This is a genomic window from Streptomyces sp. NPDC008317, from assembly GCF_042955955.1.
GTDB lineage: Bacteria > Actinomycetota > Actinomycetes > Streptomycetales > Streptomycetaceae > Actinacidiphila.
Genome location: NZ_JBIBFQ010000004.1, coordinates 581,014 through 630,733, shown reverse-complemented (window position 1 = coordinate 630,733; position 49,720 = coordinate 581,014). Strand labels below are relative to the sequence as shown.

Genomic DNA, 49,720 nt, shown 5'->3' with positions numbered 1-49,720 from the left:
AAACTTGTGTGTGTTTTTGTTTTTGTGACCCGCCTTCCGCTGTTTGGGGGGGGGGCGCCCCCCCCCCCCCCCCCCCCCCACCGCCGTACCGGAATAACGTCTTCGCGCCGGGCGGACGCAGGTCCCGTGGGCGCCACCCGGCCGACATTCCGTTGTGGCCGAGCCAGGGAGAAAGGGGGCGTACACGTGCGTATCGCATTGCTCACCGAGGGTGGTTACCCGTACGCGCGAGGTGAAGGGGGTGCGTGGTGCGACCGGCTCGTCCGCGGTCTCGCGCACCACGAATTCGACGTGTACGCGCTCAGCCGGTCACCGCGGACGGAGGCGGGGGGCCGCGTCGAAGTGCCGTCGCACGTACGGCGGTTCCGCGCGGAACGCCTCTGGGGGGAGCCCCCGGCCGCCGCCCTCGCGCCGACGTGCGGCGGCGGCCGGGCGGCCAGACGCGCCAGACGCGCCGACTTCCTCACCCACTACCGCGACCTGGTCGCGGCGCTGGCCGGCGGCGCCGGGCTCGGCTCCGCCGACCGGGCGGACCGTTTCGCCTCCGGGCTGTACGGTCTCGCCGAGGTCGCCGCAGAACACGGCGGCCTGCCCGACCTGTTGCGCGGCGAGGACGCGCTCGCCGCCCTGGAGTCGGCGTGCCGCGCCCCCGGGGTGCGTCCCGTGCTCGGCGACATCGTCGTCACCGAACTCCTCGCCGTCGCCGAGTTGTTGGAGCGCCAGCTCAGGCCGCTGTCCGCGCCCTGGTACGGGTCGAGCGAACTGGGCGCCGTCGATGTCTGCCACGCCGTCTCCGGGGGCCCGGCGGCCTTGCCCGGCCTGCTGGCCAAACGGTTCTGCGGAACGCCGCTCATCGTCACCGAGTACACCGTGCGGGTACGGGAGGCGCTGCTCGGGAACCGCGCGGCCGGACTGGCCGGAGCCGTACGGGTGGTGCTCGGCGACTACCACCGGCTGCTCGCCGGGGAGAGCTACCGGCAGGCCGCGCTCGTCACGCCTGGCTCCACGCATGTGCGGCGCTGGCAGGAGCGGTGCGGGGCGCCGCGCGACCGGATGCGGACCATCCATCCGGGGATCGACGCGGCGCGCTTCGCCCTCGCGGGCGAGGCCGCCGAGGCCGAGGCCACCGCGCCCGCCGCGCACGCCGACCCCACGCTCGCCTGGGTCGGCAGGATCGATCCGGCCAAGGACCTCATCGCGCTGCTGCACGCCTTCCGCGCGATACGCGCCGACGAGCCGCGGGCGCGGCTGCGGATCTTCTACCTGCGGCTGCGCGCCGCCGACGAACGCGCGGCCTCCTACCTCGGGCACTGCCGGACGCTCGCCGCGCAGCTCTTCCCGTACGAGGCCGCCGACGCCAACGCCGTCGGTGAGAGTCCCGTCAGCTTCGAGGAGATCGGGTCGCCCGGCGCGCCCGAACTCGCCGACGCGTACGCCGCGGGCGACGTCGTGGTGCTCTCCAGCAGCGCGGAAGGCTTTCCGCTGAGCCTGGTCGAGGCGATGTTCTGCGGGCGGCCCACCGTGTCCACCGACGTGGGGGCCGTCCGCGAGGTCATCGGCGGCACCGGGCTCGTCGTGCCGCCGCGCAACCCCAAGGCGCTGGCGGACGCCGTCGTCGATCTGCTGCGCGGGCCCGAGCGGGCGTCGCGGCTCGGGGCGGCGGCCCGGGAGCGGGCGCTCGCGCTCTTCACCGTCACCCGGTGCGTGGACGCCTTCCGCGAGAGCTATCTCGACGTGGTCGCGCACCATCCCGTGCGGCGCGAGCCGCTGCTCGACGCGGCGGGCGATCCGCGGCCGTTCACGGCTCCCGCCGAGTCGCACGTCCCGGCCCGCCTGGCCCCCACCCCCGCCCACCCCGCCTGGTCCCGCACCCCCGAACCCGTAGGTGCCCCGTCCGCCTCCGGAGGCTCCCCCTCATGACCACGCCGACCCCCGCCCACGCCTTACTCACCCGCCTCACCGCCCAGGCCGCCCCGCCCGCCTCACCCCTGCGGCTCCCGCCCCACGACCCCGACGACCCCACCGCCATAGACATAGACGCCTACGACGACGAGGCCACCCCCCACTCCCTCGACGAGACGGTCACGGCCCTCTTCGGCGCCTCCCGCCTCCCGGCGCGGAACCCGGACACCGACGAGCACCCGGCCGAGCTGCGTCCGGCCCCCCCGGACGGCGACCCGTCGCGCGTACGGTCCCGGACCGCCGTCGCGGACGACGCACAACCGTCCGCTGCCGCGCCCGAGACCGCCGCCCAGCCGTGCCCAGCCGCCCCGACCCGCACAGATTCGTCCGGAGCCGCCGCGCCATCGAGTCCGGACGCTTCCGCATCCGAAGTGCCCGTCGCGGACCGGGGCTTGGCGGTGCTTGGCGACCCCGCTCGCGAGCGGGGTGAGCCCCGCTCAGGCGCGGGCCCCCGCGTCACCGACGAGCCGCAGGCCCACGCGGATTCGGCGCGGCGGCCCGAGCCGGGGCCGGTAAACCCGGGTGATGACGGGGCGCACGGCTTGCCTGACGCTCGCCTCGCGGACCCGGATGGTGCCGCAGCCGTGAGCCGTGCGGACCTCGCGCGGTCCGAGACCCGCCCGGGCGCGAACGTTTCCGTATCCGAAGTGCCCGTCGTGGACGGGGACTTGGCCCTGCTTGGCGGCTCTGCTCGCGAGCGGGACGGTTCGGTACCGGGCGGCCTGGACGCTGACGGCGGGTTGCGCTCGGGCGCGGGCCTCCGCGTTGCCGAGGGCCCCGAGGCGGAGGGCGATTCGGCGCGCGCGGGCGCAAACGCTTCCGTACTCGAAGTGCCGGTCCTGGACGGGGACTTGGCCCTGCTTGGCGGCCCCGCTCGCGAGCGGCGCGGGCCGGTACCGGTCGGCCTGGACGCCGAGGGTGCGGCTCGACGCGGTGCTGGGGCGGGGGCGGGTGGGGAGGCGCGGCCCGGAGGGCGGTTGGTGGGGATCGACGGCGGGCGACGGGCCGCGCGGGGCGGGCCGCAGGCCGGCGGGCGGGTGGCGGACTTTCGGGCGGGGCGGCCGGGCGGTGCGGACGAGCCGCGGCGCAGGGGGCCCGCCGACCCCGTACGGGGAGTGATGCACCGGCACGAGGCGCTGATCGCGGGCGCCGTGGACGAGTGGGAGATCGCGGCCGGGCTGGAAGCCCACGGCGTGACGGACGGAGCCGCGCGACGCCTGCGGCACCGGGACGTCTTCGGGCTCGCGGAGGAGCTGTACGCGCGGGTCCCGAGGGCGGTACGCCGACTGGAGGCGGCGCCGGGGGAGCGGGAACGGGCCCTGCCGCGCTGGCGGACCGGGGCCGCGCAGGCGGTGCCGGGCGCGGTGTGCGCGCTGGCGGCCGGAGCCCCCGGAAGCGTACGGCTGCCGCTGCTGGCGTTCGTCGCCGTCGTCGCGTGGGCCGCCGTACGGATCGGACCGCTGCGGGTCGAGCGCGGCGCGGGCGCCGCCGTATGGACGTACGGCCTGCTCGGCTACGCGCTGTACGCCGGGCACGCCACCGGCCGCACCGCCGGCGCCGCCACCCTCGCGGCGCTCACCTTCGCCCTGCTGCCCGCCGCGTACTGCGCGCACTGGCTCGCCGTCCGCTCCAGGGCCCAACTCGCCCCCAGCCACGGCCTGTCGGACTTCGCCGACGCCGTACGCCCCCGCCTGGCCGCGGCCCTCGCCGTGTACGCCGTCGCGCTGATCGCCCTGCTCGACACGGCCACCGCCGTCGCGGGCTCCGCGCCACTGGCCGGACCGGCCGCCCTCGGCCTGCTGCTCTTCGCCGCGCGCCTGCTGTCCGTGCACGGCTTCCCCGGCCACGCGGCGGCCGGTCTCGGAGCGGCCTGCGCCGCCGAGGCGCTGACCCTCGCCGCGACCCCCCTGCACCTCGGCCCTGCCCCCGCCACCGCGCAAGCCGTCATCTGCGGCGCCGCCGCACTCGTGCTGACCGCGCAGGCGTTCCGCGTGCTGCCCCGTGCCTCCGCGCACCGGCCGCCGCCGCGCCACCACCCCTGACCTCAGCAGAACGAACGACCAGGAGAACACCCCTTGACCAGGTACCGAACCGCCCCGACCCCGACCGCGGCCCGACGCCGGGCACGCCCTCTCCTCGTCCGCGAGGACGGCCTTCCGCCCCGCGGGCGCACGACGGGACACTCGGCGCAGGCACTCGGAGGCACGCGATGAGAGTGCTGCTGCTCGGAGCCGACGGCTTCCTCGGCCGGCATGTCGCGGAGCGGCTCCTCGCCGACCCCGCCGTCCAGCTCACCGCGCTCGGCAGGAGCGACGACGCGGACGTCCGCTTCGACCTGGCGAGCGGCGCGCCCGGCGTCCTCGCCAGGTTCCTGGACGCCGTGCACCCCGGAGTCGTGATCAACTGCGCCGGTACGACCAGGGGCGGTGCCCGCGAGCTGACCCGGCAGAACACCGTCGCCGTCGCCACCGTCTGCGAGGCGATGCGCCGCAGCCAGGTCGACGCCCGGCTCGTCCAGCTCGGCTGCGGCTCCGAGTACGGGCCCTCGCCGCAGGGCGCGTCCACCGGCGAGGACGCGGTGCCGCGCCCCGGCGGCCCGTACGGCGTCAGCAAGCTCGCCGCGACCGAACTGGTCCTCAGCTCAGGTCTCGACGCGGTGGTGCTGCGGGTGTTCAGCCCGGTCGGCCCCGGCACCCCGACCGGGGCCCCGCTCGGCCGGGTCGCCGAAACCCTGCGCCGCGCGATGCAGAACGGCGACGGCGAGCTGAAACTCGGCGGCCTCGGCGTCCAGCGCGACTTCATCGACGCCCGCGACGTGGCCCGCGCCGTGCACGCCGCGTCGCTGTCCGCCGCGCAGGGCGTGGTGAACATCGGCAGCGGCCGGGCCGTCCGGATGCGTGAGATGGCCGCGGCCCTCGCCCATGTGGCGGGCTACGAGGGCTCGCTGCACGAGCTGGACGAGACGCCCGCCTCCGCCGGGCCGCCCCCGTACCCCGACGGCTGCGGCGGCTGGCAGCAGGCCGACGTCCGTACCGCCAGGGACCGGCTCGGCTGGCGGCCCCGGATCGGCCTGGAGGAGTCCCTGGCCGATGTGTGGATGGAGGCGGCATGTCGCGTCTGACGCGACCGCACCAGTGGGGCACGGGACTGCGCCGCCGTGCGGGCGCGGGCCGGGACGCGATGGGCTTCGGCGTCCCGGCGTTCGCGCACCCGCTGGTCGCCCCCACCGAATGGGCCGAACTGGCCCGGCCGGGGGCGCCGCTGCACTGGGCCGCCTTCGACGTGGCCCGCGGCCCCGGTACACGGCCCGACCCGCTGTACGGAGAGGTCGTCGGCCGCGTCCGTGAGAACGGCGTCCCGGTCCTCGGACTGCTGGACTGCCGCAACGGCACCCGGCCCTTCGGCGACCTGCTCGCCGACGCCTCCCACTACCTGGACTGGTACCGGGTCGACGGCTTCTACCTGGACCGCGCCCCGACCGGCCGCGCCGACGCCGCCGAGTGCCGCCGGGTGGTGACCACGCTGCGGGCACTGCTGCACGCGGACGACGAGGACACCGAGGACACCGGGGGCACCGGGGGCACGGAGGGCGCGGAGGGCAACGAGGACGCCGCGGACAGCAGAGGCAGATGGGGCAGTGGGGCCAGTGGGGCCAGTGGGGCCAGCGGGAGAGCGGGAGCCGCCGCCTCGCGCCTGCCGGAGAGCGGCGGCGGCCAGATCGTCCTCGGCCACGGCGAGCACCCGTGGCCCGGATACGCCGAGCTGGCCGACCAGCTCGTCACCTTCTGCGGCCCCTGGACCAGTTACCGCTGGTCGGAGGCGCCGGAGTGGACGGCCGCGTACCCGCCGGAACGCTTCGTGCACCTGGTGCACGGCCTGCCCAGGTCCCATCTGGACACCGCCCTGCGGATCGCCCGCTGGCAGGGCGCGTCCACGGTGTGCCTCACCGACCGCACGGACCGGGACGGCGCCGACCCGTGGGCGGGCCTGGCCGGATACTGGCACGAAGCCGTCCGTATGCTGCGCAAACAGCCGTCGCCGAGCACGTAGCACCGGCGCGGCGGCCCCTCGGACCGGGCATGGCCAGGGCGCGGGGGGAGCGCGGCCGGAGCGTGACCGGGACGTGACCGGGATGTGAGCCGATTCCGTCTCGGTCCTCGGACCGGGTGTCTTGGAATGAAGACCGGCGTGGCAGTGTTGCAGGGACAGCACGTACCGCACGTACTGACTGATGACCGACCAACCGTATTGCTGAGGTCCCTGTGTCGCTGCCACCCCTGGTCGAGCCGGCCGCCGAGCTCTCCGTTGACGAGGTCCGCAGGTATTCGCGCCATCTGATCATCCCCGACGTGGGAATGGACGGCCAGAAGCGGCTGAAGAACGCCAAGGTGCTGTGTGTCGGCGCCGGCGGGCTCGGCTCTCCGGCCCTGATGTACCTGGCCGCCGCGGGCGTCGGCACGCTCGGCATCGTCGAATTCGACGAGGTCGACGAGTCGAACCTCCAGCGTCAGATCATCCACAGCCAGGCCGACATCGGCCGCTCGAAGGCCGAATCCGCCCGCGACTCCGTCAAGGGCATCAACCCGTACGTGAACGTCGTCCTGCACGAAGAGCGGCTCGAAGCCGAGAACGTGATGGAGATCTTCTCCCAGTACGACCTGATCGTCGACGGCACGGACAACTTCGCGACCCGCTACCTGGTCAACGACGCGTGCGTGCTGCTGGGCAAGCCCTACGTCTGGGGCTCCATCTACCGCTTCGACGGCCAGGCATCGGTCTTCTGGTCCGAGCACGGCCCCTGCTACCGCTGCCTCTACCCGGAGCCCCCGCCCCCCGGCATGGTCCCCTCCTGCGCCGAGGGCGGCGTCCTCGGCGTGCTGTGCGCGTCCATCGGCTCGATCCAGGTCACCGAGGCCATCAAGCTGCTCGCGGGCATCGGCGAGCCGCTGCTCGGCCGCCTGATGATCTACGACGCCCTGGAGATGACGTACCGCACGGTGAAGGTCCGCAAGGACCCGGACTGCGCGGTCTGCGGCGAGAACCCGACCGTCACCGAGCTGATCGACTACGAGGCGTTCTGCGGCGTCGTGTCCGAGGAGGCCCAGGAGGCCGCGCTCGGCTCGACCATCACTCCCAAGCAGCTCAAGGAGTGGATGGACGACGGCGAGAACATCGAGGTCATCGATGTCCGCGAGCCGAACGAGTACGAGATCGTCTCCATCCCCGGCGCGAAGCTCATCCCGAAGAACGAGTTCCTGATGGGAAGCGCCCTGGAGCACTTGCCGCAGGACAAGCGGATCGTCCTGCACTGCAAGACCGGTGTGCGCTCCGCGGAGGTCCTCGCCGTCCTGAAGTCCGCGGGCTTCTCCGACGCCGTGCACGTCGGCGGCGGCGTGATCGGCTGGGTCAACACGATCGAGCCCGACAAGCCGGTGTACTAAGCCAGTTGAAGCGGTCTCACGGCGGAGGGGCCCGGTGCCACGCACCGGGCCCCTCCGCCGTCCCGTCATGTCCTGTTGTTCCAGATGCCCTTGACGGTATCGAAACTGTGACGGACCCATGACCTGCCCATGAGAGAGCCGGGGGGCGAAGGAGGTAGCGTCAGGGGCTCCCGTGCGGAGTGATCCGTACGGAGCAGGGACATTTCACTGAGGGGGACCACTACGTGAAAACGCAGAAAAACCGGCGGACCGGACGGGGAATGAAGGCCAGGGCCGCCGCGGTGACGGCGGGCACGCTCGCCATGGTGCTGGGCGCCTCCGTCGCCGCCAGCGCCGAGGGCGGCTCGCCCGCGCTCACCACCGTCAAGGACGCGCAGAGCCACACCGCCGCACCCGGCGTCTCGACGTTCTCCACGAACGCCGCGCAGGACGACAAGATCTGGTCGTTCGGCATCGACGGCCGCGACTCCAGCGGCCGGATCTGGAGCTACCCGCCGAAGGCGAACGGCTTCGGCTCCCGCACCCAGACCGGCTACGGGATGGGCAGCGCCAACGCGTTCTTCAAGAACAACTCGGGCAACGACACGCACGTGAACGTCTACGCGCGGTTCGGCGGCACGCTCCGGATCTTCTCGGCGGCCTCGCCCGACGAGGGCACCGTGATCGGCACCGGCTGGAACGTCTACAACGCCTTCGTGACGCCGGGCAACGTCGGCGGCGCCGCCAACCCGGACCTGCTCGCCCGTGACAGCAGCGGCGTGCTGTGGCTCTACCTGTCCTACGCGGACGGCACGTTCGCCAAGAAGCGCAAGGTCGGCGGTGGGTGGAACACCTACAACCAGATCGCCGGCCGCGGTGACCTCACCGGTGACGGCAAGCCCGACATCGTGGCCCGCGACAGCAGCGGTGCGCTCTGGCTCTACAAGGGCACCGGCAACATCGACGCGCCGTTCGCCGCGCGGACGAAGATCGGCGGTGGGTGGAACACCTACAACAAGATCCTCAGCCTGGGCGACACCAGCGGTGACGGTCGCAACGACCTGATCGCCCGCGACACGTCGGGTGTCCTGTGGCTGTACAAGGGCACCGGCAACGCCGGCGCCCCGTTCGCGGCCCGCGTGAAGATCGGCGGCGGCTGGAACACGTACAACTACCTGTTCTAAGCCGCGCCGTCCTCCGGATCGCGCCGTTCGAACCGTGAAACGAGGCCCGCCGCCCGGAACTCCTCCGGGCGGCGGGCCTCTCACATGGTCCGGTTCAGCGGTTGACGGTCTGGATCTCCTGGACCGTGACCGGGTGGTCCTGGGTGATCACACCGTTCGGCAGCGGCGGGTTGTCGGCCGCGCCGTCCGAACCGCGCCAGGAGACCTTCCAGGTGGCCGTCACGTTCAGGTCGTACGCGCCGGTGCTCTGCGTGGAGCGCCGATACGTCACACCGCACGGCGGGTTGCCGGTGGCGCCCTCGGTGTACGGGGCGCCGACCTGGCCGCCCTTGCCGATGGGGCACTCGGCGGAGGACGGGTACACGGTGGCGTCCGACGTCCCCGGACCGATGTGGACGCTGGTCGGCGTGGCCGTCGTCTCGGCCCACATGGCCTGCGCGCCGGGGATGTTGAGTTCGGCCCTGACGGTGACCGGCGCGTAGTTCTCGTTCAGCGTCACCCAGGTGGGCAGATTGACGGTCTGGGTGCCCACCGGATTCGTCCGGATGTCCACGCCCGGCACCTTGGTGTGCGCGAAGGCGAGCCTGGCCAGCATCTCCGTGGTGATCACATTCGGCGTACCGGCGGGCGGGCGCTGGCCGTTGGGGACCCAGAAGGGCAGCGTGCCGTTGCAGTCGAAGCGGTCGGGGCTGTCGGAGTTGGGATTCGTCACCGGCCCCCAGAAAGCGCCCTTGCCCTGCTGGTCGAGATTGAAGTTCTTGTACGCCTTCTCGCCGTTGCCGCTCCAGGTCCTGCCCTCCGAATAGTGCTTCTTGTACTCGTCCATGGCCTGCATGGCGTAATTGGCCTGGCCCGGATACTCGTTGGTCTCCTTGACCTGCTTCTCGACCATCTTCTTGAATTCGGCGGGGCCGGCGACGGGGCCGATCCAGCACGGCGGCGGCGTCCACGTCACATTGTCGGCGGCGCCGAGCGAATGGCCTCCCGAGCCCTTCGCGCTGGTGTCCGTGGGATAGGTGACCTGGACGCCCGCGCTCAGATTGCCCTTGTCGTCACCCGAGCCGCTGGTCTTGCCGCCGGGCACGTCGGCGAAGGCCGGGGCGGCGACGGTGGCCGTGGCGGCCGTCACGAGGATCGCGGTGGCCGCGCCAAGAGCCGCACGGCGCAGGCCCGTTGCCGGGCCCGATGGGGTGGTCACTCCTTGCATTGCGTTGCCTTCGCTTTCGCATCGACGGACACGGCTTGCCACAGGTCGGCCCCCGCGGGGAACTTGGCCATGACGATCGTGAAGTACACGTAACTGCTGTCGGTGACCGCGGTGCCGAGGAGCTTGCCCGACCTGACGTCCTTGCCGTAGACCTTGCCCTGGAAGTCGCAGAAGCCGACCGTGGCGGCGGTCTTCGCCGAGGTCACCTTCACCGTGGGCCGGTAGAAGCGGTCGGTGCCGGTCTCGGTCCAGCCGCCGTCCACCGCCTGCCCGATCTGCGTACGGGCATACGCGGCGGCGCTGCCGCCCGGCTGCGCGTACTGCGCCACCAGCGGCTCGTTGACATTCCGCTTCACGATGCCGTGGGCGATGCTGCGCATGAAGTTGGCGGCGTTGCCCAGCGCGGCGGCCTCGGCGTGACCGGTCGGCGCGGGCCAGTCGAAGACCAGCTTCAGATCGCCCGGCAGCGCCAGGTTCGGATCCTGCGTCACGGGCGGCGCGGTCGGCTCGGCGGACGCCGACGCCGTGGGAGAGGCGGCCGTCGCGGTGGGGGAGGCGGTGTTCGCCGAATCCCCGTGGATCGTGTCGGAGCCGCCACCTCCACCGCCGCCGCAGGCGGACAGCGCCAGGACGGCGGTCGCCGTCAACGCGGCGGCCGTGGCGCCGCAGTGGACTCGCATGGTCAACGCTCCCGATCGGTGCTCACCGGGCACCGACGGGCACCGGCCGAACAACACATCGAACGCCGAACACCCCTTGGCCCCGTATCCAAGTGGAATCCAACGTACCCAAGGCGGCGGCCCGTGTTGAGAGGGGAAGTGTGCTGGTTCGGTCACGTGCGGGTCACCGCGACGGCACAGCCGCCGATTCCACCCGGATGCCGCGCAACCCGGCAAGGACACAACCCCTCCTAACGGATAGTCGGCGACCTATTGGATACAAGTGGTGGGTCCCGAACAAACGCCGTAAAAGCAGCGAATGGGCTCGAACGCGTCGAACACCGCGGAGAACACGACGACTTCGCGTGGCGCGGAGCACCCGAGCCCTCGAAGAACCTTCGAAAGGCAAGGCACGTCATGCAGCAGAGCCGCACCACCGGTACCCGTACCCGTACCGTCCGCCGTATCGCCCTCACCACGGCCGCGGTGGCGCTCGCGGTCGCCGTACCCGCCGCCGCGGCGCAGGCGCAGTCCCAGCCGCGGACCGCGTCCCACACGACCGGGCAGTCCCACACGACCGGGCACGGGCACGCGGTCGCGCACCAGGCGCCCACGGCGCACAAGGCCCACAAGGGCGCCAAGGCCGAGCCGGTGATCGGCTCCGGCAGCCCGCAGTCCACGACGGGACGCGTCGCCGACTTCTACGGGTCCTACATCGACGCCGTCTGGGACACCGACAGCGGCCACCTCGGCGCCGACCTGCGGTCGCACTTCCTGACCAAGGGCCTCCAGAAGAAGCTCGCCGCGTGGGAGAAGAAGAACCACGCGGACGGCGTGCTGCGCGCCCAGGACGTACCGACGGCGTGGCGCGTGACGTACGCGGGCAGCGGCGCGGGACACGCCTTCACCAATGTGCGCCTGACGTTCGGCGGGAAGGGCCACGAGACGTATCAGACGCTCAAGGTGCGGTCGGACCTGGCGACGAAGAAGATCTCCGACATCAAGTAGCGCGCGGGGCCCGCTGATTCGGTCCTTCGGACCGGTCGGCGGGGTCGGCCGGCCGGTTCCCGGCGTCGTACGGCGCCGGGGTCCGGCCGGCCGCGGAGTACGTCAACCCGCCCGCTACAGCTCGCCCTTGCGGGTGAGGTGGTGGAAGGAGACCCAGCCGGGCAGCACCGGCAGCCAGAAGGTCAGCAGCCGGAAGAAGAGCACGGCCGGAGTGGCGACCTCCTTCGGCAGCCCGGCGGCGATCAGACCACCGGTGAGGGCGAGTTCGACGGCCCCGACGCCACCGGGGGTGGGCGCGGCGGACCCCAGCGCGTTGCCCGCGAGGAAGACGACGGCGATGGCCGCGTAACTGAGGTGGCCGCCGAAGGCCCGTACGCAGCCGTCCAGGCAGATCACGAAGGTGACCGTCAGCATCAGCGTGCCGCCGATGCCGGTGATCAGCTTCGCGGGCCGCTGGAGCACGTCCAGCATGCGCGGCACGACCCCGGCGAACAGCGCGCGTACCCGCGTCGAGACGAACTTCCGCAGCGCGGGCACCGCCGTGACGACCAGCACCAGCACGCCCGCGGTCAGCAGCCCGGCCATGACCGTACGGGACGGCGACAGCGACGGCGTCTTCTCCGTACCGGTGATGAAGCCGAACGCCATCAGCAGCACCACGTGCGAGCCGAGGCCCACGAGCTGGGAGGCGCCGACGCTCGCCACCGCCAGGCCGGGCCGTACGCCCGCCTTCTGCAAGTAGCGGGTGTTGAGCGCGACACCGCCGACCGCGGCCGGGGCGACCAGCTTCACGAACGACCCGGCGACCTGCGCGAGCACCGTCTTCACCAGCGACAGCCGCTCCGGTACGAACCCGGAGAGCGCGCACGCGGCGGCGACGTAACTGGCCGCGGAGCCGAGGACCGCGATCACCGCCCACCGCCAGTCGGCGTTGGCGATGGCGTCGCCGATCGGCACGGAACTGAGCTGGGAGAGCAGGAAATACGCGGCGAAGGCGCCCGCGATCACCGTGATCAGCGTGCGCGGCTTGATGCGTTCGAGACGGACCGGCTCGACCGGCGCCTGCGGACGGATCAGCAGCACCTGCTGGCGGATGAGGGAGAGCAGGTCGTCCTCGCGGGCCTCCTCCAGCGCGTCCTCTATGGCCCGCTTCTCCGCCTTGCTCTCGGCCTTGCGCTCGGCCTTCCGGCCCGCCTTGAGCTTGCCCGCCTTGAGGTCTCCGGCCTTGAGGTCCCCGGCTCTGAGGTCTCCGGTTCTGAGATCCCCGGCCTTGAGGTCCCCGGCTCTGAGGTCCCCTGGCGGCACCGCCGCCGTCGCGCCGCCGTGCGCCACATCGGCGCCGTGCGCGCGCTCCGCGGCCCGTGCCTCCTTCTCCGCCGCCGACGCCGCGAGCACCGCGTCCCGCTCGCGCTGCGCGCGGGCCCGCCCGAGCACCTTCAGACGCGCCCGGGTCTCTCGGCTCAGCGCGATCGGCTGGAGCAGCGGCAGCGAGTTGGCGACCCGGTCGGGACCGAGCACCGCGAGCCCCGAGGCCACCGCGCGCTCGGGCCCCACCCGCAGCGCCAGCGTCGTCAGCATCTGCGCGATGTCCATCCGCAGCACGATGTCCCCGGCCGCGATCTCACCGCCGCGCAGCTCGGTCAGCACGACCTTGCCGGAACGATCCACCAGCAGCGACTCACCGACCAGCCGCCGGTGCGCGATCCGCCGCGACTGGAGCGCCCGCACCTGCGTCCACGCCTCGCGCAGCAGGTCGTCGGTGATCTCGTCGTCCGCGAGCGAGTCGAACCGCCGGCCGCCGATGTGCTCGTAGACCAGCATCACCGCGTCGGGGCCCAGCTCGGAGGTGGCGATCAGCTTCGGCGCGTTGGCCCCGGCGGCGATGGCCGCGTACGCCAGCAGCGCCTCCTGCTCCAGCGCCTGCCGCAGCGACAGCAGACTGCGCCGCTGCGTGATCCCGCCGACCAGGGCGAGTCGCCGCCACAGCCGGTAGAAGAAACCGTGCGCCTGCTGCTCCCGGTCGACCACCGTGACGTCCAGCGGCGGGCCGTCCTCCAGCGTCACCAGATACGCCCGGCCGCGGTCGGAGTCCGCGGTCTCCGGGCCGTCCAGCTCGACCCGGCGCGCGGTCTGCGGCGCGAAGCCGACCCGGCGCAGGCCCGCGAGCAGGTGCTGCCCGGTCGGCCGGACGTTCGGCGAGCCGACCGCGTAGACCGTGCCGTAGGCGACCGTCCAGCCGATCAGCACGGTGACGGCGATCGAGAACGGTGTCGTGTAGCCGCCGACCAGCACCGCGAAGGCGTCCAGCAGCAGCACGAACCACAGCGCGACCCGCCAGCGCGGTCTGCGCGCCATCCCGACCGCCGTCACATAGGCGATGACGGGCGCGAGATAGCCGTGCACGGGGTCGGTGAGGCCGGTGCCGCCGGGCGCGCTGTGGGTCAGCGCCTCCTGGATCGGATTCGGCGCGGAACTGGTCACCCACAAGTCGGTGGCGAGCGCGGCGCCGTGCGCGAGGACGGCCGCCAGGACGCCGTCGGCGATCCGCAGCCCGTCCCGCTTGACCAGCCGCTCGATCGCGAAGGCGACCGGCACGATCAGTACGGCGATGCTCGCGGTCAGGCCCGCGAAGGACGACAGGGCGTCGGGCGCGTGGTCGGCGCCCTTGGAGATGTCCGTCTCCAGGCCGGTGGTCGTCGCGTGCGCGAAGCCCGCGATGGCCAGCACGACCGCGATGCCCAGCAGCCCGAACAGGAAGCGCATCAGGTCGGCGGGGCGGTGCACGCGGGCGGCGAGCAGCGGTTCGTCGACCAGGACGGTGCCGGGTCCCGGCCCTGGGGTCAGGGTGGGAGCGGGGCCGGGGGCGGTGCCGGACGCGGTGTCCGGGGTCTTCTCGGGCGTGGCGCCGGACACCGTGCCTGGCGTGGCGCCGGACGCGGTGCCGGACGCGGTGTCGGGTGTGGCCTCGGGCGTCGTGTCGTCTGCGGCGGCCCGGTCGGCGTCCGGGCCGGTGTCCGTCGCGGGTTCGGCCACGGCGTCACGCGTGGTGTCGGGCACGGGCAGGTCGGACAGGCGCGCCCTGTGGGCCCCGTTCGCGGCCGGCGCGGCGGGGTGCGCGGGCAGCGCGTCGGGGGCGCGGTCGGCCGGTCCGGCCTGCTCCGCGCCCGGCTGCTGCTCCCCAGCCGTCTCTTCTTCTTGATCTCGTATCACCAGTCACCGCCCGGACGATGGTGGCATGAGAGGTCTGCGAATGGGACCGGAACCCCCCGTTGTCGGTGGTCTGGGGCAGGATTGTTCGGATGAGCGAGGAGTACGACCCCGGTGCCCCCACGGAGTACGCGGAGCGGGTGCTGGACACCGTAGAACTGATCCCGCCCGGCCGCGTGATGACATACGGCGATGTCGCGGAATACCTGGGCGAAGGCGGTCCGCGACAGGTCGGCCGGGTCATGGCGCTGTACGGCGGCGGCGTGACCTGGTGGCGTGTCGTGCGCTCCGACGGGACGCTGCTGCCCGGCCACGAGCTGAGCGCGCTGGACGCGTACCGCGCCGAGGGCACCCCGCTGCGTGAGCGCGGCCCGGCCGCCGAGGGGCACATACCGCGCGTCGACATGCGCAGGGCCCGCTGGGACGGGGGCGCCGCCGACCTCGCGGGGGGCGGCAGCGGCTGACGGCCGGGGACTCATGTCCTCCAGCTTCCGTCATCGGCGCCGCCGCGATGGCATCGGCCGTCCGTACGGAGTACATCCCGCGCGTGGCGTAGCGTCGACAGCTCCCGTCCGGGAACGCGATCCCGGCGGCGTACGTGACCCGGTACGCGGTCTCGTACGCGTCCCCGTACGACCGCCAGAGCCCGTGACCGACTAAGTGACCGATCCCGCGACCGGTCCTGTGACCGACCTCCTGCCCGAGCTTGTGCCAGAGCCCGCGGCAGAATCCGTGACCGACCCCATGACCGACTACGTGACCGATCCCGCACCCGACTCCGTACGCGCATCTGATCCTGGCCCCGACAGAACCGGCGAACCACGTGACATCCTCCTCGGTCTCCTCCGCCACCTCGGCAGTGCCGCACCAGGCGCACCGGGGTGCGGGCGGCGGCGGGTACCGGTTGGTGCGGACGCCGCCGGTGGCCGCGACGCCTCCTGTGCTGGACGCGGCACAGCGCGCGGTGGTTGAGCACGGGCAGGGGCCGCTGCTGGTGCTGGCGGGGCCCGGCACCGGCAAGACGACCACGCTCGTCGAGGCGGTCACCGCGCGGGTGCGGGCCGGGACGGATCCCGACCGGATTCTCGTGCTCACCTTCAGCCGCAAGGCCGCCGTCGAGCTGCGCGACCGGCTGGCGGCGCGGGCGGCGGCGGAACCCGACGGTCCGGGCGGCGCGACCGGCGGGGTGGTGGCGCCGCACGCCACCACCTTCCACTCCTTCTGCTACGCCCTGGTCCGCGAGCACCAGGCGCCCGAGCTGTTCGCCGACCCGATCAGGCTGCTGTCGGGACCCGAGCAGGACCTGCTGGTCCGCGAGCTGCTGGCCGGAGAGGCCATGCTCGAACGCGACGGGCGCGGCAAATTCCGCTGGCCGGACGACCTGCGGGCCGCGCGCACCACGCGCGGATTCGCCGACGAGGTGCGCGCGGTGGTCGCGCGCAGCCGCGAACTGGGGCTCGGCCCGCGCGCCCTCGCGGACTTCGCCCGCCGCATCGGGCGGCCCGACTGGACCGCGGCGGCGGCCTTCCTGGACGAATACCTGGAGGTCAGCGATCTCCAAGGCGTCATCGACTACACCGAACTCGTCCACCGGGCCGCGCTGCTCGCCGAACGCCCCGAGACGCACCGGGAGCTGGCCGGGCGGTACGACGCCGTCTTCGTCGACGAGTACCAGGACACCGACCCGGCGCAGGTACGGCTCCTCCAGGCGCTGGCGGGGCAGGGCCGCACGCTGGTCGCCTTCGGCGACCCCGACCAGTCGATCTACGCCTTCCGCGGCGCCGACATCAACGGCATCCTCGACTTCCCCACCGACTTCCCGCCCCGCGACGCCAAGGCCGCCGCCGTCCGCGTCCTCACCGTCTCCCGCCGCGCCGGGGCCGAACTCCTGGACGCCACCCGGCGGCTCACCACCCGCATGCCGCTGCCCAAGCTGCCCGCCGCGGCCGTACGGCAGCACCGCGCGCTGCACGCCGTACGGTCCGACGGCGCGGTCGCCGTCCGCACGTATCCGACCTCCGGCGCGGAACTCGACGGTATCGCCGACACCCTGCGCCGCGCGCATCTCGAAGACGGCATCCCCTGGCACGACATGGCCGTCCTCCTGCGCTCCGCCTCGCCCCTCCCGGCCCTGCGCCGCGCCCTCACCACCTCCGGTGTCCCCGTCCACCTCGACGCCCCCGACATCCCCCTCCACGCCGAGCCCGCCGTCGCCCCCCTCCTCCTCGCCCTCCGCCTCGCAGCCGAGTCGGCTGCCCCTGAGCCCCCCACCCTGCCCGGCGCCCCGGGAACGCCCGGCGGGGGCGCGGACTCCGCCCGGCCGGGTGGGCCGGGAATCCCCGGCGGGGATGTGGGCTCCGCTCGGCCGGACGGCCTGGGAGCGTCCGGCGAGGACGCGGACGGGCGGTCCGCCGACCCCGCCCGGCCGGGTAGGCCGGGAATCCCCGGCGGGGATGTGGACGCTGCTCTGCCCGGCGGCCCGGGAACGTCCGACGAGGACGTGGACGCTGCTCTGCCCGGCGGCCCGGGAACGCCCGGCGGGGGCGTGGACTCCGTGCTGCCCGGTGGGCCGGGAATGCCCGGCGCGTCCTCGGTGTCGGCGGCCGACCTCGCCGAGCCCGGCCGATCGTCGGCCCCCCTTTCCGGGCCTGCGCCGTTCGGCGGCCCGCAGGGGCGGGGTGAGGTCGCTGCTTCGTCGGCGGCACCCGACGGGTATTCGCGGGGCGACGGGCGGGTGGTTGTTGGGGTGGAGGACGCCGTCGCGCTGCTGACGTCGCCGTTGGGGGGGATGGACGCCGCGGATCTGCGGCGGTTGGGGCGGGCGTTGCGGGAGGAGGAGCGGGCCGCGGGCCACGCGGTGCCGCGTGGGTCGGACGAGCTGATCGCGGAGGCGGTGGGGGAGCCGGAGCGGCTGGTGGCGCACGACCCGGCGTATGCGCGGGGGGCGCTGCGGGTGGGCGGGCTGCTGAGGGCCGCGCGGGACACGCTGGCGGGCGGCGGGACGGCGGAAGAGGCGCTGTGGGGCCTGTGGGACGGCTCGCCCTGGCCGGGGAGGCTGGAGCGGGCGGCGTTGCGGGGCGGGGCGGGCGGACGCCACGCCGACCGTGACCTGGACGCGGTGTGCGCGCTGTTCGAGACGGCGGCGCGGGCCGAGGAGCGCACCGGCGGCCGGGGCGCGCTGAACCTCATCGAGGAGCTGTCGGCGCACGACATCGTCGCCGACACGCTCGGCGGCCCGGCCGTACGCCCCGACGCCGTACGCCTGATGACCGCGCACCGGTCGAAGGGCCTGGAGTGGCGGCTCGTCGTGGTGGCCGGGGTGCAGGACGGCGTCTGGCCCGACCTGCGGCGGCGCGGCTCGCTGCTGGAGGCGGACCGGATCGGCACCGACGGCCTCGCGCCGCCGCTCAGCCAGGGCGCGCTCCTCGCGGAGGAACGGCGGCTGTTCTACGTGGCGGCCACCCGCGCCCGCGAGCGCCTGCTGGTCACGGCCGTGAAGTCGGCCAACGACGACGGCGACCAGCCCTCCCGCTTCCTGGCCGAGCTGGGCGTGCCCCCGCAGGACGTCACCCACCGATCGCGCCGCCCGCTGGCCGTCGCGGCGCTCGTCGCCGAGCTGCGGGCCACCACCGTCGACCCCGCCGCGTCCCCCGCCCTGCGCGACGCCGCCGCGCGCCGGCTGGCCAAGCTCGCGGCGCTCAACGACGACGGGTACGCGCTGGTGCCCGCCGCGCACCCCGACCGCTGGTGGGGCCTGTACGAGCCGACCCGCTCGACGGTCCCGCTGCGCGACCGCGACCAGCCCGTCGTCCTGTCCGGCAGCGCGCTCGACCAGCTCGCCAACACCTGCGCGCTCCAGTGGTTCCTCGGCCGCGAGGTCAAGGCGGAACCGCCGTCCACCGCCGCCCAGGGCTTCGGCAACGTCGTCCACGTCCTGGCCGACGAGGTCGCCTCGGGACGCGCCCCCGCCGACCTGGACGTCCTGATGGAACGGCTGGACTCGGTCTGGGACGCCCTCGCCTTCGACGCGCCGTGGAAGTCCCGGCAGGAGAAGGAGAACGCCCGCGCGGCCCTGGAGCGCTTCCTGCGCTGGCACGTCATGGAGCGCGGCCGTACCCCCGTCGCCACCGAGCACGGCTTCGACGTCACCTTGGAGGCGGGCGACGCCCGGGTACGGATCCGCGGCAGCATGGACCGCGTCGAGACCGACGCCGAGGGCAACGCGTACGTCGTCGACTTCAAGACCGGCCGCTCCAAGCCCACCGCGGCCGAGGTCACCCACCACCCGCAGCTCGCCGTCTACCAGCTCGCCGTGCGCGAAGGCGCCGTCGACCCGCTCTTCAACGACACCCGCCCGCCGTCCGGCGGCGCCGAACTCGTCCAGCTCAGGCTCGGCGCGACGCGCAAGGAGGGCGGCGAGACCGTACCGGCCGTGCAGCGCCAGGAACCGCTGGCGGGGGAGTGGGCGCAGGAGCTGCTGGCCGAGGCCGCGGGCCGCGTCCTGGACGAGCGCTTCACCCCGTCCACCGGCCAGCACTGCGCCAACTGCGCCTTCCGGGCGGCCTGTACGGCGCGACCGGAGGGACGCCAGGTGGTGGAGTGAACGACCTCCGTGCCCCGGCGCGAGCGACGGCCGTGCCCCAGAGTCAGCGAAGGCCGTGCCCCGGTGCGAGTGACGGCCGCGCCCCGGTGTGAGCGACGGCCGCCGTACGGGCCGCCCAGCGTGCGGACGGCGGTGTCGTACGGATCGCGGAATGAGGGGTTCCGCCGCCACGGCTGTCGGCGGAGCCGGATAGCCTCACCCGAGTGGCAACCCCCCTCACCGACCCCGAGCAGCTCAAGGAGCTGCTGGGCATCCCGTTCACCCCGGAGCAGATGGCGTGCGTCACCGCACCCCTCGCGCCGGGCGTGATCGTGGCCGGGGCCGGGTCCGGGAAGACGACGGTGATGGCCGCGCGGGTGGTGTGGCTGACCGGCACCGGACAGGTGGCGCCCGAGCAGGTGCTGGGCCTGACCTTCACCAACAAGGCGGCGGGCGAGCTGTCCGAGCGGGTCCGCAGAGCCCTCGCGCGGGCCGGGATCACCGACCCCGACCCGGACCCGGCGGCGGAGGGCGACCCCGAACACCCGCCGGGCGACCCGCAGATCGCCACGTACCACTCCTTCGCCGGGCAGCTCCTGAAGGACCACGGGATGCGGATCGGCCTGGAGCCCGGCGCGCGGCTGCTCGCCGACGCCACCCGCTACCAGCTCGCCGCGAAGGTGCTGCGCCGCGCGCCGGGACCGTATCCGGCGCTCACCAAGGGCCTGCCCGCACTCGTCGGCGACCTGCTGGCGCTGGAAGGCGAACTGGCCGAGCACCTGGTGCCGGTCGAGCGGCTGACGGCGTACGACACGCGCCTGGCCGAGGAGCTGGCCGACATCGACCCGGCCACGCGCGGCTACGCCTGGGCGCGCGAGGTGAAGCAGGCGGTACGCGCCCGGCTCGACCTCGCCGGGCTCGCCGCCGACTACCGGGCCGAGAAGCGCTCCCGCGACCTGCTGGACTTCGGCGACCAGATCGCGCTGTCCGCGACGCTCGCGCAGGACAGGGCCGAGGTCGGCGCGATCCTGCGCGACCAGTACCGGGTGGTGCTGCTCGACGAGTACCAGGACACCTCCGTCGCCCAGCGGCTGCTGCTCGCCGGGCTGTTCGGCGGCGGCACCGGGCACGCCGTCACCGCCGTCGGCGACCCCTGCCAGGCCATCTACGGCTGGCGCGGCGCCTCCGTGGCCAACCTCGACGACTTCCCCCGGCACTTCGCCCACGCCGACGGCCGCCCCGCCGACCGCTACTCGCTCAGCGAGAACCGCCGCTCCGGCGGGCGCTTGCTCGACCTCGCCAACACCCTCGCCGTCGAACTGCGCGCCCGCCACGAAGGCGTCGAGGCCCTGCGGCCCGCCCCCGGCGCCGAACGCGACGGGCTGGTGCGCTGCGCCCTGCTGCCCACCCAGGACGACGAGACGGCCTGGCTCGCCGACTCCATCGCCCACCTGGTGCGCACCGGCACCCCCGCGGGCGAGATCGCCGTCCTGTGCCGTACGGCCGCGCACTTCGCCGACTTCCACGCCGCGCTCGTCGCCCGCGACATCCCCGTCGAGGTCGTCGGCCTGTCGGGGCTCCTGCACCTGCCCGAGGTCGCCGACCTCGTCGCCGTCTGCGAAGTCCTGCACGACCCCACCGCGAACGCCGCCCTCGTCCGCCTCCTCACCGGCCCCCGCTGGCGGATCGGCCCCCGCGACCTGGCCCTCCTCGGCCGTCGCGCCCGGCAGCTCGTGCGGTACGGGGCCGCGGGGGACGGGCGCGATCCGCTGGCGGCGGCCGTCGAGGGCGTCGACCCGGCGGAGGTGATCTCGCTGGCGGACGCGCTGGAGACATTCCTCGCATCGGCGTCCCCGGGGTCCGACGGGAGCGACGGCCCGGACGACGACCTGCCGTTCTCGCCCGAGGCACGGGTCCGCTTCGCCCGGATCGCCGCGGAGATAAGGGATCTGCGGCGCGCGCTCGCCGACCCGCTGATGGACGTGCTCCACCGGGTCCTGGCCGTCACCGGCCTCGAAGTCGAGCTGTCCGCGTCCCCGCACGCGCTCGCCGCCCGCCGCCGCGAGACCCTGCACTCCTTCCTCGACATCGCCGCGGGCTTCGCCGCCCTCGACGGCGAGGCCACGCTGCTGGCCTTCCTCGGCTTCCTGCACACCGCCATCCAGTACGAGAAGGGCCTCGACAGCTCGCTGCCCGGCGGCGAGAACACCGTCAAGGTGCTCACCGCCCACAAGTCCAAGGGCCTGGAGTGGGACGTCGTGGCCGTGCCGGGCCTGGTCGCCAAGGGCTTCCCGAGCGAACGCGGACGCGAGCTGTGGCCCGCCAACGCGAAAGTGCTGCCGCACGGGCTGCGCGGCGACGCGGCCACCCTCCCGGACGTGGCCGAATGGAGCCGCGCCGGGCTCGACGGCTTCCGCGCGGCCATGAAGGAACACCAGCGCGTGGAGGAGCTGCGCCTCGGCTACGTCACCTTCACCCGCCCGCGCTCCCTGCTGCTGGGCTCCGGCCACCGCTGGGGCCCCACCCAGAAGAAGCCGTTCGAGCCGTCCGCCTTCCTCGACGCCCTGCGCACCCACTGCGAGGCGGGCCACGGCGAGATCGAGCACTGGGCGGAGCCCCCGGCCGAGGACGAGCAGAATCCCGCCCTCGCCGCCCCCGTCGAGCCCCCCTGGCCGCTGCCCCTCGACCCGACCGCCCTGGAACGGCGGCGCCGGGCGGCGAAGACCGTCCTCACCTACCTGGAGTCCGGCGCGGGCTCCGAACGCGGCGCGGGCTCCGACCCCGGCGCGGATTCCCCGGCGCCGCTGCCGTACGAGCCGTCGTACGAGCCGGACGACCAGCCGGACGATCAGCCGGACGACGAGCCGCCGTACGACGACGTGGGTGACATGGACGACGCGGGTGACGTGGACGACATCGCGGACTGGGACGCGCTCCCCACCCAGCGCCCGCCGGTACGGGAGCCGGACGGCGTACGCGAGGACGTACCGGCGCGCGGCCCCGTGGCGCAGGACGCACCCGTACGTGAACCCGCACGGGACGCTGAACCCGGTCTCGTAGCGGAAGAGGCGCGGCTGGTGGCGTCCTGGGACCGGGACCTCGACGCGCTCGCCGACGAGCTGCGGCGGGCGCGGGCGGGCGTACGGGACGTGCCGCTGCCCGCCGCGCTCACCGCGACGCAGCTGCTGCGGCTGGCAGCCGACCCCGACGGTCTCGCCCGCGACCTGGCCCGGCCCATGCCGCGCCCCCCGGCGCCCGCCGCCCGGCGCGGCACCCGCTTCCACGCGTGGGTCGAGTCGCGGTTCGACGCCCGCCCGCTCTTCGGGCCCGAAGACCTCCCCGGCATCGAGGGCGACGACGACATCGCCGACGAACGCGACCTCGCCGCGCTCAAGGACGCCTTCCTGCGCGGTCCGTACGCCGACCGCACCCCGTACCGGGTCGAATTCCCCTTCCACCTGGTCCTGGCGGGCCGCGTGATCCGCGGCCGGATGGACGCGGTGTACCGGGACGGCGACCGCTACGAGATCCTCGACTGGAAGACCGGCCGCGCCACCGACGCCGACCCCCTCCAGCTCGCCGTCTACCGCCTGGCCTGGTCGGAGCACCAGGGCGTCCCGCTCGACCGCGTCACCGCCGCCTTCCTCCACATCCGCACGGCGACGGTCATCCGGCCGCCGGACCTGCCGGACCGGGAGGGTCTTGAGCGGCTGCTGGGCCCGACCGCGGGAAAGCGGGGCCCGACCGCGTAAATCGGGACCACCCCCGCCAAGCTAGGCTGCACGTATGTGCACGACCACCGGGAGTTGAAAGCAGCCTTGACCGGATTCGACGCTATGTCGCAACCGCTCGCCCTCACCCACGAGGGCGTCGACCGAGCCGCGCACCACCGCCTGGACGAGGCGTGGCTGGCCGCTGCCTGGAGCCACCCGACAACCCGCGTCTTCGTCGTCTCCGGCGGCCAGGTGCTGGTCGAGGACGGGCCCGACGGGCGTACGGCCCTGGTGATGACCCCCGCCTTCGACGCCCCGGAAACCGAGACGCACCGCTACTTCCTGGGCACGGCCCCGGACGGCGTGCGCTACTTCGCGCTCCAGAAGGACACCCTTCCCGGCCGGATGGACGAGGAGGCGCGTCCCGCGGGGCTGCGCGAGGTCGGCGGGCTGCTGTCGCCGCTGGAAGCCGGACTCATGGTGCACGCGGTGGCGCTGGAGAACTGGCAGCGGATGCACCGCTTCTGCTCCCGCTGCGGCGAGCGCACCGTCATCGCCGCCGCGGGCCACATCCGCCGCTGCCCCGCCTGCGGCGCCGAGCACTACCCGCGTACCGACCCGGCCGTGATCATGCTGGTCACCGACGAGGAGGACCGCGCCCTGCTCGGCCGCCAGGTCCACTGGCCCGAAGGCCGCTTCTCGACCCTCGCGGGCTTCGTGGAGCCCGGTGAGTCCATCGAGCAGTCCGTACGCCGCGAGGTCTTCGAGGAGGCGGGCGTCGTCGTCGGCGACGTCGAGTACGTCGCCAGCCAGCCCTGGCCCTTTCCCTCCAGCCTCATGCTGGGCTTCAACGCCCACGCCACCTCGTCGAAGATCACCGTCGACGGCGAGGAGATCCACGAGGCCCGCTGGTTCTCCCGCGAGGATCTGCGCGCCGCCTTCGAGTCCGGCGAAGTGCTGCCGCCCTTCGGCATCTCCATCGCCGCGCGGCTCATCGAGCTCTGGTACGGCAAGCCCCTGCCCCGCCCCGGCACCAACGCCTGAGCCCGCCGTGCCTCACGGCGACGACGGGCTCGTACGTACGGTGCGGGTCAGGCGCCGATCTTCTGCTTCACCTGCGCCAGCGACGGGTTGGTGAGGGTGGAGCCGTCGGGGAACAGCACGGTCGGCACCGTCTGGTTGCCGCCGTTCGCCTTCTCCACGAACTTCGCCGACTCCGCGTCCTCCTCGATGTTCACCTCGGTGTACGCGATGCCCTCGCGGTCCATCTGGCTCTTCAGCCGACGGCAGTAGCCACACCAGGTGGTGCTGTACATGGTCACGGTGCCCGACATCGCTTCTCGCTCCTCGTCGCCTGCGGGTGAAGGGGGTTCTGCGCCAGTAGAACACCATGGCGGGAGTGGGCATTCCGGGGGGCGGCCGGCCGGCCGCGAGGGGGTTACGGGGCGGGGTGCGCGGCGGGTTTCGCGTGCGGCTGTGGATAACTTCGCCGGGGTGTCGGTCGGACCTGGCAGAGTGGCGGGGTGACTGCGACAACCCACGAATCGCTCTTTCCCGCGCAACCCGACTCCGCGGACGCGGTGCTCGCCGGACTCGACCCCGAGCAGCGCGCCGTCGCGACGGCGCTGCACGGGCCGGTGTGCGTGCTGGCGGGGGCCGGTACGGGCAAGACCCGGGCGATCACGCACCGGATCGCGTACGGGGTGCGGGCCGGAATCCTGCAACCCGCGAGCGTGCTCGCGGTGACCTTCACCGCGCGCGCCGCGGGGGAGATGCGGGGGCGGCTGCGGCAGCTCGGCGCGGGCGGTGTGCAGGCACGGACGTTCCACTCCGCGGCACTGCGGCAGCTCCAGTACTTCTGGCCGCGGGCGATCGGCGGGGAGATCCCGCGGCTGGTGGAGCGCAAGGTGCAACTGGTGGCGGAGGCGGGAGCCCGCTGCCGGATCAGGCTGGACCGCAACGAACTGCGCGATGTCACCGGCGAGATCGAGTGGTGCAAGGTCACGCAGACGGTGCCGGAGGAGTACGCGGCCGCGGCGGCCAAGACCGGCCGTGACGTGCCGCGCGACCCGGCCGAGGTGGCGAAGATCTACACCACGTACGAACAGCTCAAGCGGGACCGCGGGGTGATCGACTTCGAGGACGTGCTGCTGCTGACCGTCGGGGTGCTCCAGGACCGGCCGGACGTGGCGGACACCGTGCGGTCGCAGTACCAGCACTTCGTGGTGGACGAGTACCAGGACGTCAGCCCGCTCCAGCAGCGGCTGCTGGAGCTGTGGCTCGGCGGCCGGGACGACCTGTGCGTGGTCGGCGACGCCTCGCAGACCATCTACTCCTTCACCGGCGCCACCCCGGACTTCCTGCTCGGCTTCCGCTCCCGGCACCCCGACGCGACCGTGGTCAAGCTGGTCCGCGACTACCGCTCCACCCCCCAGGTCGTCGGCCTCGCCAACGGCCTGCTCGGCAAGGCCCGCGGCCAGGCCGCCGCCCACCGGCTGGAACTGATCTCGCAGCGCGAGGCCGGACCCGAGCCGGTGTACTCCGAGTACGCGGACGAACCCGCGGAGGCCGAGGGCGCCGCGCGCCGGATCAAGGAGCTGATCGCCTCCGGCGTACGCCCCAGCGAGATCGCCGTCCTCTATCGGATCAACGCCCAGTCCGAGGTCTACGAGCAGGCGCTGGCCGACGCCGGGGTGCCGTACCAGCTCCGCGGCGCGGAACGCTTCTTCGAACGGCCGGAGGTGCGCGAGGCCGGGCTGCTGCTGCGCGGCGCCGCCCGCGCGTCCACCGACCCGGAAGAGGCCGACAACACCGTGCCGCAGCAGGTGCGCGCGGTGCTCAGCTCCCGCGGCTGGTCCTCAGAGCCGCCGGCCGGCTCCGGGGCGGTACGGGACCGCTGGGAGTCGCTGGCCGCGCTGGTGCGACTGTCGGAGGACTTCGCGGCGGCCCGGCGGGACGCCACCCTCTCGGACTTCGTCGCGGAGCTGGACGAGCGGGCCAACGCGCAGCACGCCCCGACCGTCGAGGGCGTCACGCTCGGCTCGCTGCACGCCGCCAAGGGCCTGGAGTGGGACGCGGTCTTCCTGGTCGGCCTCACCGAGGGCACGCTGCCGATCACCTACGCCAAGACCGACGAGCAGGTCGAGGAGGAGCGGCGGCTGCTGTACGTCGGGGTGACCAGGGCCCGGCTGCACCTGTCGCTGTCCTGGGCGCTGTCCCGCTCACCCGGCGGGCGCGGCGGGCGCAGGCCCTCGCGCTTCCTGGACGGGCTGCGCCCCGGCTCCGCGCCGCGCGGCGCACGCGGCGCGGGCGGCAGCGGCGGCGCGGAGCGCGGCTCCGGCGGTCGCAAGCGGCGCGGCCCGGTGCTGTGCCGGGTCTGCGGCCGGACGCTGTCCGAGGCGGGCGAGATCAAACTGATGCGCTGCGAGGACTGCCCCTCGGATCTCGACGAGGCGCTGTACGAACGGCTGCGCGAGTGGCGGATGGAACAGGCCAAGGCGCTCGGCCAGCCCGCGTACTGCGTCTTCACCGACAAGACGTTGCTGGCCATCGCCGAGGTCAGGCCGGGCGGCGAGGCGGAGTTGTCGCAGATCGCGGGGGTCGGCGCGCGGAAACTCGACAAGTTCGGCGCGGACGTTCTGGCGCTGTGCGCGGGGGAGGAACCGGGCGGAAACGAGGCCGCCGAAGGATCTTCCGAAGAAACTGAAGAAGAGGCGGAAAAATAGTTTGCGCATCCCGAGGAAGTCCCCATAGCCTTCGGGAGCACGGTCGAGAGCGGCTCTTCCAAGAGCGGGTCTGATCGTGATGTACTAGCAGTCCGTTCCATCCGCACTACGACGCCGAGAGGAGGCGAGCCCAATGATCAGCATCATGGCCACCGTGAAAATGACCGATCGTTCGGTCGTCGCCACCTGCCCGCTCGGCGTTTCGCCGCGTGCCACCCGTCTGTCCTCCGCCCTGCTCCCGGTTCTGCCGATCCGTGAGCGGAACGAGCGACCGATGCAGGCGCCCGCGGCAGCGGTAGCGGCGAAGGTTCTGGCGCATGCCTCTGCCTTCGCGGCGGCGGCCAACGGCGCCGGCGCTGGTACCGCCAAGGCTGCGATTGAGGCCAAGGGCGCTATCGACGGCTTCGCCAGCGGCGGCTTCGCCAATGGCAATGGACAGCAGAAGACGCAGCAGTACGGCAAGTGGGCCTTCCGCGGGCTCGAACCCTGGAGTGATCCAGCCTGATAACGCATCAGGTCGGCGCCTCAGGGCCGCGGAATCCCAGACCGGGATCCGCGGCCCTTCTGTTTTCTCTCCAGACAGAAAGCTTGTTCCGCAGGACAGGCAGAAACAGAAAACCGGCCCACCGGCCGGACCGACAGACGAGGAACGAACCAACCGTGCCTACCGCCCAGCACGCCCCGTCCGGACCCCAGCCCGACCTGAACCGCTCGCCCGCAGAAGCACACCACGACCCGGAGACTCCCTTGCTGCCCCTCACCGAGCTCGACGACGAGATCGAGCGACTCGGCGTGCCCGTCCCCTGCCGCACCTACGACCCGGAGGTCTTCTTCGCCGAGTCGCCGGCGGACGTCGAGTACGCGAAGTCCCTGTGCCAGACCTGTCCCGTCCGCGAGGCCTGCCTCGCCGGGGCCAAGGACCGCCGCGAGCCCTGGGGTGTCTGGGGCGGCGAGCTGTTCATCCAGGGTGTAGTCGTGCCCCGCAAGCGGCCCCGTGGCCGTCCGCGCAAGGACGCGGTCGCGGTATGACCGCCAGGAGGACCCGGCCGACCCGGAACGTCAGGAAGGCCCGCACCACCCGAAGCGCCACCACGGCGCATCTGCCCGGAACGATTGACCGCCCACTCACGCTCGACCCGAAGAATCAGGCCCCGATGAACCCCACACTCACCGAGATCCCCGCAGCCCGTACTTCCGACGCCCCCGCGTCGTACCAGAACAGGAACCTCGAAATGCAACTCATGCCAGAAGCACTGGCGCGTGCCCATATGCAACAGCGCCTGTACGAGGCCGAACACGAACGAAGGTCCGTGCGGCTGCTCGCCGCCCGCCGACTCCAGCGCCGTGCCGAACGCGCCTCGCTCCGTGCCCGCCGGGCACTGGCGATGGCCGTCATGCAGTAACCAGTCAGGCAGTTACCAACATTTGACGCGGGGCCGGTCCGAAAGGACCGGCCCCGCGGTGCGTTACGGCGACAAACGCGGCGCATGCGGAGGTATCGTCAACCAGTGGATCAGAAGAACTCTCAGACCACGACCACGACCACGTGCGCCCGCTGCGGCGAGACCCACGATGGCCTGCCGCTGACGTGGACCTGCTCCGTCGAGAACGGACACCGCGTGTACTTCTGCGTCACGTGCGCGCGCCAGCACCTCCGCAGCATCGAGAGCCGCCTCGACTCCGCGTGGTGGTAGCGCGGCTCCCAACCGCCCGGCCGCCCCAGCACCCAGCCTTCAGCGCCAGCCGTCCGCCGCCCGGCGTCCGTGCCCGCTCAGGCCGACTCCGCCGTGCCCTCGGGGTCGAAGCCGGGGAGCCACGCGTTGAGCTCGTCGCGGAGCCGGACCGTCGCGCCGAGCTGGCACAGCACCCCGACGGTGCTGAGGGTGACGCGGTGGATCAGCAGATAGGAGGGCGGCAGATTGAGCTGCTTGCCGAGCTGGTGCGCGGGTGAGCGCGGGTCGGCGATCCGGGCCGCCTGAGCGCGCATCCACGCCCGGTCGAAGGTGAACTCCTCGCGCCCGGCCGGCTCGATGATCGGCCGCAGATAGTCCAGCACGGCCTCGGCGTCCAGCTTGATCGTCGGCTTCACGAAACCCTCCTGGCGGAGCATCGCGTAGACCTCGTCGGCGTCGCTCTCCAGGGCCAGCCGCAGGGCGGTGCCGATCGGCAGCGGCAGCCCCTCCGGCAGCCGGTCGACGGTGCCGAAGTCCAGCACGCCCAGCCGCCAGCCCTCGGCGGGCCCGTCGTCGACCAGCAGCCGGAAATTCCCCGGATGCGGATCGGCGTGCAGCAGCCCGGTGCGGGCGGGCCCGGCGAACAGGAAGTGCGCCAGGAGCTGCCCCGCGCGGTCCCGCATCTCCTGACTGCCCCCGGAGATCACCTCCGACATCGGCACGCCGTCCATCCACTCGGTGACCAGCACCTCGTCGGCCTGGTGCACCACATCCGGCACGTGGACGTCCGGGTCCTCGGCGAACTCCTCCGCGTGCGCGTGCTGCGCCCTGGCCTCCAGGGCGTAGTCCAGCTCCTCCTCGACCCGCTCGCGCAACTCCACCAGCAGCGGCTTCACGTCCACCCCCGGCACCAGCGGCCCGAACAGCCGTGCCACCCGGCCCAGTTGCGTCAGGTCGGACAGCAGCGCGTCGCCCGCCCCCGGATACTGGACCTTCACCGCGACCTTGCGCCCGTCGCTCCACACCGCCCGGTGCACCTGGCCGATCGACGCGGCGGCGGCCGGGGTGTCCTCGAACTCGCTGAACAGTGAGCGCCAGTCCTTGCCCAGCCGCTCCGCCAGCACCTTGTGCACGGTGCGGGCGGGCATCGGCGGGGCGGCCTCCTGGAGCTTGGTGAGCGCCGCCCGGTAGGGCCCGGCGATGTCCTCCGGCAGCGCCGACTCGAAGACCGACAGGGCCTGGCCGAACTTCATGGCCCCGCCCTTCAGCTCGCCGAGCACCTTGAAGAGCTGTTCCGCGGTCCGCTCCTGCAACTCGGTCGCGACCTCGTCGGCCGGTCTGCCCCCCAGCCGCTTTCCCAGTCCGAGCGTGGCCCGTCCGGCGAACCCGAGAGGGAGCGCCGCCAGCTTCGCGGTACGGGTCACAGCCTTGCGCGGAAGATCAGACATGCGCCCCTCATTTCCCGTCGGTCACATGGCCATTGTGCCCCCCGCCACCGGCGCCCCGTCCCAGCGAGCACCGGTTGTCGTCGGCTCCGCCGCTTTGCCCCCGTCTGCGTCGCCCCAGGTGTCCCGGCCGTCCCGCGTCCCGCGGGCGGTCCCGGCACCGCACCCGCAGCGGCTGTCACCGGGCAGCGCCCTGACCTTGGTGGTGAGCCGGGACAGCGACATCTCCACCCGGCCGCCTACCCCCGGCGCCACCCGTCCATCCAGGTGCGCCAGCACGTGTCCGGCCGCCAGCCCGGCCACCGAGGTGGCCAGCGCGATGTCGCAGGCGGGCACCGCGGGCTGCCGCCCCGACCTGAGCTGGGCCAGCATCCGGGGCCAGGCCGGGTCCTCGTCGGCCAGCCGCAGCCCCAGGCACTCCCCGCACGCCGTCCGCCCCGGCAGCACCAGCGGACCGACCACGCCCGTCCCCTCGACCACACCCGTGTAGAGATGCGGCACCCCGGAGGCGACCAGCCGCCGGGACTCGCCCGGATCCGGTGCCCAGGCGTCCAGCCCGTCCCTCGGCGCGATCACCACCACCGTGGCGCCGGGTCTGCCGCGCTCGCCCGGCGTCGTACGCGGCCCCGGCGCCGCCCGCCGTACCGCGCCACGGGCCGCCGCGTCCCGCCGGTCCCCGATGTGGTCGGCCGGGATGCCGCAGGGGCCGGTGTCCCACGGCTCGACGCGACCGCTGTCCAGCACGTCCACCGAGCCCACCCCGGCCGCCGACAGCACCGAGGCCACGGCGGCGCCGACCCGCCCGGCCCCGTGCACCCGCACCCGTGCCGCCCTGCGGTGCCGTATCCGGCCCGCCGCCCCGCCGGGACCCGGGTGGACCACCGAGAGTGCCGCCAGATCGGGTCTCAGCCGGTCCAGGGCCGCCGCCCGGTGCCGTACCGCCTCCGCCAGCGCGCCGTGCGCCGCCGCGTCGTCCAGCACGCCGCCCTCGGCGAGCAGCCCCAGCAGCCGTCTGACCTGCGCGGGCCCGAGGCCCAGCGCACCCGCGTCACGGGTCAGCGTGTCGGCGCCGCGCGTGCCGTCGAGCAGGTCGAGAAAACCGGCCGCCGCGCCGTCGACCGGCTCCAGCACCACCGCGTGCGCCGGGTCCACCCCGAACTGCACGCTCTCCCTGTCCCGCCAACTGCGGCGCAGCGCGCTCTTGAGCATGGGACGCATGACCGTCACCCCCGTCCATCCGTTCACTCGATCCACCGGGAGGTCCACCAGGACGTCCACCAGAAGGTCCACCGGGAGAGCCGCCCACCGGCCAGCCCGTCCCGTCCATCCGGCCCGCCCGGCGAAATTCCCCATTCCGACTTCCCTCGTCACTCTCCGTAAGCGACAGAACTCAGCATGCCATTTCCCGGCGAAACTCCCGGAGAGTTATCCACAGGTTGTGGGGGATAGTCGTTCAATATGCGTATGAAGCGAGGTGATTCCCATGCGAACCGGCCGGGAGACGGGACTTCCCGGACACGCAGCGGGTAACGTCGAAGGCGTGTCCGCCGATCCAGCGCGTAGCCTCTCCAGCCAGCCCGCAAGCGGCCTACGGACCAATGCGGTGGAAGTACGCCGCAGTGCCCGCAGGCGCCGAACGGTTTCGGCATATCGCGACGGCGACCGAACTGTCGTGCTGATTCCGGCCCGAATGTCGGCGGCCGAGGAGCAGCGCTGGGTGACCACGATGCTGGAGAAGCTGGCGGCGCAGGAGAGCCGCCGGATGCCCGGCGACGACGAGCTGGCCGCCCGCGCGGAACGGCTGTCCGAGCAGTATCTGCTCGGCCGGGCCGTGCCCGACACGGTCCGCTGGGTCACCAACCAGAATTCCCGCTGGGGCTCGTGCACGCCCTCCGAGGGCAGCATCCGCCTGTCGCACCGCCTCCAGGGGATGCCCGAGTACGTCATCGACTACGTGCTGCTGCACGAGCTGGCGCACCTGCTCGTGCCGGGACACGGCCCGAGCTTCTGGCGACTGCTGGAGAGCTATCCGCGCACCGAGCGCGCCCGCGGCTTCCTGGAGGGCGTCGTGGCGGCCGATCGGCTGCCGCATCCGCCCGGTTCCCGCGAGGAATAGCCGCTGTCGGCACGACCGGTTAGCCTGTCGCCACGTCGGCGCGGCAGCACAAGCGCCGCATCGCGAGCGCAGCAATGAGGGGATGGGGGACGGTCGTATCCATGGCCAGGGAATTCCAGCGTGGCCACAAGGCCAAGATCAGTGATCTGACGGCGGGGACGGATCTGTATGTCGGTGTACAGATCTCCGGCCCCGGCCTGACCTTCGACATCAGTTGTTTCGGGCTCGACGACAAGGAACAACTGTCGGACGACCGTTACTTCATCTTCTTCAACCAGCCCAAGTCGCCCGAGGAGTCGATCCAGCTCCTCGGCGCGCAGTCCGGCGACACCGAGTCCTTCCGTGTCACTCTCGACCGCATACCGGCGAACGTGCACAAGCTGGCCTTCACCGCGACGATCGACGGCAACGGGCAGATGTCGCAGGTCGCCCCCGGTTATCTGCGGCTCGTCGCGGGCGGTGAGGAAGTCGCGCGGTACGCCTTCACCGGCGCGGAATTCACCACCGAACGCGCCGTGATGGTCGCGGACATCTATCTCAAGGACGTGTGGCGTTTCGCCGCCGTCGGCCAGGGCTTCGACGGCGGGCTCGACGCGCTGCTGCGGAATTTCGGCGGCGAGGTCGCCGAGGACGAGCCCGCCGCGCCCGAGCAGGCCGCGGCCCCCGGTTTCGCGCCGCCCGGCGCCGTACCCGGCTTCGCACCCCCGCCCGGCCCCGCGGCGGCCCCCGCTCCGGCCTTCGGAGCACCCGCGCCGGCCGCCCCCGTACCGCCCCCGGCTCCCGCGCCCGCCTTCGGCGCGCCTCCCGGCCCGCCCGCCGCGCCCGCGCCGCAGGGCTTCGCGCCGCCGCCCGGCAACCCCGGCCTCCACCAGGCGCCCACCATGGTCGCGCCCCTGACCGCGCCGCCCGGCCAGGCCCCGCCGGGACAGCCGCCCTTCGGCCAGGTCCCGCCGCCCGGCGCGCCCCCCGCCGCCCCCGGATTCGGCGGTCAGCCGCCCTTCGGCCAGGTGCCGGGCCAGCCGGGTCCCCCCGGCCCGCCCGGCGGCGGCTACGCGGCCCCCGCCGTCCCCGCGCAGAACGCGGGCCTCGCCGCCGCCATGCAGAAGTACCGCGAGACGCCCACCGGCCAGCGCTGGACGCAGCAGAATCCGAAGATGATGCGCGCCGACCTCGGCCAGGGCGGCGGCCAGCCGGTCCTCGCCCGCCAGGGCAGCATGGTGCTCTACCAGGGCAAAGTCGATTTCGGCTACAAGGGTGCCGGTTTCACCGGCCGCATCGTCGGCAACGCCACGGGCCAGGAGATGCAGCTCATGCGCTGCACCGGCGGCGGCCAGGTCTTCTTCGCGGAGAACGCCGCCTATCTGCACCCCATCGAGCTCCAGGGCGACGCCATCTGCGTCTCGGCGGAGAATGTGCTGGCCTTCGACGAATCCCTCCAGCACGAGGTGCGCAGGATCGAGGGCCACGGCATCCCCGGCGGCGCCCTGTTCACCATGCAGTTCCAGGGCACCGGCACGGTCATCGTGAAGACGCACGGCACCCCCGTCGTGCTGCCCGTCACCCCGACCACCTACGCGGACAGCAACGCGATCGTCGCCTGGTCGGCCGCCTCGCAGGTGATCGTCTCCAGCCAGGTACGGCTGCGCAGGACCGCGTATCCCGGCCACAGCGGCGAGACCGTGAACCTCCAGTTCCGCGGCGCCCCCGGTAATTTCATCGTCGTCCAGCCCTACGAGGTGTGACCCGCCATGGACCAGCAGATGATCGCGGGCTACGCACCGGCACCGGTGGCCGCCCGGATGGAGAACCACGGCTCGTCGATGCTCAAGGTCGCCATGGTGACCGGCCAGGACCTCTTCGCGCGCACCGGCTCGATGGTCGCCTACGAGGGCTTCGTGCAGTACGAGCCCAACCCGCCCGCCGTACGGCAGATGGCCTCGGCCTGGCTGACCGGCGAGAGCGCCCCGCTGATGAAGTGCAGCGGTGACGGCCTGCTCTACCTCGCCGACTACGGCGCCGACGTGGTCTGTCTCAATCTCAACAACGAGTCGGTCTCCGTCAACGGCACGAATCTGCTCGCCTTCGACGCGCACCTCACCTGGGGTGTCGAGCGGGTCAAGGGGCTGGCCAAATTCGCCGGTCAGGGCCTGTTCAACGTCGGGGTCAGCGGTCAGGGCTGGGTCGCGGTGACCTCGCGCGGCACGCCGATCGTGGTCGACTGCGGCAGCGGCGCCGACGAGACCTACGTCGACCCGGACGCGCTCGTCGCCTGGTCGTCGGGGCTGAAGATGAAGGCCAAGCGCAGCTTCAGGGCCGGGGCGCTGATCGGCCGCGGCAGCGGGGAGGCCTTCCAGATCGCCTTCTCCGGCCAGGGCTTCGTGGTCGTCCAGCCCAGCGAGGACAGCACTGACCGTCTCCGGATCCGGGGCTGAGGGGGAGCGACACCATCATGCAGAGCCCGCTTTTCGCATTCACCGAGGTCCAGAACCAGGACCACTACACCCTGCAGAATTCCTACCTCCTGCGGGTCCGCCTCGACGGCAACACCGGCCCCGACTGCCTGGCCCGCAAGGGCTCGATGGTCGCCTACCAGGGCATGATCGAATTCGACGGCGAGTACCAGTCGCAGGGCCAGCGCGGCGCCCGCCGCCACACCGGCGAGGGCCTCGACCTGATGCGCTGCTCCGGGCAGGGCACCGTCTACCTCGCCAACCTCGCCCAGCAGATCCACATCCTGGACGTCGACCACGAGGGCCTGACCGTCGACAGCGCGTACGTCCTCGCGCTCGACTCCGGGCTGCACTGGGACGTGATCGCGGTGGACAGCCAGTTCGGCCTGTCCGGCACGGGCGCGTACAACCTCAACATCTCGGGGCAGGGCAAGGTCGCCCTGATGACGTCGGGCAAGCCGCTGCTGATGCCGGTCACGCCCGACAAGTACGTGTCCTGCGACGCGGACGCCGTCGTCGCCTGGTCGACCAGCCTGCGCGTCCAGATGCAGGCGCAGACCAGCAGCTCCTCCGTCTTCCGCCGCCGCGGCAACACCGGCGAGGGCTGGGAGCTGAACTTCGTCGGCCAGGGATACGTCCTGGTCCAGCCCAGCGAGCTGATGCCGCCGCAGAACGCGGTGATCGGCCAGGGCGTACGCGCCCAGTACGGCATGGGCCCGCAGGGCCACGGTCAGAACCAGGGCAACATCTGGTCCAACTGACCTCGCCGTACGAGAGCCGCCGACCTCGTCGTACGAACGCCGTGAAAAGCCGCACAAAAGAGGTGGCCGTTCAGGACCCGGGTCCTGAACGGCCACCTCTTTCCGGCCGGTGTCAGGCGCTCCGCGTCAGCGCGCGTATCCGGCCCAGCAGCGCCTGTACGGAGCTGTCGGCGACCGCCGCGACCTCGTCGTAGCCGAACCAGCGCAGATCCAGCGACTCGTCGCTGATCGCCTCGACGGCGCCCTCGGGGGCGACGACCGCGTACTGCACGTCCAGATGCCACGCGCAGGGCGTACGGTGCCGGTCCAGAGCCACCGGCTCGGGCCGCAGCAGGCCGAGACCGGCGATCCCGGACTCCTCCGCGCTCTCCCGCAGCGCCGCCCCGGCCAGGGTGGTGTCCTGCGGCTCGCAGTGGCCGCCGGTCTGGAGCCACAGGCGCAGCTTGGCGTGCAGCGTCAGCAGGGCGCGCTCGCGCGGCGGGTCGACCACCAGCGCGCTCGCCGTGATGTGCCCGTCGGCGCACGCCTTCCACATGCCGTCGGGATACGCCGCCAGGTGCGCCAGATACTCCTCGCGCAGCCGCTCCTGCCCCTCGTCGGGCGCACTCCACCGCTCCAGGACGCCGACCGCGTCCGCGTGCAGAAGGCTCACTTGCCGGAGTCGCCGTCCTCGTCGGGGTTCTCGCCCTTGTCGGCCGCGTCGCCGGGCGCCTCGGGCTTGCGGTCGCCGCCGCTCGCGGCCTCGCCGAGCATCTTGTCCAGCTCGGAGAAGTCGACGCCCTCGCTGTGCACGAAGCCGTCCGGGTCGTCCAGGTCGGCGGCGGTCGGCAGCATGTCGGGGTGCGCCCACAGGCCGTCGCGGCCGTCGACACCGCGGGCGTCGGTCAGCGAGGCCCACAGCCGGGAGGCGTCCCGCAGCCTGCGGGGCCGCAGCTCAAGACCGATCAGGGTGGCGAAGGTCTGCTCGGCGGGACCGCCGGTGGCGCGGCGGCGGCGCAGCGTCTCGCGCAGCGCGCCCGCGGACGGCAGGTGCGGGGCGGCGGCCTCGTGCACGACCGCGTCCACCCAGCCCTCGACGAGCGCGAGGGCCGTCTCCAGGCGGGCCAGCGCCGCCTTCTGCGCCGGGGTGTCCTCGGGCTGGAACATGCCCTGCTGAAGCGCTTCCTGAAGCTGCTCGGGCTGCGAGGGGTCGAGCTGCCCCACCGCCTCCTCCAGCCGCGCGGTGTCGACCTTGATCCCGCGCGCGTAACCCTCCACGGCGCCGAACAGATGCGCGCGCAGCCACGGCACGTGCGCGAAGAGCCGCTGGTGGGCGCTCTCGCGCAGCGCCAGGTAGAGCCGCACCTCCTCCTGCGGGACGCCCAGGCCCTCGCCGAAGGCGGTCACATTCGCGGGGAGCAGCGCCGCCTTGCCCGCCGGGCCCAGGGGCAGGCCGACATCGGTGGAGCCGACGACCTCACCGGCCAGGGTGCCGAGCGCCTGCCCGATCTGGGAGCCGAACATCGCGCCGCCCATCGAGCGCATCATCCCGATCAGCGGGCCGGACATGGCCTGCATCTCCTCGGGCAGCACATCGCCCATCGCCCCGGCGACGCGCTCGGCGACCGGGTCGACCAGCTCCTTCCACACCGGAAGCGTCGCCTCGACCCACTCCGCGCGGCTCCAGGCCACCGCGGAGCCGGACCCGGACGGCAGCGAGGTGGCGCTGTCCAGCCACAGATCCGCCAGCCGTACGGCCTCCTCGACCCACGAGCGGTCGGCGCGGCCGACGGTCGCGTCCTTGACGCCGTCCTGGGTGCCCTGGGCGACCGTCTGGCGGGCGATGTCCTTGGCCATGTCCCAGTTCACCGGGCCGCCGTCGTAGGACAGCATCTGGCCGAGCTGCTGGAAGGCGGCCCCCAGGTCGTTGGGGTTGAGCGAGCCGAACATCGCCGCGAACGGGTTGTCGCCGGCGGCGCCGCCGCCGACGCCACCGAAGCCGAACGGGTTCGGCGCTCCGCCCTGGCCCCCTTCGCCCTTGTTCTTCCGGCCGTCGTCCCCGTCCTCGGGCTCCTCGGGAGGGACGCCGAATCCGAATGGGTTGTCACTCACGGGATTCCTCGGCTCTGTGTTGTGATGGGCTGGGGTTGTGTCGGGCTCGGTGTACGGGCAGTACCTCCAGCCTAGACACGTGTCAGGCAGGATGGCTGCGTACCGACGTCACGCCGATGGCGTGCGCCAGCCGCACCCGTACTTGAAACAACCGTGGGAGACACCCGGTGAGTTCCCCAGAAGGACACGTTCGCCCAGAGCGGAGCGCGGGCAGGGCCGCGTCGGGACCGGTGGTCGCGATCACCGGCGCCGCGTCCGGCGTGGGCCGCCAGCTGGCGCTCAGGCTCGTGGAATCCGACCAGGTCAAGAAGGTCGTGGCGATCGACGAACGGCGCGGTGACGTGCCCGGTGCGACGTGGCGGGTGCTCGACGTGCGGGACCCGGTCATCGCCGACAAATTGCGCGGCGCGGACGTCGTCGTCCACCTCGCGCTCGACCTGGACCTGGAATCCGACGCCAAGGCGCGGTCCGCGTTCAATGTGCGCGGTACGCAGACCGTACTGACCGCCGCCGCTGCCGCGGGCGTGCACCGCGTGGTGCTGTGCACCTCGGCGATGGTCTACGGCGCCCAGGCCGACAACGACGTGCCGCTCGCCGAGGACGCCCCGCTGCGGGCCACCTCGGAGGCCAGCTTCGTGGACGACCTGCTGGAGATCGAACGGCTCGGCCGCCGCGCCCCGCGCGCCCACCCCGGCCTCAATGTGACGGTTCTGCGCCCTGCCGTCCTGGTCGGCGGCACGGACACCGCGCTGACCCGCTACTTCGAGTCGCCGCGGCTGCTGGTGGTGGCGGGCAGCAGGCCGTGCTGGCAGTTCTGCCACGTCGAGGACCTGGTGTCGGCGCTGGAGTACGCCGTCCTGGAGAAGGTCGACGGCGAGATGGCGGTGGGCTGCGACGGCTGGCTGGAGCAGGAGGAGATCGAGGAGCTGACCGGGATCCGGCGCATGGAGCTGCCCGCGGCCATCGCCTTCGGCGCCGCCGCCCGGCTGCACCGCCTCGGCCTGACCCCGTCGCCCGCGGGGGACCTCGCGTACACGATGCACCCGTGGGTGGTCAGCGGCAGCCGCCTGCACGAGGCGGGCTGGCGCCCGCAGTGGTCCAACGAGGAGGTGCTGGCCGAGCTGCTCGCCGAGGTCGAGGGCCGCAATTCGCTCGCGGGCCGCAGGCTCGGCCGCAAGGACGCCACGACGCTGGGCGCGGCGGGCGCCACGGTCGCGCTGGTCGGTACGGCGGCGCTGGTGCGCAGGGCCCGCAAGCGGCGCGGCCTCTAGATCCGAAGGCGTGTCCGTCGCCCCGCGGCAGTGGAAGCCGCTTTCCGTATCGCGGGCATATGAGGCAGCATGTGCCGCATGGCATCCACGCACGGCGAACACGCCGCCCCCGCCGACCGCGCCCGGGCCGCCGACGGTCCGATCCGGCTGCTCGCGATCCGCGACACCCCGCTGTCGCTGGACGAGGTCTTCGCCTCGGTCGGCGACGACGCGGCCGGCGGCACGGCGCTGTTCGTCGGGACGGTACGCGACCACGACGGCGGTTCGGCCGCCGAGGTCACCGGTCTGGCGTACTCGGCGCACCCCAGCGCGGAGGCCGAACTGCGCGGGATCGCCGAGAAGATCGCCGCCGACTACCCGGTACGCGCGCTGGCCGCCGTCCACCGGGTGGGTGAACTGCGGGTCGGCGACATCGCGGTGATCGTCGCCGTCTCCTGCCCGCACCGCGGCGAGGCGTTCGAGGCCAGCCGCCGCTTCATCGACGACCTCAAGAGCGAGGTCCCGATCTGGAAGCACCAGACGTTCACCGACGGCACCGAGGAATGGGTCGGCGTCTAGGGCCTGTCCGGCGGATCGTGAGCGACGCGCGGGGGCGTAACCCCGTACCCCACCGGGCCGTTGGTGCACAGAGCGGTTAATCTGCTCATACGTCCGTTTTGGTGTACATGGGGTCGGGAGTTCGACGTGGCAGCACTCGCTTGGTTGCTCATTCCGTTGGTCGCCGCGGTGTTCGCCGCGGTCTGGGCACGCTGGGCGTCGCACACCCGCACCACCGGGGACGGCGCGTCGCTCGCCGGGTACGAGCGGTTCCGGCAGGCCATGCAGGCCGAGTCGGCGGAGAAGCCGGACACCGAGACGGTCTGAGGACCGGGCACCGGGACGGCAGAACAGGCGCCGCACGGCCGCGTACCCGTCCGGACTCACCCCGCGGGCCGGTTGTCCGGCGGTTCCCGTAGGGTCGTGCCATGCCACGCCGCACCGCGACGCTGCTCGCCTCGACACTGACGCTGATAGCGCTGCTGTGCATCGCGCTGCTGGCTCCCGCACCGTACTCGGAGATGTCGCCGGGACCGACGGTGAACACGCTCGGGAGCTACGACGGCGAAATGGTCATCCAGATCGGCGGCCACAAGACGTACGCGACGTCGGGTCACCTCAACATGACCACCGTGCGGGTCACCGGCGCCGACTACTCCATGAACCTGGTGGAGTCCCTGCTCGGCTGGGCGCGGCGGGACGACAAGGTCGTGGAGCACGACACGCTGTACCCGAAGGGGCAGACGGCCCAGGAGGCCGACCAGCAGAACGCCGAGGAGTTCAGCCAGTCACAGGACAGCGCCAAGTACGCGGCGCTGACCTCGCTGAAGATCCCCGTGCCCTCACGGGTGATCGTCGCGGCCGTCGTCAGCGGCGGGGCGTCCGAGGGCGAACTGCACGCGGGCGATGTGATCAAGGCCGTCGACGGCACCGCGATCACCAAGGCCGACCAGGTCGCGGGCCTGGTCACCAAGCACAAGCCGGGCGAGAAGGTGGTCTTCACGATCATCCCGGCCGCCGACGCGAAGAAGAAGCTGGACACCACGCGGAAGGTGACCATCACCACCCGCGCCTCGGACGACGGCGGCCCGTCGCGCGCCGTGGTCGGCATCCAGGCGGGCGTCGAGCACCTGTACCCGTTCACCATCGACATCAAGCTCGCCGACGTCGGCGGACCCAGCGCGGGCATGATGTTCGCGCTCGGCATCATCGACAAGCTGACGCCCGACGACCTGACCGGCGGCAAGTTCGTCGCGGGCACCGGCACCATCGACGACAACGGCAAGGTCGGACCGATCGGCGGCATCAGCCTGAAGACGATCGGCGCGCGCGACAAGGGCGCGCAGTTCTTCCTCACCCCGGCCGACAACTGCGAAGAGGCCGCCAAGAGCATCCCCTCGGGCCTCACCCTGGTGAAGGTGAAGACCCTCGACGACGCCTTGGCGGCGCTGAAGGACATCAAGTCGGGCAACGACGCGGCGCTGCCGAGCTGCAAGAGCTGAGACCGGCTCGGTCCCGGTCAGCTCAGACCCGGTCAGCTCAGGTCGGTTCAGCCCGGCGGCGCCACCGGGCGCTCAGACCTCGAAGGTCGCCGACAGCGCCTCCGCCAGACCCGGCACCAGATCGGAACCGGTCAGCACCTCGGTCGGCGTGTCCTTGGCCCGCAGCCGTACGGCCGACTCCCGCGCGCCGTCCCGCAGCACCGCGACCGTCATCCGCACCTCCTGGCGCTGTGGGTGCGCCGCCACCCACGTGGCCAGCGAGGCGTCGTCCAGGCCCTCGGGGATGGCCGCCTCGGCGGCGGGCGGCAGCATCAGCCGCTCCACGGTCAGCGCGCAGCCCGCGATCACCTCGGGCCACGCGATCGTCGCCAGGAACTCGTCGAGCGCCGTGCCGGACGGCAGCTCGTCCTGCTCGATCGGGGTCAGCGACCCCGTCTCGTTCGTCTCGGTCAGGCCGAGTTGATCGGCGAGGCCGGGTTCCTGCGTACGGAGCTGCGCGGTGTCGACAAGGGCGAACAGCCGTGCGGGCCGGTCCCAGCCGAGGCCGGACGCGTACTCGTCGATTTCCAGTACGGCACGGGTCAGCGGGCTCGCCGCGAGCGGTGCACCATCGGTCGCATTGTTGGACATGGTCAGTATCCTGCCTCTTCCCTTGCCGGAATCGGGAACCGGCCAAAGCGTAGGTAAGTTGCACCAGTGGGAGTCCGACCCGGGACACCCCAGAAATACGGACAATTCGAGGTGCGCACCTTGGTATTCGAGATGCCGGACCGCGGCGGAGGATCGTCGGGGCCACGGATCAGAGTCGGCCGCCCATCCCGGCGGACCCGGACGTTGCTCATCACGATCGGCGTGCTCGCCGGTCTGATGATCGCGTTCGTGATCTTCGCGGGATTCTGGACCGACTGGCTCTGGTACCGATCGGTTCACTACTCGTCGGTCTTCACCACCACGCTCTGGACCAAGGTCGGTCTGTTCTTCGTCTTCGGCCTGCTGATGGCCGGAGCGGTCGGCGTGAACATCTATCTGGCACACCGGCTCCGCCCGCCGCTCAGCGCGATGTCGCTGGAGCAGCAGAGCCTCGACCGCTACCGGATGGGTCTCGCGCCGTACAAGAAGTGGGTGCTCCTCGGGGTCTGCGCGGTGGTCGGGCTCATCGCCGGCGGATCGGCCTCGGGGCAGTGGCGGCTGTGGCTGCTGTGGACGAACGCCACGAAGTTCAACGTCAAGGACCCGCAGTTCCACAAGGACGTGTCCTTCTACGCCTTCGACCTGCCCTGGTACCGCTTCCTGCTGAGCTTCGGCTTCGCGGCCGTGGTGCTCTCGCTGGTCGCCGCCGCCCTGGTGCACTACCTGTACGGCGGGCTGCGGATCACCTCGCCCGGCGGCCGGGCCACGGCCGCCGCCACCGGGCATCTGTCGGTCCTGCTGGGCATCTTCATCTCGCTCAAGGCGGTCGCCTACTGGCTGGACCGCTACGGCCTCGCGGTGAAGTCCAGCGGCTTCAAGGCCACCGACAACTGGACCGGTCTGCGGTACGTGGACGCGAACGCGTATCTGCCCGCCAAAACGATCCTGTTCTGCATCGCGGTGATCTGCGCGCTGCTGTTCTTCGCGACGCTCTGGCGCCGCACCTGGTCGCTGCCGATGATCGGCTTCGGCCTGATGGTGCTCTCGGCGATCCTGATCGGCGGCCTCTACCCGGCCATCGTGCAGAAGTTCCAGGTGCAGCCGAACGAGGCGGCCAAGGAAGCGCCGTACATCCAGAAGAACATCGATGCCACGCGGGCCGCGTACGGCATCAAGGACAGCCAGGTGAAGCCGTACAGCGGCACCAGCGAGTCCAGTACGGAAAAGCTGCGGGCCGACGCGGACACCACGGCGAGCGTGCGCGTGCTGGACCCGAACGTGGTCTCGCCCACGTACCAGCAGTTGCAGCAGACGCGCGGCTACTACGCCTTCCCCTCCACGCTCGACGTCGACCGCTACAGCGACGCCAAGGGCAAGGAGCAGGACACGGTCGTCGGCCTGCGCGAGCTGAACATCAACGGCATCCCCGAGAACAACTGGATCAACGACCACTTCAAGTACACCCACGGCTACGGCATCGTCGCCGCCAAGGGCACCGATGTGTCCAGTGACGGCTCACCGGCCTTCACCGAGAAGGACCTGCCGACCACCGGCCAGCTCGGCACGTACGAGCAGCGGGTCTACTACGGCGAGCGGACGACGCAGTACTCGATCGTCGGCGGTCCGACCCAGGAGATCGACTACACCGACGCGGGCGGCGAGAAACCGTTCACGTACACCGGCAAGAGCGGCGTGGACCTGTCCAACCCGCTGACGCGGGCGGCGTACGCGGTGCAGTTCGGCGAGCCGCAGATCCTGTACTCGGGGGCGATCGGCAAGGGCTCGAAGATCCTCTACAACCGCACTCCCAAGGAGCGGGTGGAGTCGGTCGCGCCCTGGCTGACCATCGACGGCGACCCGTACCCGGCCGTGGTCAACGGCCAGGTGGAGTGGATCGTCGACGCGTACACCACCACCAACGGCTATCCGTACGCGTCGCGCACCACGCTCGGCGACACCACGACCGACTCGCTCACCGACGACCAGCGGTCCGTCATCGCGCAGCAGAATCAGGTCAACTACATCCGCAACTCGGTCAAGGCGACCGTGAACGCGTACACCGGTGAGGTCACGCTCTACCAGTGGGACACCCAGGACCCGGTGCTCAAGACGTGGATGAAGGCGTTCCCGCACACGGTGCAGCCGAAGGACAAGATCAGCGCCGAGCTGATGGACCACCTGCGCTACCCCCAGGACCTGTTCAAGGTGCAGCGGCAACTGCTCACCAAGTACCACGTCACCAAGGCGTCCACCTTCTACACCGGCAGTGAGGTGTGGGAGGTCCCGGACGACCCGGCCGCCCAGACGGGCAAGGCGGTGCCGCCGTACTACCTGAGTCTGAAGATGCCCGACCAGTCGGAGCAGGCGTTCTCGCTGACGTCCACCTTCACGCCGAACGACCGCTCCAACCTGAGCGCGTTCATGGCGGTGAACGCCGACGCGTCCAGCAAGGACTACGGCACGATCAGAGTGCTGCAACTGCCGCCGAACACCACGGTCGACGGGCCCAAACAGGTGCAGGCCAAGCTCAACTCCGACAACAAGGTCGCGCCGCAGATCAACCAGCTCAAACGGGCGGGCGCGGACACCACCGTGGAGTACGGCAATCTGCTCACCGTGCCGATGGACGGCGGGCTGATGTACGTGGAGCCGGTGTACGTACGCGGCGCGGGCAACAACTACCCGCTGATGAAGAGCGTGGTGGTGCTCTTCGGCGACCGGATCGGGTTCCAGCCCACGCTGAAGGCCGCGCTGGACGAGGTGTTCGGCCCCGACGGCGAGTCGACGACGAAGCCGCCGCCGGACGACACCACGCAGCCGCCGACGACGACCAGCCCGCCGACCACCAGCCCACCGGGCGACGCGACGCTGGAGCAGGCCCTGACGGACGCTCAGAAGGCGTACGACGACGGTCAGGCGGCGCTGAAGAAGGGCGACTGGCAGGCGTACGGCGAGGCGCAGAAGAAGCTCTCCGAGGCGCTGAAGCAGGCGCGGGAGGCGGAGAAGGCGGCCAAGGGGACATAAGACGGGGCCGATCGACCTGATGGGTCGACAAGCGGGCTGATCGGGTGACACTCCGCGTCGTGGTACGGTGAGGACACAACGACGCGGGGTGGAGCAGCTCGGTAGCTCGCTGGGCTCATAACCCAGAGGTCGCAGGTTCAAATCCTGTCCCCGCTACTGTACGAAGAGGGCCAAAGTCAACTGACTTTGGCCCTCTTCACTTATATGGGGGATGTTCGGTGAACGGGGTTTCGCAAGCCGCCTTGTCGGGAAGTCGACAAACCGCTGAAGTGACCAATCGGGTTGCGGTATACCAGGTGTACGGCGGTAGTGGACGGTGCGACGATGGACCTCATGGGGGATGGTGCAAGACTGCTGAACACTCGTCAGATCCACGAACGGCGTGGTTCTACGGGCGATGTCGACATGTCGACCGAAAGGTTGGCCCAGGAGTCGGCTTCGACGCCCGTGACCGCGTCCGCGACCGTGCCCGTCACCGCGACCGCGCTGCTGCCCGCACCGCGTCCGTCGGCTGAGCAGCCCGCGTCCGCCGAACTCACCGCGTCCACCGGGACGGTGGCCACCCGGTCCCTGGGGCCCGTCGCCGCCCCGGCCGCCGGGCTCAACGACCTGCCCGGGCTTCCCGAACCGACCGACGAGGACGGCCTCGCGCTCCGCGAGGAGGCCGAGATCGAGGCGCGCCACCGGCACGCCGCCGACCTCGGCGACCCGTACGCCATGAGCGCGCTCGGCACGCTGCTGCTGCGCCGCGGCGACCTCGACGGCGCGGAGCCGTACCTGCGCGCCGCCGTCACGCACGGGGACCGCGCCGCCGCCAACAACCTGGCCCTGCTGCTGCACCAGCGCGGTTACGCCGACGAGGCGGCCGACTGGTGGCGGACCGCCGCCGTGGCGGGCTCCGCGCCCGCCGCGCACGCGCTGGGCCGGCACTACCGCGAGCGCGGCGACGAGCCCGCGGCCGAGTACTGGCTGCGGCAGGCCGCCGAGTCCGGCCACACGCTGGGCGCGTACGCGCTGGCCGACCTGCTCGACCACCGGCGCGAGAGCGGCGCCGAGCGCTGGTTCCGCGCCGCGGCCGAGCACGGCCACCGCGAGGCCGCGTACCGCCTCGCCCGGATATGCGCCGCGCGCGGCCAGAACCACGAGGCCGAGCAGTGGTACCGGCAGGCCGCCGCGCGCCGCCACCGGCGGGCCGCGCTGCGCCTGGGCACGCTCCTGGAGGAGCGCGGCGAGCAGGCGGAGGCGGGCCGCTGGTATCTGACGGCCGCCAGGGACGGCGAGGCGCGGGCCGCCTGCGCGCTGGCGTTCCTGCTGCGCGACGCGGGCGACATCGACCAGGCCGCCACCTGGTGGCGGCGCGCCGCCCAGGCGGGCGACGGCCGGGCCGCCAACGCGCTCGGCGCGCTGCACGCCCAGGAGGGCGAGACGCAGACCGCCGAGCGCTGGTACCGCACGGCCCTGGACGCGGGCGACATCAACGGCGCCTACAACCTCGGCCTGCTCTGCGCGGGCCAGAGCCGCAACGCGCAGGCCGAGCAGTGGTACCGCAAGGCCGCGTACGCCGGACACCGCGAGGCCGCCAACGCGCTGGCCGTGCTGCTGCTCCAGCGCGGCGACGCGATGGGCGCCGAGCCGTGGTTCTCCAAGGCCGCGGAGGCGGGCAGCATCGACGCCGCCTTCAACCTCGGCATCCTGCACGCCGGGCGCGAGGAGGCCGACACCGCGCGCGCCTGGTACGAGCGGGCCGCCGCCGCCGGGCACGCCGAGGCCGCCCTCCAGGTGGCCATCGCGCTCCAGCGCGACGGCGACCACCACGCCGCCGAGCGGCACCTGCGGTGCGCCGCGGGCGGCGGCAGCCCGGAGGCCGCCTTCCGGCTCGGCGCGCTCCTGGAGCGCAGGCAGCGCGAGCGGGACGAGGGCGACGCGGGCGCGGAGGCCACGGGCAGCGTCGAGGCCGAGGAGTGGTACGAGCGGGCCGCCCGGCAGGGGCACCGCCGCGCCCAGGTACGGCTCGGCATGTGCGCCGCCAAGCGCGGGGACGTGGTGGACGCGGCGCACTGGTACCGGCAGGCCGCCGAGGCCGGTTCGCGCAACGGGGCCTTCAACCTCGGGCTGCTGCTGGCCCGCGAGGGCGCCGAGCCCGAGGCCGCCCTGTGGTGGACGCGGGCCGCGGACGCCGGGCACGGCCGCGCCGCCCTGCGGATGGCGCTGCTCTCCGCCCGGCGCGGCGAGCTGGCCGAGGCGCAGCACTGGTGCTCCCGCGCGGTCACCTACGGGCCCGCCGAGGTCGCCGAGCGCGCGGCCCGGCTGACCGCCGCGGTCAAGCACGAGCTGACCGCGTGAGCCGACGGTCGTCAGCGGCGGTTGACCAGGTCATCCGTACGGTTCCTGACCGTTTCCGGCTGAGGGGCGCCCCGCCCGGGGCACCCCTCAGCCGGAATGGCCACCCGCTGCGACGGCCGCCCGCCTATGGATTTGCGCTGGTCAGGAACGCTGGTCTACAGTGAGGGCACAACGACGCGGGGTGGAGCAGCTCGGTAGCTCGCTGGGCTCATAACCCAGAGGTCGCAGGTTCAAATCCTGTCCCCGCTACGGAAAGAGAAGGCCCGGAAGCCATTGGCTTCCGGGCCTTCTTCCTGTGCGACACCGGTCGTCGGCCGGGCTGCGGGGCCGGGTCGCTGGGCGCTGCGCGCGCGGCGGCACCGCGCGCTTTCTCTTAGTCTCCTTGTGCGGGCTTCTTATTCGGGCAAAGACCCGCCGAACCGTCTTGGGCGCGGCACCTTCGCGCGCGATCCTGGTCGGGTACGACGGGCGAGGAGGCGGGATTGCTGCGCAGGCGGCGAGGGCGATCCGAGGCGGGTGTCACCGTGGTGGACACGGGACGCTGGCAGCGCTGGTGCGAGGCCGCGCTCGGCGGGCGTCGCGAGGACGCGGTGACCTTGCTCGCGGGCCTGCGCGCCGTCGTCGAGGACGGACCGCCGTACGACAGGGCCGCGGCGCTCGCCGCGCTCGGCGACGCTCCCGCGGACCTCCTGCTGCTGCTCGACCGGCACGCCAGGCCCTGGCACGGCGGCGGCGCCCACCGCTGGGCCGCCGGCGGCCACGCCGGTGTCGATCCGCTGCGTCTGCTGCTGGCCTCGCTCGACGAGGACGGCCGGGTGCGGGCCGGGGCCGTCGAGAGCCTGGCCGGGTGCGGCGGGCCGCTGGCCGTGGCCGCGCTCGCCCTGCGGACGGTCGACTGGGTGCCGGAGGTGAGCGAGCGCGCCACCGCCGCCCTGGTGGCCCGCAACGCGCCGGACGAGGTGGCCGCGGCCGTCCGCGTGCTGCTCAGGCTTGGCGGCAGGCGCCGGGCGGGCGGGCTGCTCGCCTCGTACCGCGCGGTGCTGAGCGAGCCTCCGCACCGCCGCGCCGTGCGGGCGCTGGCCGCCGACTCCGACCCGCTGGCCCGCCGCTTCGGCGTCGAACTCGCCCTGGACCTCGGCAGTTACGTCCGCGGCGACCTGCTGCGGACCGCGCTGCACGACCGCGACCAGGTCTGCCGCAGGCTCTGCGCGCAGCGGCTGCTGGAGCTGGACCCCGACCAGGCGGGCCGGTTGATGTGGGCGCGCGGCGCGGGCGTACGGGAGCTGGCGGTGGCCGCGCTGCCCGGCGACGTGCCCGCCACGCGGCTGGTCGCGCCGCTGGCCGACCGGGCCCGGATGGTACGGGCGCAGGCCCGTTGGCAGTTGTACCGGCGCGGGGAGCCGCCCGCCGACGTCTACCGCAGACAGCTCCGCAAGGTCGGCAGGACGACCGCGCCCCGGCTCGTCGCGGGACTGGCGGCCGGTCTCGGGGAGTGCGGGGACGCCTCCGACGCGGCTCTGCTGACCCGGCTGCTCGGACCCCGCGAGCGCGATCATGCCGAGAACTGGCCGCCGATGGTGCGCAGGGCCGCCGCCCGCGCGATCGGACGGCTGGCCAAGCCCGCCGAACTGGTCGGCCTGCTCGGCCCGTTGGCGACCGACCCCGATCCGGGCGTGGCGCGCGAGGTGTTCGAGGCGCTGGCCCGGGTGCCGGCCGATGTCCCGGTGGAGACCCTGTGGGTCGGCAGGACCCGTACGGAACCGGCCGTACGCAGGGCCGCCGAGCGGATCGGCGGCAGGGCCTGCGAGCGGACCGTGCCTACGAGCAGTCCGGGCACAGTCCCCGGTAGGTGACCTCGGCCGCCTGGACCGCGAAGCCGAAGCGTTCGGTCGGGGGGAGGGCCGCGAGCGGGTCGCCGTGCGGGTGGACGTCGCGGATGGTGCCGCAGCGGGAGCAGACCAGGTGCTGGTGCGGCCGGTGCGCGTTGGGGTCGTAGCGCTTGGCGCGGCCGTCGGTGGCGACCTCGATGATCTCGCCGATGCTCACCATCTCGCCCAGCGTGTTGTACACGGTGGCGCGGGAGATCTCCGGCAGCCGTGCGATGGCACGCGCGTGCACCTCGTCGGCGGTGAGATGGACATGGTCGCCGTCGAGGACCTCCGCCACCACGCGCCGCTGGGCGGTCAGCCGCCAGCCGCGTTCGCGCAGTCGTTCCAGCAGGTCGCTCATGCGAGCCAGGGTAACAGCGGGGCAACCTGGATCGAAAGGGTCTGTTCCTGACTCCCATCCTCTATTGGCTCTCTTCTTGACTTAGACATTGTCCAGAGTAGGATCGGCTCCGGCGCGAGCCGATGGGCATGCCGGGGGGCCGGACGATCTGGAGGAGAAGCACGTGACGGTTCAGGAGACGGGTCCGCTGACCACGAGTGCGCTGACCACGGAGGCCGGAGCGCCGGTCGCGGACAACCAGAACAGCGAGACGGCGGGCCTCGGCGGCCCGGTGCTCGTCCAGAGCCAGCACCTGCTGGAGAAGCTCGCGCACTTCAACCGCGAGCGCATCCCGGAGCGGGTCGTGCACGCGCGGGGCGCCGGTGCGTACGGCACCTTCACGCTGACCCGGGACGTCTCGCGCTGGACGCGGGCGAAGTTCCTGTCCGAGGTCGGCAAGCGGACCGAGACGTTCCTGCGCTTCTCCACCGTCGCGGGCAACCTCGGCTCGGCCGACGCCGTCCGCGACCCGCGCGGCTTCGCGCTGAAGTTCTACACCGAGGAGGGCAACTACGACCTCGTCGGCAACAACACCCCGGTGTTCTTCATCAAGGACGCCCTGAAGTTCCCCGACTTCATCCACACCCAGAAGCGCGACCCGTACACCGGCTCCCAGGAGGCGGACAACGTCTGGGACTTCTGGGGGCTCAGCCCGGAGTCGACACACCAGGTGACCTGGCTCTTCGGCGACCGCGGCATCCCGGCCAGCTACCGGCACATGAACGGCTACGGCTCGCACACCTACCAGTGGAACAACGAGGCCGGAGAGGTCTTCTGGGTCAAGTACCACTTCAAGACCGACCAGGGGATCAGGAACCTCGCCACCGGGGAGGCCGTGCGCGTCTCGGGCATGGACCCCGACTCCCACCAGCGCGACCTGCGCGAGGCGATCGAGCGCGGCGCGTTCCCGTCCTGGACCGTGCAGGTGCAGATCATGCCCGC

At 72.7% G+C, this 49,720-nt stretch carries 38 protein-coding genes and 2 tRNA genes (1 of these 40 cut by a window edge); 30 read left to right on the top strand and 10 right to left on the bottom strand.

Features of this window, described 5'->3' with window-relative positions:
* Nucleotides 1–186 precede the first annotated feature (186 nt).
* From ACFY9V_RS16060 to ACFY9V_RS16035, 6 genes are all read left to right on the top strand, one after another.
* A complete protein-coding gene (locus ACFY9V_RS16060; protein WP_355348641.1) occupies nucleotides 187–1,920 on the top strand; it encodes a DUF3492 domain-containing protein in 1,734 nt (577 codons plus the stop codon).
* Nucleotides 1,921–3,080: 1,160 nt separating this feature from the next.
* Nucleotides 3,081–4,004 carry a hypothetical protein gene (locus tag ACFY9V_RS16055; protein WP_355348644.1) on the top strand — a complete coding sequence of 308 codons (924 nt, stop codon included), beginning with the start codon at nucleotides 3,081–3,083 and terminating at the stop codon, nucleotides 4,002–4,004.
* Nucleotides 4,005–4,171: 167 nt separating this feature from the next.
* A complete protein-coding gene (locus ACFY9V_RS16050) occupies nucleotides 4,172–5,083 on the top strand; it encodes an NAD(P)-dependent oxidoreductase (RefSeq protein ID WP_188283310.1) in 912 nt (303 codons plus the stop codon).
* Nucleotides 5,071–6,012, top strand: a complete 942-nt coding sequence (locus tag ACFY9V_RS16045; protein WP_391161636.1) for a spherulation-specific family 4 protein — start codon at nucleotides 5,071–5,073, stop codon at nucleotides 6,010–6,012. Before ACFY9V_RS16050 ends, ACFY9V_RS16045 begins: the two co-directional genes overlap by 13 nt.
* Nucleotides 6,013–6,224: 212 nt before the next feature.
* Nucleotides 6,225–7,403, top strand: a complete 1,179-nt coding sequence (moeZ, locus tag ACFY9V_RS16040; RefSeq protein WP_355348647.1) for an adenylyltransferase/sulfurtransferase MoeZ — start codon at nucleotides 6,225–6,227, stop codon at nucleotides 7,401–7,403.
* A 224-nt stretch (nucleotides 7,404–7,627) separates the two neighbouring features.
* Nucleotides 7,628–8,566: an FG-GAP-like repeat-containing protein gene (locus ACFY9V_RS16035; RefSeq protein ID WP_391044304.1), complete on the top strand. Its 939-nt coding sequence runs from the start codon at nucleotides 7,628–7,630 to the stop codon at nucleotides 8,564–8,566.
* 94 nt (nucleotides 8,567–8,660) lie between these two features.
* On the opposite strand, the gene ACFY9V_RS16030 is transcribed toward ACFY9V_RS16035, so the two are convergent.
* Nucleotides 8,661–9,764: a hypothetical protein gene (locus ACFY9V_RS16030; RefSeq protein WP_391161635.1), complete on the bottom strand. Its 1,104-nt coding sequence runs from the start codon at nucleotides 9,762–9,764 to the stop codon at nucleotides 8,661–8,663.
* The gene (locus ACFY9V_RS16025) at nucleotides 9,761–10,453 is read right to left on the bottom strand and encodes a hypothetical protein (RefSeq protein ID WP_391161634.1); all 693 of its coding nucleotides are present in this window, start codon (nucleotides 10,451–10,453) and stop codon (nucleotides 9,761–9,763) included. Before ACFY9V_RS16025 ends, ACFY9V_RS16030 begins: the two co-directional genes overlap by 4 nt.
* Before the next feature lie 396 nt (nucleotides 10,454–10,849).
* On the opposite strand from ACFY9V_RS16025, the gene ACFY9V_RS16020 reads away from it, so the two are divergent.
* Nucleotides 10,850–11,440, top strand: coding sequence for a hypothetical protein (locus ACFY9V_RS16020; protein ID WP_391161633.1), 591 nt, complete (start codon nucleotides 10,850–10,852; stop codon nucleotides 11,438–11,440).
* A gap of 114 nt (nucleotides 11,441–11,554) precedes the next feature.
* Here ACFY9V_RS16020 and ACFY9V_RS16015 read toward each other — a convergent pair whose 3' ends face one another.
* Nucleotides 11,555–14,203, bottom strand: coding sequence for a lysylphosphatidylglycerol synthase domain-containing protein (locus ACFY9V_RS16015; RefSeq protein ID WP_391161741.1), 2,649 nt, complete (start codon nucleotides 14,201–14,203; stop codon nucleotides 11,555–11,557).
* Nucleotides 14,204–14,739: 536 nt separating this feature from the next.
* On the opposite strand from ACFY9V_RS16015, the gene ACFY9V_RS16010 reads away from it, so the two are divergent.
* The 4 genes from ACFY9V_RS16010 (at nucleotide 14,740) to nudC (ending at nucleotide 23,986) form a co-directional block, all read left to right on the top strand.
* Nucleotides 14,740–15,111 carry an MGMT family protein gene (locus tag ACFY9V_RS16010; RefSeq protein WP_355348662.1) on the top strand — a complete coding sequence of 124 codons (372 nt, stop codon included), beginning with the start codon at nucleotides 14,740–14,742 and terminating at the stop codon, nucleotides 15,109–15,111.
* A 359-nt stretch (nucleotides 15,112–15,470) separates the two neighbouring features.
* Nucleotides 15,471–19,250: a UvrD-helicase domain-containing protein gene (locus ACFY9V_RS16005; protein WP_391161632.1), complete on the top strand. Its 3,780-nt coding sequence runs from the start codon at nucleotides 15,471–15,473 to the stop codon at nucleotides 19,248–19,250.
* A 203-nt stretch (nucleotides 19,251–19,453) separates the two neighbouring features.
* Nucleotides 19,454–22,981 carry a UvrD-helicase domain-containing protein gene (locus ACFY9V_RS16000; RefSeq protein WP_391161631.1) on the top strand — a complete coding sequence of 1,176 codons (3,528 nt, stop codon included), beginning with the start codon at nucleotides 19,454–19,456 and terminating at the stop codon, nucleotides 22,979–22,981.
* Between the two features lie 84 nt (nucleotides 22,982–23,065).
* Nucleotides 23,066–23,986, top strand: a complete 921-nt coding sequence (nudC, locus tag ACFY9V_RS15995) for an NAD(+) diphosphatase (RefSeq protein WP_391044313.1) — start codon at nucleotides 23,066–23,068, stop codon at nucleotides 23,984–23,986.
* 47 nt (nucleotides 23,987–24,033) lie between these two features.
* Here the strand turns inward: nudC and ACFY9V_RS15990 are convergent, their stop codons facing one another.
* Nucleotides 24,034–24,276: a mycoredoxin gene (locus ACFY9V_RS15990; protein WP_355348671.1), complete on the bottom strand. Its 243-nt coding sequence runs from the start codon at nucleotides 24,274–24,276 to the stop codon at nucleotides 24,034–24,036.
* 189 nt (nucleotides 24,277–24,465) lie between these two features.
* On the opposite strand from ACFY9V_RS15990, the gene ACFY9V_RS15985 reads away from it, so the two are divergent.
* From ACFY9V_RS15985 to ACFY9V_RS15965, 5 genes are all read left to right on the top strand, one after another.
* Entirely contained in the window at nucleotides 24,466–26,667 is a 2,202-nt protein-coding gene (locus ACFY9V_RS15985) for a UvrD-helicase domain-containing protein (protein ID WP_391161630.1), read from the top strand.
* Nucleotides 26,668–26,800: 133 nt separating this feature from the next.
* A complete protein-coding gene (locus ACFY9V_RS15980) occupies nucleotides 26,801–27,172 on the top strand; it encodes a hypothetical protein (protein WP_391161629.1) in 372 nt (123 codons plus the stop codon).
* 155 nt (nucleotides 27,173–27,327) lie between these two features.
* Nucleotides 27,328–27,696 (top strand): WhiB family transcriptional regulator, encoded by a 369-nt coding sequence (locus ACFY9V_RS15975; protein ID WP_391044318.1) that lies wholly within the window; start codon nucleotides 27,328–27,330, stop codon nucleotides 27,694–27,696.
* A 125-nt stretch (nucleotides 27,697–27,821) separates the two neighbouring features.
* Nucleotides 27,822–28,070 carry a hypothetical protein gene (locus tag ACFY9V_RS15970; protein WP_188283322.1) on the top strand — a complete coding sequence of 83 codons (249 nt, stop codon included), beginning with the start codon at nucleotides 27,822–27,824 and terminating at the stop codon, nucleotides 28,068–28,070.
* A gap of 105 nt (nucleotides 28,071–28,175) precedes the next feature.
* The gene (locus ACFY9V_RS15965; protein WP_223187396.1) at nucleotides 28,176–28,361 is read left to right on the top strand and encodes a hypothetical protein; all 186 of its coding nucleotides are present in this window, start codon (nucleotides 28,176–28,178) and stop codon (nucleotides 28,359–28,361) included.
* A gap of 77 nt (nucleotides 28,362–28,438) precedes the next feature.
* Here ACFY9V_RS15965 and ACFY9V_RS15960 read toward each other — a convergent pair whose 3' ends face one another.
* Nucleotides 28,439–29,788 (bottom strand): AarF/ABC1/UbiB kinase family protein, encoded by a 1,350-nt coding sequence (locus ACFY9V_RS15960; RefSeq protein ID WP_355348681.1) that lies wholly within the window; start codon nucleotides 29,786–29,788, stop codon nucleotides 28,439–28,441.
* Between the two features lie 21 nt (nucleotides 29,789–29,809).
* The gene (locus ACFY9V_RS15955) at nucleotides 29,810–31,003 is read right to left on the bottom strand and encodes a ThiF family adenylyltransferase (protein ID WP_391161626.1); all 1,194 of its coding nucleotides are present in this window, start codon (nucleotides 31,001–31,003) and stop codon (nucleotides 29,810–29,812) included.
* Between the two features lie 265 nt (nucleotides 31,004–31,268).
* On the opposite strand from ACFY9V_RS15955, the gene ACFY9V_RS15950 reads away from it, so the two are divergent.
* From ACFY9V_RS15950 to ACFY9V_RS15935, 4 genes are all read left to right on the top strand, one after another.
* Nucleotides 31,269–31,901: a M48 family metallopeptidase gene (locus tag ACFY9V_RS15950; protein WP_355348687.1), complete on the top strand. Its 633-nt coding sequence runs from the start codon at nucleotides 31,269–31,271 to the stop codon at nucleotides 31,899–31,901.
* A gap of 101 nt (nucleotides 31,902–32,002) precedes the next feature.
* Nucleotides 32,003–33,643: a TerD family protein gene (locus ACFY9V_RS15945; protein ID WP_355348690.1), complete on the top strand. Its 1,641-nt coding sequence runs from the start codon at nucleotides 32,003–32,005 to the stop codon at nucleotides 33,641–33,643.
* A gap of 6 nt (nucleotides 33,644–33,649) precedes the next feature.
* Nucleotides 33,650–34,333 (top strand): AIM24 family protein, encoded by a 684-nt coding sequence (locus ACFY9V_RS15940; RefSeq protein WP_188285752.1) that lies wholly within the window; start codon nucleotides 33,650–33,652, stop codon nucleotides 34,331–34,333.
* A gap of 17 nt (nucleotides 34,334–34,350) precedes the next feature.
* Nucleotides 34,351–35,112 carry an AIM24 family protein gene (locus ACFY9V_RS15935; RefSeq protein WP_355348694.1) on the top strand — a complete coding sequence of 254 codons (762 nt, stop codon included), beginning with the start codon at nucleotides 34,351–34,353 and terminating at the stop codon, nucleotides 35,110–35,112.
* Between the two features lie 112 nt (nucleotides 35,113–35,224).
* Here the strand turns inward: ACFY9V_RS15935 and ACFY9V_RS15930 are convergent, their stop codons facing one another.
* Both ACFY9V_RS15930 and ACFY9V_RS15925 read right to left on the bottom strand, forming a co-directional pair.
* Nucleotides 35,225–35,764 (bottom strand): NUDIX hydrolase, encoded by a 540-nt coding sequence (locus ACFY9V_RS15930; protein ID WP_355347398.1) that lies wholly within the window; start codon nucleotides 35,762–35,764, stop codon nucleotides 35,225–35,227.
* Nucleotides 35,761–37,203, bottom strand: coding sequence for a zinc-dependent metalloprotease (locus ACFY9V_RS15925; protein WP_355347395.1), 1,443 nt, complete (start codon nucleotides 37,201–37,203; stop codon nucleotides 35,761–35,763). Before ACFY9V_RS15925 ends, ACFY9V_RS15930 begins: the two co-directional genes overlap by 4 nt.
* A gap of 167 nt (nucleotides 37,204–37,370) precedes the next feature.
* On the opposite strand from ACFY9V_RS15925, the gene ACFY9V_RS15920 reads away from it, so the two are divergent.
* From ACFY9V_RS15920 to ACFY9V_RS15905, 4 genes are all read left to right on the top strand, one after another.
* Nucleotides 37,371–38,474: an SDR family oxidoreductase gene (locus tag ACFY9V_RS15920; protein WP_355347392.1), complete on the top strand. Its 1,104-nt coding sequence runs from the start codon at nucleotides 37,371–37,373 to the stop codon at nucleotides 38,472–38,474.
* Nucleotides 38,475–38,552: 78 nt separating this feature from the next.
* Nucleotides 38,553–39,032, top strand: coding sequence for a molybdenum cofactor biosynthesis protein MoaE (locus ACFY9V_RS15915; RefSeq protein WP_355347389.1), 480 nt, complete (start codon nucleotides 38,553–38,555; stop codon nucleotides 39,030–39,032).
* Nucleotides 39,033–39,158: 126 nt separating this feature from the next.
* Nucleotides 39,159–39,338 (top strand): hypothetical protein, encoded by a 180-nt coding sequence (locus ACFY9V_RS15910; protein ID WP_355347386.1) that lies wholly within the window; start codon nucleotides 39,159–39,161, stop codon nucleotides 39,336–39,338.
* Nucleotides 39,339–39,439: 101 nt separating this feature from the next.
* Complete coding sequence (locus ACFY9V_RS15905; protein WP_355347383.1) at nucleotides 39,440–40,513, top strand: S16 family serine protease; 1,074 nt, start codon at nucleotides 39,440–39,442, stop codon at nucleotides 40,511–40,513.
* A gap of 72 nt (nucleotides 40,514–40,585) precedes the next feature.
* Here the strand turns inward: ACFY9V_RS15905 and ACFY9V_RS15900 are convergent, their stop codons facing one another.
* Nucleotides 40,586–41,143: a PPA1309 family protein gene (locus ACFY9V_RS15900; protein ID WP_355347380.1), complete on the bottom strand. Its 558-nt coding sequence runs from the start codon at nucleotides 41,141–41,143 to the stop codon at nucleotides 40,586–40,588.
* A gap of 132 nt (nucleotides 41,144–41,275) precedes the next feature.
* Between ACFY9V_RS15900 and ACFY9V_RS15895 the strand changes: the two genes are divergently transcribed.
* The 5 genes from ACFY9V_RS15895 (at nucleotide 41,276) to ACFY9V_RS15875 (ending at nucleotide 48,363) form a co-directional block, all read left to right on the top strand.
* Nucleotides 41,276–44,167: a UPF0182 family protein gene (locus ACFY9V_RS15895; protein ID WP_355347431.1), complete on the top strand. Its 2,892-nt coding sequence runs from the start codon at nucleotides 41,276–41,278 to the stop codon at nucleotides 44,165–44,167.
* 82 nt (nucleotides 44,168–44,249) lie between these two features.
* Nucleotides 44,250–44,323: transfer RNA gene (locus tag ACFY9V_RS15890), tRNA-Met, on the top strand.
* A 249-nt stretch (nucleotides 44,324–44,572) separates the two neighbouring features.
* Nucleotides 44,573–46,510 carry a tetratricopeptide repeat protein gene (locus ACFY9V_RS15885; protein WP_391161623.1) on the top strand — a complete coding sequence of 646 codons (1,938 nt, stop codon included), beginning with the start codon at nucleotides 44,573–44,575 and terminating at the stop codon, nucleotides 46,508–46,510.
* 175 nt (nucleotides 46,511–46,685) lie between these two features.
* Nucleotides 46,686–46,759, top strand: a tRNA-Met gene (locus tag ACFY9V_RS15880).
* A 275-nt stretch (nucleotides 46,760–47,034) separates the two neighbouring features.
* Entirely contained in the window at nucleotides 47,035–48,363 is a 1,329-nt protein-coding gene (locus tag ACFY9V_RS15875) for a HEAT repeat domain-containing protein (protein WP_391161621.1), read from the top strand.
* On the opposite strand, the gene ACFY9V_RS15870 is transcribed toward ACFY9V_RS15875, so the two are convergent.
* Entirely contained in the window at nucleotides 48,329–48,739 is a 411-nt protein-coding gene (locus ACFY9V_RS15870) for a Fur family transcriptional regulator (protein WP_355347371.1), read from the bottom strand. The genes ACFY9V_RS15875 and ACFY9V_RS15870 overlap by 35 nt on opposite strands.
* Before the next feature lie 187 nt (nucleotides 48,740–48,926).
* On the opposite strand from ACFY9V_RS15870, the gene ACFY9V_RS15865 reads away from it, so the two are divergent.
* On the top strand, nucleotides 48,927–49,720 hold the 5' portion of the coding sequence (locus ACFY9V_RS15865; protein WP_391044803.1) for a catalase. It continues 658 nt past the right edge of the window; the window shows 794 of its 1,452 coding nt (coding positions 1–794); the start codon lies at nucleotides 48,927–48,929; its stop codon lies beyond the right edge, outside the window.

What these genes read in the sequence shown, in the direction of transcription:
- ACFY9V_RS15895 (WP_355347431.1), top strand. Translation starts at nt 41,276, where the DNA reads ATGCCGGACCGCGGCGGAGGATCGTCGGGGCCACGGATCAGAGTCGGC.
- ACFY9V_RS15945 (WP_355348690.1), top strand. Translation starts at nt 32,003, where the DNA reads ATGGCCAGGGAATTCCAGCGTGGCCACAAGGCCAAGATCAGTGATCTG.
- nudC (WP_391044313.1), top strand. Translation starts at nt 23,066, where the DNA reads ATGTCGCAACCGCTCGCCCTCACCCACGAGGGCGTCGACCGAGCCGCG.
- ACFY9V_RS15870 (WP_355347371.1), bottom strand. Translation starts at nt 48,739, where the DNA reads ATGAGCGACCTGCTGGAACGACTGCGCGAACGCGGCTGGCGGCTGACC.
- ACFY9V_RS15915 (WP_355347389.1), top strand. Translation starts at nt 38,553, where the DNA reads ATGGCATCCACGCACGGCGAACACGCCGCCCCCGCCGACCGCGCCCGG.
- ACFY9V_RS15980 (WP_391161629.1), top strand. Translation starts at nt 26,801, where the DNA reads ATGATCAGCATCATGGCCACCGTGAAAATGACCGATCGTTCGGTCGTC.
- ACFY9V_RS15900 (WP_355347380.1), bottom strand. Translation starts at nt 41,143, where the DNA reads ATGTCCAACAATGCGACCGATGGTGCACCGCTCGCGGCGAGCCCGCTG.
- ACFY9V_RS15970 (WP_188283322.1), top strand. Translation starts at nt 27,822, where the DNA reads ATGAACCCCACACTCACCGAGATCCCCGCAGCCCGTACTTCCGACGCC.
- ACFY9V_RS15960 (WP_355348681.1), bottom strand. Translation starts at nt 29,788, where the DNA reads ATGTCTGATCTTCCGCGCAAGGCTGTGACCCGTACCGCGAAGCTGGCG.
- ACFY9V_RS15940 (WP_188285752.1), top strand. Translation starts at nt 33,650, where the DNA reads ATGGACCAGCAGATGATCGCGGGCTACGCACCGGCACCGGTGGCCGCC.
- ACFY9V_RS15935 (WP_355348694.1), top strand. Translation starts at nt 34,351, where the DNA reads ATGCAGAGCCCGCTTTTCGCATTCACCGAGGTCCAGAACCAGGACCAC.
- ACFY9V_RS15885 (WP_391161623.1), top strand. Translation starts at nt 44,573, where the DNA reads ATGTCGACCGAAAGGTTGGCCCAGGAGTCGGCTTCGACGCCCGTGACC.
- ACFY9V_RS15950 (WP_355348687.1), top strand. Translation starts at nt 31,269, where the DNA reads ATGCGAACCGGCCGGGAGACGGGACTTCCCGGACACGCAGCGGGTAAC.
- ACFY9V_RS16050 (WP_188283310.1), top strand. Translation starts at nt 4,172, where the DNA reads ATGAGAGTGCTGCTGCTCGGAGCCGACGGCTTCCTCGGCCGGCATGTC.
- ACFY9V_RS16055 (WP_355348644.1), top strand. Translation starts at nt 3,081, where the DNA reads ATGCACCGGCACGAGGCGCTGATCGCGGGCGCCGTGGACGAGTGGGAG.
- ACFY9V_RS15905 (WP_355347383.1), top strand. Translation starts at nt 39,440, where the DNA reads ATGCCACGCCGCACCGCGACGCTGCTCGCCTCGACACTGACGCTGATA.
- ACFY9V_RS15955 (WP_391161626.1), bottom strand. Translation starts at nt 31,003, where the DNA reads ATGCGTCCCATGCTCAAGAGCGCGCTGCGCCGCAGTTGGCGGGACAGG.
- ACFY9V_RS16010 (WP_355348662.1), top strand. Translation starts at nt 14,740, where the DNA reads ATGAGCGAGGAGTACGACCCCGGTGCCCCCACGGAGTACGCGGAGCGG.
- ACFY9V_RS16015 (WP_391161741.1), bottom strand. Translation starts at nt 14,203, where the DNA reads ATGCGCTTCCTGTTCGGGCTGCTGGGCATCGCGGTCGTGCTGGCCATC.
- ACFY9V_RS16025 (WP_391161634.1), bottom strand. Translation starts at nt 10,453, where the DNA reads ATGCGAGTCCACTGCGGCGCCACGGCCGCCGCGTTGACGGCGACCGCC.
- ACFY9V_RS16045 (WP_391161636.1), top strand. Translation starts at nt 5,071, where the DNA reads ATGTCGCGTCTGACGCGACCGCACCAGTGGGGCACGGGACTGCGCCGC.
- ACFY9V_RS15990 (WP_355348671.1), bottom strand. Translation starts at nt 24,276, where the DNA reads ATGTCGGGCACCGTGACCATGTACAGCACCACCTGGTGTGGCTACTGC.
- ACFY9V_RS16020 (WP_391161633.1), top strand. Translation starts at nt 10,850, where the DNA reads ATGCAGCAGAGCCGCACCACCGGTACCCGTACCCGTACCGTCCGCCGT.